Source organism: Curvibacter cyanobacteriorum (genome assembly GCF_028649475.1).
In the GTDB taxonomy this organism is placed as follows: domain Bacteria; phylum Pseudomonadota; class Gammaproteobacteria; order Burkholderiales; family Burkholderiaceae_C; genus Curvibacter; species Curvibacter cyanobacteriorum.
This window is the reverse complement of the sequence record NZ_JAQSIP010000007.1, coordinates 112929-170599: the sequence shown is the minus strand read 5'-3', so window position 1 is coordinate 170599 and position 57671 is coordinate 112929. Positions and strand designations below refer to the sequence as shown.

The 57671-nt window shown below is 69.1% G+C and carries 45 protein-coding genes (2 of these 45 cut by a window edge); 20 read left to right on the top strand and 25 right to left on the bottom strand.

Annotated features, from left to right (window positions below):
• The 5 genes from PSQ40_RS15455 to PSQ40_RS15435 all read right to left on the bottom strand — a co-directional run.
• Nucleotides 1–149, bottom strand: the start of a protein-coding gene (locus PSQ40_RS15455; RefSeq protein WP_273952672.1) for an amino acid ABC transporter permease. The gene continues 577 nt to the left of window position 1, outside the view; only the first 149 of its 726 coding nucleotides appear in the window; the start codon lies at nt 147–149; its stop codon lies beyond the left edge, outside the window.
• Nucleotides 150–298: 149 nt separating this feature from the next.
• Entirely contained in the window at nt 299–1198 is a 900-nt protein-coding gene (locus PSQ40_RS15450; RefSeq protein ID WP_273952671.1) for a transporter substrate-binding domain-containing protein, read from the bottom strand.
• 532 nt (nt 1199–1730) lie between these two features.
• Nucleotides 1731–2663 (bottom strand): LysR substrate-binding domain-containing protein, encoded by a 933-nt coding sequence (locus tag PSQ40_RS15445; RefSeq protein ID WP_273952669.1) that lies wholly within the window; start codon nt 2661–2663, stop codon nt 1731–1733.
• 78 nt (nt 2664–2741) lie between these two features.
• Complete coding sequence (locus tag PSQ40_RS15440; RefSeq protein ID WP_273952668.1) at nt 2742–3674, bottom strand: 2-hydroxyacid dehydrogenase; 933 nt, start codon at nt 3672–3674, stop codon at nt 2742–2744.
• Between the two features lie 142 nt (nt 3675–3816).
• A complete protein-coding gene (locus PSQ40_RS15435; protein WP_273952666.1) occupies nt 3817–5640 on the bottom strand; it encodes an ABCB family ABC transporter ATP-binding protein/permease in 1824 nt (607 codons plus the stop codon).
• A 41-nt stretch (nt 5641–5681) separates the two neighbouring features.
• On the opposite strand from PSQ40_RS15435, the gene PSQ40_RS15430 reads away from it, so the two are divergent.
• The 7 genes from PSQ40_RS15430 to PSQ40_RS15400 all read left to right on the top strand — a co-directional run bounded on the left by PSQ40_RS15430 (nt 5682) and on the right by PSQ40_RS15400 (nt 13273).
• Nucleotides 5682–6107 (top strand): acyl-CoA thioesterase, encoded by a 426-nt coding sequence (locus PSQ40_RS15430; RefSeq protein WP_273952664.1) that lies wholly within the window; start codon nt 5682–5684, stop codon nt 6105–6107.
• Between the two features lie 263 nt (nt 6108–6370).
• A complete protein-coding gene (locus PSQ40_RS15425) occupies nt 6371–7246 on the top strand; it encodes a branched-chain amino acid ABC transporter permease (protein ID WP_273952663.1) in 876 nt (291 codons plus the stop codon).
• A gap of 101 nt (nt 7247–7347) precedes the next feature.
• Nucleotides 7348–8424 carry a branched-chain amino acid ABC transporter permease gene (locus tag PSQ40_RS15420; protein WP_273952662.1) on the top strand — a complete coding sequence of 359 codons (1077 nt, stop codon included), beginning with the start codon at nt 7348–7350 and terminating at the stop codon, nt 8422–8424.
• Between the two features lie 78 nt (nt 8425–8502).
• Nucleotides 8503–9342, top strand: a complete 840-nt coding sequence (locus PSQ40_RS15415) for an ABC transporter ATP-binding protein (RefSeq protein ID WP_273952660.1) — start codon at nt 8503–8505, stop codon at nt 9340–9342.
• A complete protein-coding gene (locus PSQ40_RS15410; RefSeq protein ID WP_273952659.1) occupies nt 9339–10163 on the top strand; it encodes an ABC transporter ATP-binding protein in 825 nt (274 codons plus the stop codon). Before PSQ40_RS15415 ends, PSQ40_RS15410 begins: the two co-directional genes overlap by 4 nt.
• A gap of 6 nt (nt 10164–10169) precedes the next feature.
• Nucleotides 10170–12026 (top strand): AMP-dependent synthetase/ligase, encoded by a 1857-nt coding sequence (locus PSQ40_RS15405; protein WP_273952658.1) that lies wholly within the window; start codon nt 10170–10172, stop codon nt 12024–12026.
• A gap of 80 nt (nt 12027–12106) precedes the next feature.
• A complete protein-coding gene (locus tag PSQ40_RS15400) occupies nt 12107–13273 on the top strand; it encodes an ABC transporter substrate-binding protein (protein ID WP_273952657.1) in 1167 nt (388 codons plus the stop codon).
• A 98-nt stretch (nt 13274–13371) separates the two neighbouring features.
• On the opposite strand, the gene PSQ40_RS15395 is transcribed toward PSQ40_RS15400, so the two are convergent.
• Nucleotides 13372–17007, bottom strand: coding sequence for a glycosyltransferase (locus PSQ40_RS15395; RefSeq protein WP_273952656.1), 3636 nt, complete (start codon nt 17005–17007; stop codon nt 13372–13374).
• A gap of 225 nt (nt 17008–17232) precedes the next feature.
• On the bottom strand, nt 17233–19623 hold the full coding sequence (locus tag PSQ40_RS15390) for a penicillin-binding protein 1A (RefSeq protein ID WP_273952655.1): 2391 nt from the start codon (nt 19621–19623) through the stop codon (nt 17233–17235).
• Nucleotides 19624–19743: 120 nt separating this feature from the next.
• On the opposite strand from PSQ40_RS15390, the gene PSQ40_RS15385 reads away from it, so the two are divergent.
• Nucleotides 19744–20907 (top strand): ABC transporter substrate-binding protein, encoded by a 1164-nt coding sequence (locus PSQ40_RS15385; protein ID WP_273952653.1) that lies wholly within the window; start codon nt 19744–19746, stop codon nt 20905–20907.
• Nucleotides 20908–21106: 199 nt separating this feature from the next.
• Here the strand turns inward: PSQ40_RS15385 and PSQ40_RS15380 are convergent, their stop codons facing one another.
• From PSQ40_RS15380 to PSQ40_RS15310, 15 genes are all read right to left on the bottom strand, one after another.
• On the bottom strand, nt 21107–22117 hold the full coding sequence (locus PSQ40_RS15380; RefSeq protein ID WP_273952652.1) for a tetratricopeptide repeat protein: 1011 nt from the start codon (nt 22115–22117) through the stop codon (nt 21107–21109).
• Between the two features lie 113 nt (nt 22118–22230).
• A complete protein-coding gene (locus tag PSQ40_RS15375; RefSeq protein ID WP_273952651.1) occupies nt 22231–23133 on the bottom strand; it encodes a BKACE family enzyme in 903 nt (300 codons plus the stop codon).
• 51 nt (nt 23134–23184) lie between these two features.
• Complete coding sequence (locus tag PSQ40_RS15370) at nt 23185–23670, bottom strand: thioesterase family protein (protein ID WP_273952648.1); 486 nt, start codon at nt 23668–23670, stop codon at nt 23185–23187.
• Nucleotides 23667–24854 carry an acyl-CoA dehydrogenase family protein gene (locus PSQ40_RS15365; RefSeq protein ID WP_273952646.1) on the bottom strand — a complete coding sequence of 396 codons (1188 nt, stop codon included), beginning with the start codon at nt 24852–24854 and terminating at the stop codon, nt 23667–23669. Before PSQ40_RS15365 ends, PSQ40_RS15370 begins: the two co-directional genes overlap by 4 nt.
• The gene (locus tag PSQ40_RS15360; RefSeq protein ID WP_273952645.1) at nt 24851–26860 is read right to left on the bottom strand and encodes an acetyl/propionyl/methylcrotonyl-CoA carboxylase subunit alpha; all 2010 of its coding nucleotides are present in this window, start codon (nt 26858–26860) and stop codon (nt 24851–24853) included. Before PSQ40_RS15360 ends, PSQ40_RS15365 begins: the two co-directional genes overlap by 4 nt.
• Nucleotides 26857–27660, bottom strand: coding sequence for an enoyl-CoA hydratase/isomerase family protein (locus PSQ40_RS15355; RefSeq protein WP_273952644.1), 804 nt, complete (start codon nt 27658–27660; stop codon nt 26857–26859). Before PSQ40_RS15355 ends, PSQ40_RS15360 begins: the two co-directional genes overlap by 4 nt.
• Before the next feature lie 13 nt (nt 27661–27673).
• Nucleotides 27674–28852 carry an acyl-CoA dehydrogenase family protein gene (locus tag PSQ40_RS15350; RefSeq protein ID WP_273952643.1) on the bottom strand — a complete coding sequence of 393 codons (1179 nt, stop codon included), beginning with the start codon at nt 28850–28852 and terminating at the stop codon, nt 27674–27676.
• Between the two features lie 51 nt (nt 28853–28903).
• Complete coding sequence (locus PSQ40_RS15345) at nt 28904–30517, bottom strand: acyl-CoA carboxylase subunit beta (protein ID WP_273952642.1); 1614 nt, start codon at nt 30515–30517, stop codon at nt 28904–28906.
• 70 nt (nt 30518–30587) lie between these two features.
• Nucleotides 30588–31490 carry an SDR family oxidoreductase gene (locus PSQ40_RS15340; protein ID WP_273952640.1) on the bottom strand — a complete coding sequence of 301 codons (903 nt, stop codon included), beginning with the start codon at nt 31488–31490 and terminating at the stop codon, nt 30588–30590.
• Nucleotides 31487–32317, bottom strand: coding sequence for a TetR/AcrR family transcriptional regulator (locus PSQ40_RS15335; protein WP_273952637.1), 831 nt, complete (start codon nt 32315–32317; stop codon nt 31487–31489). The genes PSQ40_RS15340 and PSQ40_RS15335 overlap by 4 nt, the downstream gene beginning before the upstream one ends.
• A gap of 116 nt (nt 32318–32433) precedes the next feature.
• Nucleotides 32434–32988 (bottom strand): 3'-5' exonuclease, encoded by a 555-nt coding sequence (locus tag PSQ40_RS15330; protein WP_273952636.1) that lies wholly within the window; start codon nt 32986–32988, stop codon nt 32434–32436.
• Between the two features lie 92 nt (nt 32989–33080).
• A complete protein-coding gene (locus PSQ40_RS15325; protein WP_273952634.1) occupies nt 33081–34115 on the bottom strand; it encodes a tripartite tricarboxylate transporter substrate-binding protein in 1035 nt (344 codons plus the stop codon).
• A 92-nt stretch (nt 34116–34207) separates the two neighbouring features.
• Nucleotides 34208–35614 carry a phospholipase D-like domain-containing protein gene (locus tag PSQ40_RS15320; RefSeq protein ID WP_273952632.1) on the bottom strand — a complete coding sequence of 469 codons (1407 nt, stop codon included), beginning with the start codon at nt 35612–35614 and terminating at the stop codon, nt 34208–34210.
• Between the two features lie 39 nt (nt 35615–35653).
• Nucleotides 35654–36625: a bestrophin family protein gene (locus PSQ40_RS15315; RefSeq protein WP_273952631.1), complete on the bottom strand. Its 972-nt coding sequence runs from the start codon at nt 36623–36625 to the stop codon at nt 35654–35656.
• 40 nt (nt 36626–36665) lie between these two features.
• Entirely contained in the window at nt 36666–38180 is a 1515-nt protein-coding gene (locus PSQ40_RS15310; RefSeq protein ID WP_273952629.1) for an acetyl-CoA hydrolase/transferase family protein, read from the bottom strand.
• Between the two features lie 254 nt (nt 38181–38434).
• Between PSQ40_RS15310 and PSQ40_RS15305 the strand changes: the two genes are divergently transcribed.
• Nucleotides 38435–39058: a lipocalin family protein gene (locus tag PSQ40_RS15305; RefSeq protein ID WP_273952626.1), complete on the top strand. Its 624-nt coding sequence runs from the start codon at nt 38435–38437 to the stop codon at nt 39056–39058.
• Between the two features lie 111 nt (nt 39059–39169).
• Here the strand turns inward: PSQ40_RS15305 and PSQ40_RS15300 are convergent, their stop codons facing one another.
• The gene (locus PSQ40_RS15300) at nt 39170–40246 is read right to left on the bottom strand and encodes a tRNA dihydrouridine synthase (protein WP_273952625.1); all 1077 of its coding nucleotides are present in this window, start codon (nt 40244–40246) and stop codon (nt 39170–39172) included.
• A gap of 224 nt (nt 40247–40470) precedes the next feature.
• Here PSQ40_RS15300 and PSQ40_RS15295 point away from each other — a divergent pair, with 224 nt between their 5' ends.
• Nucleotides 40471–41826 carry a DEAD/DEAH box helicase gene (locus PSQ40_RS15295; RefSeq protein WP_273952623.1) on the top strand — a complete coding sequence of 452 codons (1356 nt, stop codon included), beginning with the start codon at nt 40471–40473 and terminating at the stop codon, nt 41824–41826.
• Nucleotides 41827–41858: 32 nt separating this feature from the next.
• The gene (locus PSQ40_RS15290) at nt 41859–42503 is read left to right on the top strand and encodes a DUF938 domain-containing protein (protein WP_273952620.1); all 645 of its coding nucleotides are present in this window, start codon (nt 41859–41861) and stop codon (nt 42501–42503) included.
• A 76-nt stretch (nt 42504–42579) separates the two neighbouring features.
• Here PSQ40_RS15290 and PSQ40_RS15285 read toward each other — a convergent pair whose 3' ends face one another.
• Together PSQ40_RS15285 and PSQ40_RS15280 are read right to left on the bottom strand one after the other, a co-directional pair.
• Nucleotides 42580–43575: a response regulator transcription factor gene (locus PSQ40_RS15285; protein WP_273952617.1), complete on the bottom strand. Its 996-nt coding sequence runs from the start codon at nt 43573–43575 to the stop codon at nt 42580–42582.
• Nucleotides 43572–47234 (bottom strand): ATP-binding protein, encoded by a 3663-nt coding sequence (locus tag PSQ40_RS15280; protein WP_273952615.1) that lies wholly within the window; start codon nt 47232–47234, stop codon nt 43572–43574. The genes PSQ40_RS15285 and PSQ40_RS15280 overlap by 4 nt, the downstream gene beginning before the upstream one ends.
• A gap of 259 nt (nt 47235–47493) precedes the next feature.
• On the opposite strand from PSQ40_RS15280, the gene PSQ40_RS15275 reads away from it, so the two are divergent.
• From PSQ40_RS15275 to ureE, 9 genes are all read left to right on the top strand, one after another.
• A complete protein-coding gene (locus tag PSQ40_RS15275) occupies nt 47494–47856 on the top strand; it encodes a hypothetical protein (RefSeq protein ID WP_273952614.1) in 363 nt (120 codons plus the stop codon).
• 203 nt (nt 47857–48059) lie between these two features.
• Nucleotides 48060–49478 (top strand): TolC family protein, encoded by a 1419-nt coding sequence (locus PSQ40_RS15270; protein WP_273952612.1) that lies wholly within the window; start codon nt 48060–48062, stop codon nt 49476–49478.
• 135 nt (nt 49479–49613) lie between these two features.
• Complete coding sequence (locus PSQ40_RS15265) at nt 49614–50762, top strand: efflux RND transporter periplasmic adaptor subunit (RefSeq protein ID WP_409338604.1); 1149 nt, start codon at nt 49614–49616, stop codon at nt 50760–50762.
• 5 nt (nt 50763–50767) lie between these two features.
• On the top strand, nt 50768–53857 hold the full coding sequence (locus PSQ40_RS15260; protein WP_273952605.1) for an efflux RND transporter permease subunit: 3090 nt from the start codon (nt 50768–50770) through the stop codon (nt 53855–53857).
• A 15-nt stretch (nt 53858–53872) separates the two neighbouring features.
• A complete protein-coding gene (locus PSQ40_RS15255) occupies nt 53873–54199 on the top strand; it encodes a P-II family nitrogen regulator (RefSeq protein WP_273952602.1) in 327 nt (108 codons plus the stop codon).
• Between the two features lie 193 nt (nt 54200–54392).
• Nucleotides 54393–54695: an urease subunit gamma gene (locus PSQ40_RS15250; protein WP_273952600.1), complete on the top strand. Its 303-nt coding sequence runs from the start codon at nt 54393–54395 to the stop codon at nt 54693–54695.
• A gap of 32 nt (nt 54696–54727) precedes the next feature.
• Complete coding sequence (locus PSQ40_RS15245; RefSeq protein ID WP_273952598.1) at nt 54728–55033, top strand: urease subunit beta; 306 nt, start codon at nt 54728–54730, stop codon at nt 55031–55033.
• Between the two features lie 38 nt (nt 55034–55071).
• Complete coding sequence (gene ureC, locus PSQ40_RS15240) at nt 55072–56790, top strand: urease subunit alpha (RefSeq protein ID WP_273952595.1); 1719 nt, start codon at nt 55072–55074, stop codon at nt 56788–56790.
• Between the two features lie 129 nt (nt 56791–56919).
• Nucleotides 56920–57671 carry the 5' portion of an urease accessory protein UreE gene (ureE, locus tag PSQ40_RS15235; protein ID WP_273952593.1) on the top strand. 121 nt of this gene lie beyond the right edge of the window, so only the first 752 of its 873 coding nucleotides appear in the window; its start codon is at nt 56920–56922; its stop codon lies beyond the right edge, outside the window.

The window sequence follows — 57671 nt, the reverse complement described above, 5'->3', positions numbered from 1 at the left end:
GTCCCGATCACGGCACCAATCACCAGGGCGACCAGCAGCGCCAGCAGCGCCACCGACACGGTCCAACCCCAGGCGGACAGCATCCATTGCCAATACGTCGGGTAAGCCCCACCGGGGTCTTGCAGGAAGACTTCCCATTGCCAGTTCATGGCCATACAGGCTTCTCCATTTTGTTGATTTATCAAACGCTTGTGCGGCCTGCCCGAGCCCCCACCTTGTGGGTGGCGCAACGGGCAGGCGCACAGGGGACCAGGGCCTCAGGTCAGGGCGACCCGAGGCCGGGGGGCCTCAGGCCCGATCACTTCTTGGCGTAGTCTTCAGCCGGCTTGTCGTTGGGGTTGGCCCAGGCCGCCTTGGTGGCGTCGCTGGCAGGCAGACCCACGCGCGTGTTCTTCGGCGGGATCGGCTGCACGAACCACTTGTCGTACAGCTTGGCCAGCTCACCCGACTTGGCCAGTTCGCGGATGGTGTCGTCGCCCAGCTTCTTGAAAGCGGGGTCGTCCTTGCGCACCATGATGCCGATCGGCTCGACGTTCAGCACTTCGCCCACGATCTTGTAGTCGGCAGGCGACTTGGAGTTGGCGATGTTGCCGGCCAGGATCTGGGCGTCCATCACGAAAGCATCAGCGCGGCCCGACTCCAGCAGCAGGAAGCTGTCAGCGTGGTCCTTGCCGAAGACTTCCTTGAAGTCAACGCCGGTGGCGCGCTCGTGCTTGCGCAGCAGTTGCACCGAGGTGGTCCCGGTGGTGGTGGCCACGTTCTTGCCGTTCAGTTGCGCGATGCCGGTGATGCCCGACGCGCCCTTGACGGCGATGCGCACTTCTTCCACGTAAGCGGTGTCCAGGAAGGACACGTCCTTCTGGCGACCCAGGTTGTTGGTGGTCGAGCCGCACTCGATGTCCACGGTGCCGTTCTGCACCAGCGGAATGCGGTTTTGCGAGGTCACCGAGACGTACTTGACCTCGAGCTTCTTGCCAACCGCCTTCTCCACGTTGGCGATGATGCGTTGGCACAGTTCGACGTGGTAGCCGGCGTACTTGCCATCGCCCAGGGTGTAAGACAGGGCGCCCGAAGAGTCGCGCACGCCCATGGTGATCGACCCGGACGCCTTGACCTTGGCCAAGGTGTCGTTGGCCTGTGCCAGCACGCTGCCAGCCGCGAGGGCGGTGACTGCAAAAGCAAGCAGATGTTTCTTCATGGAATCTCCTTTGGATGGGAAGGATGAGATTAGGGAAAAACGATTTTAAGGATGCGCCTCTCCGGGAATACCCGGCGAGCAACGCGTGTACTGCGGCCAGAGCCGGCTGGAAACCGGGCCCCAGGCCTCAAGGTGTCACCTTGGAGACAACAGCATCACCCCGTCCCCTCCGCGCCTGAGGCTGCGCCGGCTTGGTGCAGGCGCCGCCGTGGGCTTCGGATCGGAAAGGGCTCAGGCTGAGGTCAAGCAGTCTTTGTGCCAGGCAACCTCGCGGGGTGCTCCTGGCGGGCAGTCCAAGAGGGGGCGGCGTTGCTTGTCTCGCAAATCTGGCACATGGGATGTCCTTGTCTTTTTAGTGGGCTTTCGCGTGCGGGCCCCATCGGCAAAGGGGCCGCTGGCAAGGCAGCGAAGCGCCTCGCACTGTAGAGACGGCGCGCGGCAAAAACCAATGCCTTTTTGCAGGCACTTCATGCACGAAAAGCATAAATACCCAAAACGTCAATTGCCATGCAGAAATTGCATGACGTTACGCTCAAGCTGGGTTTGCCATCAGGTAACGCCACAAGGCCTCAGCGCGGTCCTTGGGCACATCGCGGCTGCCCCCGGTGGGACGCTCGCGGTAGGCGCGGACCTCCATCGTGACCTCCAGACGCGGCGCGTCCGGCGGCAAGGCGCTGACCAGGCGGCGCGCGCGCAGGTCTTTCTTGACAGCGCTCAGCGGCAGGAAGGCAATGCCATGACCTTCGAGCGCCATGGCCTTGAGGCCCTCGGCCATGTCGGTTTCATAGACCCGGTCGAGGTGGATGGCGGTGCCCGACTGCTTGAGCATCACCTCCACCATGCGGCCCAGGTAGGCGTCCGGCGCGTAGCCCAGGTAGGGCAGCGGCTGGCCCGGGCGGCCTGGCAGCAGGTACTGCGGGCGGCCTTCGGCGTCGGGCTTGACGTAGGGCGACAGCACCTCTTCGCCGAGGCTGACCATCTCGTAGCGGTCGGGGTCGATCTGGAACGGTTGGGAGGGGTGGTAGTAGGCGATCAGCAGGTCGCAACTGCCCTCGACCAGGCGCATCACCGCGTCGTGCACATTGAGCGCGATCAACCGGCTCTTGAGCGGACCGAACTTCTCGCGCAGGCTCGACACCCAGGTCGGAAAGAACGTGAACGCCAGGGTGTGCGGGACGGCGAATTCCACCACGTCCTTGCCGGCGCTGGTGTGGCCCCGCAGCATGGCGCGCGTGGTCTGCAGCGCCTGCAGCATCTCCAGGGACTGGGCGTAAAGCGTCTCGCCCGCCGGGGTCAGGCGGGTGGGGTAGGAGCTGCGGTCCACCAGGTCGGTGCCGGCCCATGCTTCCAGCGCCTGGATGCGGCGCGAGAAGGCTGGCTGCGTGACGTGGCGCAGCTGAGCCGATCGGCTGAAGCTGCGGGTCTCGGCCAGGCTGACGAAGTCTTCAAGCCATTTGGTTTCCATGGGGCGCGATTATGAGCACCTTCCGCGCCCCCTGACCAGCGATCAGCGCAACAAAAGCGGACCGATTCGCCGCCCTGATCAGACCGGGGCCACGGGGCCACGGCCCGCCAGGTGCCCCTCGACATTGGCCACGAACTGGTCCACCGAACGCTGCACCGCCTCGGGTGACCAGCCTGCCACGTGCGGGGTCAGGACCACGTTGGGCAGGCCAATCAGCTCGGCCGGCGGGCGCGGTTCGCTCTCGTACACATCGAGGCCGGCGGCCCCCAAGCGCCCCTCACGCAGCGCGGCGGCCAGGGCCGCGGTGTCGACCACGCTGCCGCGGGCGATGTTGACCAGGGTGCCGCGCGGGCCCAGGGCCTGCAGCACCTCGGCGTTGACCAGGTGGCGGGTGGCGGGGCCGCCCGGCGTGGCGACCACCAGGAAGTCGGCCCATTCGGCCAGGTCGCGCAACTGGTCGAAGTAGCGGTAGGCGACGTCGCGGCGCGGGCTGCGGTTGTGGTAGCCAATCTCGATGTCAAAGCCCTCGGCGCGGCGCGCGATCTTGCGTCCGATGCCCCCCAGGCCCAGCAGGCCCAGGCGCCGCCCGGACACATTGGGTGGCAGCGGCAGCACGTCACGCCAGACGCCGTCGCGGGTCAGGCGGTCGTGGTGCACGATGCCGCGCACGGCCGCCAGCAGCAGGCCCATCGCGTGGTCGGCCACGCAGTCCTCGTTGGTGCCCGCGCCCGTGGCCACCACCACGCCACGTTGCTGGGCGTGGGCCACGTCGATGTTTTCATAGCCCGCGCCCAAGGCGCAGACCAGGCTGAGCTGGGGCATGGCGTCCATCTCGGCCGCGGTCAGGCCGGTGGCGCCAATCGTCAACACGATCTGCACGCGGGCGCCGTGTTCGGCCACCGCGGCAGCGCGCTCGGCGGGGGTGGGGGCATAGATCAGGTCCAGGGTCTGGGCCAGTTGGGCGCGGTGGCCTTCGGTCAGGCCATGCAAAACAAGCAGCTGCGGTTTCATGGGTTCAAACAAGAATCAAAGGACTGAAAAGAACAAGGTCAGGGAAGGCAACACGCCCGGGGCGGCTCGTGACCGCCCGCGGGAAGGCACGGAGCGCACGGACGCCCGGGGCACCACAGACGCCACACGGGCTCAAGGGACTTCATTCGCCGCTCTGCTGCAAGGCCCACATGTGGGCGTACCGCCCCTGCTGGGCCAGCAACTGGGCGTGGGTGCCGCGCTCGATGATCTGGCCTGCGTCCATGACCAGGATCTCGTGCGCGTCGACCACGGTGGACAAGCGGTGCGCGATCACCAGCGAGGTCTTGTTGCGCGCGGCGCTTTGCAACTCGGCCTGGATGGCGCGCTCGTTGGCCGAGTCCAGCGCCGAGGTGGCCTCGTCAAAGATCAGGATCGGCGGGTTCTTGAGCAGGGTGCGGGCGATCGCCACGCGCTGCTTTTCACCGCCCGACAGTTTCAGCCCGCGCTCACCCACCAGGGTTTGGTAGCCCGCCGGCGAGGCCGCAATGAAGTCATGGATGCGCGCGGCGCGGGCCGCGGCCTCGACCTCGGCCTGGTCACTGCCCGGTCGGCCGTAGGCGATGTTGTAGGCCACGGTGTCGTTGAACAGCACAGTGTCTTGCGGCACGATGCCAATCGCCTGCCGCACGCTGGACTGGGTCACCTGCCGGATGTCCTGGCCCGCGATGGTGATGCGGCCCTGCTGCACGTCGTAGAAGCGGTAGAGCAGGCGCGCCAGCGTCGACTTGCCCGAGCCCGAGGGCCCGACCACCGCCACCGTCTTGCCCGCAGGGATGACCAGGCTCACGCCGCGCAGGATGGGGCGGCCCTGCGGGCCGGGGTCGTAGGCAAAGGTCACGTCCTCAAAACGCAGTTCGGGCGAATCACCGGCCTGCAGCGGCAAGGCCCCCGGGGCGTCGGCGATCTCACGCTCGCGCGCCATGAGGGTGAACATCTTGTCGAGGTCGGTCAGGCTTTGCTTGATTTCGCGGTAGATGACCCCCAGGAAGTTCAGCGGCACATAGAGCTGGATCATGAACGCGTTGACCATCACCAGGTCACCGAGCGTCATGCGCCCGTCGACCACGCCCTGGGTGGCGCGCCACAGCATGGCCACCAGCCCCACCGCAATGATCATCTGCTGACCGGTGTTGAGCAGGGACAGCGTGGTTTGCGCCTTGAGGCGCGCGCGGCGCAAGCGCTCCAGGCTTTCGTCGTAGCGGCCGGCCTCGAAGCTCTCGTTGTTGAAGTATTTAACGGTCTCGTAGTTGAGCAGCGAATCCACCGCCCGGGTGTGGGCGGCCGAGTCGAACTCATTGGCCTGGCGCCGGTACTGGGTGCGCCACTCGGTCACCAGCACGGTGAAGGTGATGTAGACGGCCAGCGCCACCACGGTGATGCCGGCAAACCAGACGTCGAACTGAACCGCCAGGATGGTCAGCACCAGTGCGACCTCGATCAGGGTCGGCACGATGCTGTAGAGCGAATACGAGATCAGCGACTCGATGCCGCGCACCCCGCGCTCGATGTCACGCGTCATGCCGCCGGTCTGCCGCTCCAGGTGAAAGCGCAGGCTCAGTGCGTGCAGGTGCTCAAAGGTCTGCAAGGCGATGCTGCGCGCCGCGCCCTGGGTGGCCTTGGCAAACACCAGCTCGCGCAGCTCGGTGAACAGCGAGGTCGACAGCCGCAGCCCGCCATAGGCCAGCAACAGCGCCACCGGCACCACCAGCACCGCGTGGGTGTCGCCGGGTTGGAGCGACAGCGCATCGACCAGGTTTTTCAGCAGCACCGGCACGCCGACGTTGGCGCCCTTGGCCCCGACCATGAACAGCAGGGCGGCGAGCACACGCCACTTGTACTGCCAGAGGTAGGGGAACAGGCGGGTCAGGGTTTGCCAGTCCTGAGACCGGGGGCGCACCGCAGTGGCGCCGTTGGGAGGGGGGGCGGGTTCGCCAGAGCGGCGCATGAGGGACAATTCCAGACTGTAGTTTTACCGAGATTGTGCCCATGTCCGACCACCCCTCTACCGAGCGCGCCTTTCAGGAACGCCTGCCCCAGAACCAGGAACTGGTGCTCAAGGTGATCCCCATGCCCGCCGACTGCAATGCCAACGGCGACATCTTCGGGGGCTGGGTCATGGCCCAGGTGGACCTCGCGGGTTCGGTGCTGCCCGCGCGCTATGCCCAGGGCCGCATGGCCACCGTGGCGGTCAACGAGTTCATCTTCAAGCAGCCGGTGCGCGTGGGGGACATCCTGTCCTTCTATGCGGCCATGGAACGCATCGGGCGCACCTCGATGACGGTGCGGGTCGAGGTCTTTGCCGAGCGCTTCCGCGCCCAGGGCCAGTACATCAAGGTCACCGAGGCCACACTGACCTATGTGGCCATCGACGAGCAAGGCCGCCCGCGCCCGATCCCGCGCGACGACGCCTGACGCCGTCCCTCAGGGGCCTGCCGCCGGGCCCCCGCCCCTGCCCCCACCAGGGGCCCGCGCTTATACACCAGGGCCACGCCGCGCGGTAGCGCCCTGACCCGGATTGCCAAGCCCCCACGGGCGCCGCACCATGTCCCCCACGTGGCGCCTGCCGTCGCCGCGGTGACCCCGATCAGGGTTAGCCCCGAGTGTGAAACGAACAGGTCGGCCGCTACATTATTTATGCCAAGCAATCGCTTGGCATAAATCATTGGGGAGCCGATGTGCAATTTGTGCAACTGCTGATCAGTGGCATCTCGCAGGGATGCATCTATGGCCTGATCGCCCTGGGTTTTGTGCTCATCTACAAAGCCACCGAGACGGTCAGTTTCGCCCAGGGCGAGTTGATGATGCTGGGGGCCTTTGCCGGCCTGGGCCTCATGACGGTGCTGGGCTTCCCCTTCTGGCTGGCAGTGCCGGCCGCCGTCGCGGCCATGGCCTTGTTTGGCTTTGTGCTGGAACGCGCGGTGATCCGCCCCATCCTCGGCCAACCGGCGTTTTCGGTGGTGATGCTCACCATCGGCATCGGATACGTGCTGCGCGGCCTGGTGACGATGATCCCCAACATCGGCACCGAAACCCACACCCTGCCCGTGCCCTACAAGGACATGGCCTGGAGCTGGGCCGGCCTGACCCTGAACGCCGAACAGGCGGTGGTGATCGCCGCCACCGCCGCGCTGTGCCTGCTGCTGTTTGCGCTGTTCCGCTACAGCGTGCTGGGCATCGCAATGCAGGCCTCGTCACAAAACCAGCTCGCCGCCTACTACATGGGCATCCCGGTGCAGCGCCTCAACGGCCTGGTCTGGGGCCTGGCGGCGGCCGTCGCGTCGGTGGCCGGTCTGCTGCTGGCCCCCATCACTTTTGTGCACGCCAACATGGGCTTCATCGGGCTGAAGGCGTTTCCGGCCGCGGTGGTGGGCGGCTTCGGCAGCCTGCCCGGGGCCATCGTCGGCGGCCTGGTGATCGGGGTGGTCGAATCACTGGCGGGCTTCTATTTGCCCGAAGGGGTGAAGGACATCGCCGCCTACATCGTGGTGCTGATCATGCTGATGGTGAAGCCCAACGGCCTGTTCGGCGACAAGCTGCGCAAGAAGGTGTGATGCGCATGAACACCCGCTGCACCCCCCGGGCCCTGGCGCCCTGCCCGTTCACTGCGTTCAGCGCCGCCCCGGTGGCGCCCCCCGGCCAGGAGTTTTGACCCATGCGCTTTCTGTTCAAGACCGACTACGCCCAGGACATCGCCCTGGCCAAACACGGTGGCCATGTGTTCTGGTACAGCACCCTGGTGCTGGCCTTGCTGGCCGCGCCGTGGCTGGTGCCCGAGTACTGGCTGGCCCAGCTGACCTTTGTGCTGATCTACGGCATCGTGGGCCTGGGCCTGATGCTGCTGGCGGGCTTCACGGGCCTGTTCTCGCTGGGGCACGCGGCCTTCCTCGGCGTGGGGGCCTACACCCAGGCTGCGCTGACCGGCCTGGGCTGGCCGTTTCCGGTGGCCCTGGCCTGCGCGGCCGGTCTGTCGGCGGCGGTCGGGCTGGTGGTGGGGCTGCCGGCGTTGCGCGTCAAAGGCATCTACCTGGGCATGGCCACGCTGTCGTTTGGCTTCATCGTTGAAGAGGTCTTTGCGCGCTGGGAAAGCGTCACCGGCGGCAACGCCGGCAAGCACCTGAAGGCCCCCGAGATGCTGGGCTGGAAGGCCGACAGCGCCGAGTCGTTCTACTTCATCTGCCTGGTGATCGCGGTGGCCAGCACGCTGGGCATCCTGAACCTGCTGCGCTCGCCCACCGGGCGGGCCTTTGTTGCCATCCGCGACTCCGAGATCTCGGCCCAGAGCATGGGCATTCACCTGGCCCACTACAAGACGCTGTCGTTCGCCCTGTCGGCCGCCCTGGCCGGCGTGGGCGGGGCCTTGTACGCGCACAAGCTGCAGTTCATCTCGCCCGACCAGTTCAACATCCTGCAGTCCATCGACCTGCTGCTGATGATCGTGATCGGCGGCCTCGGCTCGGTGCACGGGGCATTCCTGGGCGCGCTGTTCCTGATCTCGATGCCGCAGTTGATCGCCCTCTCCAAAGACGCCCTGCCCGACGCCATCGGCCAGGCCCCCGGCCTGCAAGGCCTGGTCTACGGCGTGGTGCTGATCGCCTTTGTGCTGTTCGAGCCCATGGGCCTGTACGGGCGCTGGCTCAAGGTGCGCACCTGGCTGCAGATCTTCCCCTTCTACCGCAAGGGCATGTTCAAGCGCCAGAAGAGCTTCCAGAAATCCGACCGGTTGAAATGATGCCCCCACGCTCCCTCACTTCGTGCAGGTCGCTGCGCCCCGAAGGCCGCCCATCACTTGAATCCAGGAGGTTTCGCTGTGAACGATGACATTCTGCTGTCGGCCCGCCAGCTCAGCGTGCGCTTTGGTGGGGTGCTGGCGGTCAACCAGGTGAGCTTTGACGTGCGCCAGGGGGAGGTGTTCACCCTGATCGGTCCCAACGGCGCGGGCAAGACGACGGTGTTCAACCTGATCAGCCGCATCTACACGCCGACCACGGGCGAGATCGACTACCGCGGCCCCAACGGCGTGCTGCGCCTGACCGATCAGCCGCCGCACCAGATCGCGGGTTTGGGCATCGCGCGCACCTTCCAGAACATCGAGCTGTTCGAGCACGCCACGGTGCTGCACAACCTTCTGATCGGGCGCCACACGCACCGCCAGAGCGGGCTGTGGAGCGACCTGTTCTTTGGCCCGCGCACCCGCCAGGCCGAGCTGCAGGCCCGGCGCAAAGCCGAAGAAGTGATCGAGCTGCTGGACCTGCAGCACCACCGCGATTCGCTGGTGGCCGGCCTGCCCTACGGCGTGCGCAAGGTGGTCGAACTGGCGCGCGCGCTGTGCACCGAACCACGCCTGCTGCTGCTCGATGAACCGTCGTCGGGCCTCAACGTCGAAGAAACCGAGGACATGGCGTTCTGGATCCAGGACATCCAGAAGGAACTGGGCATCACCGTGCTGATGGTCGAACACGACATGACGCTGGTGTCGCGCGTGTCCGACCGCGTGCTGGCCATGAACCAGGGCGAGGTGCTGGCCAGCGGCACGCCGCGTGACGTACAGACCCACCCCGGCGTGGTCGAAGCCTACCTGGGCACCATCGACGATGTGAGCAACTTGCGCCGCCCCGAGGGCAGCGCCTTTGAAAGGAGCGCGGCATGAGCGCCACCGCCCTGGCCACCCCGCCCACCGCGGCGCCCGCGGGCAACGTCAGCAACGCCGTGCTGAAGCTGCTCAACGTGGAGAGCGCCTACGGCCCGATCAAGGCGATTCGCGGCGTCAGCCTGCAGGTGCGCGAAGGCGAAATCGCCACCGTGCTGGGCTCCAACGGCGCGGGCAAGACCACCATCCTCAAGACCATCTCGGGCATCATCGACCCGCGCAAGGGCTCGATCGAGTTCCGTGGCCGCGACATCACCGCGCAGGACCCGGCCCTGATCGTGCGCCAAGGCCTGTCGCATGTGCCCGAAGGGCGCGAGGTGTTCCCCCTGCTGTCGGTGCACGACAACCTGCTGATGGGGGCCTACACACGCAGCGACCGCGATGCGGTGGCCCGCGACATCGAGGCCGTGTACGGCTACTTCCCCATCCTGCGCGAACGCGCCAGCCAAGACGCCGGCCTGCTGTCGGGTGGCCAGCAGCAGATGCTGGCCATCTCGCGCGCACTGATGGCCCAGCCCGCGCTGATCCTGCTCGACGAACCCAGCCTGGGCCTGAGCCCCAAGCTGACCAAGGAGATCTTCGAGATCGTGGTGCGCATCAACCGCGAACGCGGCACCACCCTGCTGCTGGTCGAACAGAACGCCAACATGGCGCTGAACGCCGCCGACTATGGCTACGTGCTCGAGAACGGCCGCATCGTGATGGAAGACAGCTGCGCCCGGCTGCGCGAGAAGGACGACATCAAGGAGTTCTACCTCGGCATGAAGGACGAAGGCGTGCGCGGCGAGCGGCGCTGGAAGAAGAAGAAAAACTGGAGGTAAGCAGACATGACCCAACTCTGGAACCTGGGGCACATCCAGCCCCGAACCGAGATCGTGATGCCTGGCGAGACCATCAGCGCCCTGTTCTGGAACGCGGCCCAGGCGCGCGCCCCCCAGGTCTGGATGCGGCAAAAGGAACTGGGCATCTGGCGCAGCTGGACCTGGCAGCAAAGCGCCGACGCGGTGCGCGAGATCGCGGGCGGGCTGATGAGCCTGGGCTTCGCGCCGGGCGACACCTCGTCGATCCTCGCCAACACGGTGATCGAGTGGGTGCTGGCCGACCTCGCGGTGCTGAGCTGCGGCGGTGTCTCCAACGGCATCTACCCGACCGACGCGGCCAGCCAAGTGCATTACCTGTGCGAAGACTCGCGCACCTCGGTGCTGTTTGTCGAGGACGACGAGCAGCTCGACAAGGCCCTCGAAGTGCGCGACCAGCTGCCCGGCCTGCGCCAGATCGTGGTGTTCGACATGGACGGCCTGCGTGAACTGCGCGACCCCGGCGTGATCAGCCTCGACGCCCTGCGCGCACGGGGGCGCGACTACAACGCGGCCCACCCCGACGAACTGATGCGCCGCGTCGAGGCCTGCCGCCCTGAAGACCTGGCCATCCTGGTCTACACCTCGGGCACCACCGGCAAGCCCAAGGGCGCCATGCACACCCATGCCGGCCTGGTCTACACCGTGCGCGGCTACAACACCCTGATCGCCCGCGACGAGCACGACGAAGCGATGTGCTTCCTGCCGCTGTGCCACATTGCCGAACGCATGGGGGGGGAGTACTTTTCGCTCTACACCGGCTCCAAGCTCAACTTCGTCGAGAACCCCGAGACCGTGCCCGAGAACGTGCGCGAGATCGCGCCCACGGTGTTCACCGCCGTGCCCCGGGTGTGGGAGAAGTTTTACTCCGGCGTGATGATCGCGCTCAAGGAGTCCAGCGCCCTGCAGCAGGCGGTCTACGGCTGGGCCATTGGCGTTGGCCGGCAGATCGCCGACCGCGTGCTGGCGGGCCAGGCGGTGAGCACCTCCTTGAAGGCGCAGTTCACCCTGGCGCGCTGGCTGGCCCTGAACAACGTGCGCAAGATGATTGGCATCCACCGCGCGCGTTTTCTGGTCACGGGCGCCGCGCCCATCTCGCCCGAGCTGGTCAAGTGGTACTTGGCGCTCGGTGTGCCCATGCTCGAGGTCTGGGGCATGACTGAAACCTGTGGCGCCGCCACCGGCGTGCCGGCCAGCCGCATCAAGCCGGGGTCGATCGGACCTGCGGCCAGCTACAACGAGGTGCGCATCGACCCGGCCACCGGCGAGATCCTGGTGCGCGGCCCGAACGTCTTCAAGGGCTACCTGAACCAGCCCGAGAAAACCGCCGAGACCATCACCCCCGACGGCTGGCTGCACACCGGCGACGTGGGCGTCATGGAGGACGACGGTTACCTGCGCATCACCGACCGCATGAAGGACATCATCATCACCGCGGGCGGCAAGAACATCACGCCCAGCGAGCTGGAGAACGAGCTCAAGTTCTCGCCCTTCATCACCGACGCGGTGGTGATTGGCGACCGGCGCCCCTACCTGACCGTGATCATCATGATCGACCAGGAGAACGTCGAGAAGTACGCCCAGGACCACGACGTGCCCTTCAGCAACTACGCCAGTCTGACCCGGGCGCCCGAGGTGCAGGCGCTGATCCAGGGCGTGCTCGACCAGGTCAACACGCAGTTCGCGCGGGTCGAACAGATCAAGAAGTTCTTCCTGCTCGACACCCAGCTCAGCGCCGAGGACGAGGAGTTGACGCCCACCATGAAGCTCAAGCGCAAGCTGGTCGAGAAGAAGTACGCGGCCCAGATCGAAGCCATGTACCGCTGACCCGTCACCGGCTGCCAGCACGCCCAGACCCCGCCCAAGCCCCCCGAGTTCACCCACCCCACGCCTTTCGGAGACCTTCCATGCGCCCCACTGCGACCCACACCGCCCTCGCCCTGAGTCTCAGCCTGCTGGCTGGCAGCGCCCTGGCCCAAAGCCAGGGGGTCAGCAAAGACGAGATCTTGCTGGGCAGCATCCAGGACCTGTCCGGCCCGCTGGCCGGCTACGGCAAGCAGGCCCGCAACGGCATGCAGCTGCGCGTCGAAGAGATCAATGAGCAGGGCGGCATCCACGGCCGCAAGCTGCGCCTGCTGGTCGAGGACTCGGGCTACGACCCCAAGAAGGCCGTGCTGGCCGCGCAAAAGCTGGTCAACCAGGAGAAGATCTTCCTCATGGCAGGCCACATCGGCACCGCCCAGAACAACGCCGCGATGCCGGTGCAGTTTGACAAGAACGTGGTCAATTTCATGCCGCTGACCGCCGCGCGCGAAATGTACGAGCCCACGCACAAGCTCAAGTACGCCTTCCTCAGCGCCTACTACGACCAGATGCGCATCGCCGTGCCGCGCCTGGCGCAAGAGAAAGGGGCCAAGAAGATCTGTGCCATCTACCAGGACGACGAGTTCGGCCTCGAGGTGCTGCGGGGCGCCGAGGCCGGGGTCAAGAGCATGGGCACCGAGCTGGCCGAGAAAACCTCGTTCAAGCGCGGCGCCACCGACTTCTCGTCCCAGGTGGCGCGCATGAAAGCCGCCAACTGCGACATGGTGGTGCTGGGCACCATCATCCGCGAGACCATCGGCACCATCGCCGAGGCGCGCAAAACCGGCTTCAACCCCACCTTCCTGGGCTCGGTGGCGGCCTACACCGACCTGATCCACAAACTCGGTGGCAAGGCCATGGACGGCCTGTACGCCACCATGACGGTGCAGAACCCCTACCTCGACGAGGCCGCGCAACCGATCCGCTTCTGGGCCACCAAGTACCGCACCAAGTTCAACGAAGACCCGGCGGTGTTCTCGGCCTACGGCTACACCCTGATGGACCTGTTCATCCGCGGTGCGCAGAAGGCCGGCCCCAACCTGAGCACTGACAGCTTTGTGAAGGCCATGGACAGCCTGACCGTGCCCACCGACATCTTCGGCAGCCCCGAGCTGAGCTACACCGCCACCAAGCGACTGGGCAATGATTCGTCACGCCTGTCGCAGCTGCAGGACGGCAAGTGGAAGGTGGTGTCGGGCTACTTCCGCTGAGCGGCGGCCCCCGGCCACAGCGGGCGAGGCCCGCGTCCGTGGCCCCATGAAAAAGGCGCCCCGAGGGGCGCCTTGGCTTTGGGTGGAGGGATCGGCGATCAGCGCGCCGCGATCAGTCCCGCCAGGGCCTTGGCCGCGGTGGCACGCGAGAAGTACTGCTCGATGTTGGCGCGGCCGTGGTCGGCCAGGCTGTTCCAGAGCGGTTCGTCCTGGTACAAGCGCACGACCTCGTCGGCAAAGGCCTGCGGCGTGTCGGCCACCAGCAGGTCGACCCCGGCCTGCAGGCTCATGCCCTCGGCCGCCACCACGGTGGCCACCACGGGCAGGCCATAGGCCATGGCCTGGTTGATCTTGCCCTTGACCCCGGCGCCGTAGCGCAGCGGGGCCAGCGAGATGCGGGCGCTGTCGATCAGCGGGTCCACGTCCTCGACGTAACCCTGCACGATCACGCCGTCGCCTTCGAGGGCCTTGATCGAGGGCGGCATGTGGCTGCCCACCACGGTGAAGGTCACCCCGGGCAGGCGCGGCCGCACCAGGGGCCAGACCTCGCCGACAAACCATTCGACCGCGTCGATGTTGGGCGGGTGGCGGAAGCCGCCAATGAACAGCAGGCCTTCGCGCTCGGCATAGCCCGGGCCGCCCGGGCGCACCTCGTGGATGTTGGACACCACATGCACCTGGGCCCCCGGGGTTTCGGTGGCCAGTACCTCGACCTCGACCGGGCTGGTGACGACGGTGATGTCGCACTGGCGGATCACGCCCAGCTCTTGCTCGCGCGTCTTCTGCGAGGTGGCCAGCAGGCTGGGCGAGTTCTCGAGTTCGGCCAGGCGTTGCTCGCGCAGGTAGTGCAGGTCGACGGTGTCGAACACGATGGTGGCCTGCGGCGCCCACTCGCGGATGCGCGCCATGTAAGGCGCCGCGATGTAGTGGCGGCAGAACATGATGGTGTCGTACAGGGCACCGCGCTCTTCCAGCAGTTGCGCCACCGACTGGATGTAGGGGCTGAACCAGACCTCGACCCCGATGCGCTGCAGCTGCGCCACATAGGGCTGGCGGCACTCCAGGTTGTCGGCCACAAAGCTGACCTTGCAGCCCTGCTCGATCAGCAGCTCCAGCATGGCCAGCATGCGCACCGAGCCCGAGTCCTGGTCGGGCGTGATCATGCAGGCCTCGACGATCAGCACGCGGGCGCGTGCCGGGCGGTCGACTTCGCGCAGCGGCTCGACACCGTTGAGGCGGTGGGTCTTGAGCACCGGCAACCAGCGCTTGAGGAACACCTCGCGGTTGATCACCTGGTGGCGCTTCATGCCCTGGGTCTCATCGGTGCCCGAGCTGATGCCCTCGTAGTGCACGATGGTGGCCTGCGGTTGGTAGTAGACGCGCTTGCCAGCCGCGCGGATGCGGAAGGCCAGGTCGGTGTCTTCGTAGTAGGCCGGGGTGTAGGCGCGGTCGAACCCTTCGAGCGCATCCCAGTCGCTGCGGCGGATCAGCAGGCAGGCGCCGGAGCAGTAATCGGCCTCGCGCAGGTAGGTGTAGATCGGGCGGTCCGGGTCGTCGCCACGGCCCCAGTTCCAGGCCGAGCCGTCTTGCCAGACGATGCCACCGGCCTCTTGCAGCGTGCCGTTGGGGTAGATCAGGCGCGCGCCCACCAGGCCCGCGTCGGGGCGCAGGTCAAACACCGACTGCAGGGCCTCCAGCCAACCGGCGGTGACCTGGGTGTCGTTGTTGAGCATGACCAGCATCTCACCGCGGGCGATGTCGGCGCCATGGTGGCAGCTGCCGATGAAGCCCAGGTTCTGCGGGTTGCGCACAAAGCGCACGCCCTGGATGTCGGTCAGCGCGCCCGACACCGGGTTCGGTGAGGCGTCGTCGACCACGATCACCTCGACATCCGACAGGTTGGTGTGCTCGCCCAGGCTCTTGAGGCAGTTGAAGGTGTAGAGGTGCTGCTCGTAGACCGGGATCACGATCGAGTAGCGCGGGCGGCGCGACTCGGGGCAGGTGGCCAGGGCCAGCGAACCGATCTCGCGCATCTCGGGCATTGGGCGTTGGGGCGGCTGGTAGGCCGGCGCATGGAGCTTGTCGCGGATGCGGCGCACCACGGCGCGCGGGCCCTCGTTGCGCAGCAGCGTCAACAGCATGGGGGCACGTTCGATGCCGCGGCGCAGGTGGCGGCGCGCCGTGCCCAAGCGCTGGCGCGCGGACTGGGCCAGGGCACTGACACGGCGCAGCGGTGCAGTGACCCGCCAGGAGGTGCTTTGCTCCAGCTCTTCGATGCGTGCCTGGCTGCGGCGCAGGTCCTGCTGGCTGGCCTCGAAGGCGGCGTTTTGCAGCTTGAGTTCGTGGCGCGACGCCTCGAGGCGACCGCGCAGGTCGGCCTGCACGCTGGCCGCGGTGTCCAGGATGTCGCTCCAGTGGATGCCGGCCTGCTCGCTGTGCTGCTTCAACAGCGCCACGTCGCGGTCGACTTCGACCAGGCGCTGACGCAGCACCTCGCGCGCCTGGCGGTGGCCACTGCCCACCCCAAAGTCATACAGCGCCTGCAGGGTGAGGTCGGGCACCGGCGGCTGGGTGGCCTGCACGGCGGCCAGCGCCACCACCTCGTTGCCACGGGCCGGCACGGCCAGGCCCTGCAAGGGCGCCAGCAGGGTGTCGGCGTACGCCTGGCGGCGCTGCGCCTGCGACGCCGGGTCGGGCCAGGCCGCGGTCAGCGCGGCCGGGCTGGCCAGGGGCGAGGCCCCGCCCACGCGCAGCAGGGCCTGCAACCAGCCGTCGGTGGCGGTGTCCGCGTCCAACAGCACGGCGCCGGGGTGGTCTTGCAGGCGTTCGATCAGGGCGCCACGCGCGCTGGCCACGATGGGCAGGCCCGAGGCCAGCGCCACGTCCAGCGTGTAGCAATGGGTTTCGGGGTAAGGACCCGGGTACCAGATCACATCGGCCCGCTCCAGCGCCAGCAGCGCGGGCAGGTCGGGGTCGTTGTAGCTGCCACGTACCTGCACGGGCAACGCCGGCCAATCGGCCAGCGGGTTCTCGGCACTGCCCAGCAGGCTGAAGGACAGTGGCAGGCCACGCGCCTGCGCCGCCTCAGCCGCGGCGCGCAGCACCTCCAGCCCCTTGATGCGCGACAGGCCACCCAGCACCGCCACCTTGAGGCGGGCCTGCGGGGCCTCGAGCCAGTCGGCGCGCGGCGGGTGCGGCAAGCGGGTGATGCTCAGGTCCGGGAAATGCGCGCTGACGCGCTGGGCCACGAACTCGGACGGTGCCAGCACGCGCTCGGCACCTTGCAAAAAGGCCTGCAGGCGCTCACGCCACTGCGCAATGGTCCACCCCCAGGCGTGTGGGCGGGCCTGCACACAGCGCTGGCAGCCGGCCGCATCGGGCTCACCGCAATAACCGCCCTCGGGCGTGGACAGGTTGTACTGCGGGCAGAACGCCAGGTAGTCGTGCAGGGTGACGTCGTAAGGGGTGCCCAGCGCGGCGGGCAAGTCCAGCACGCCCGGGGCAAAACCGTCGATCTGGTGCACCTGCAGGCGGCTGTAACCACGGCTGCGCAGGGCCTCCGCCAGGCGCGGCCAGGACACCGAAGCCAGCACGCGTTCGGTCTGACCGGCCAGGCTCAGCTTCACCAGGCCCAGGCCTGCGGGGCGCAGCACATCGACCTCGACGGCGTGGCCCAGCAGGGCCTGCAGGTCGGCGATGTGGCGCTCCACCCCGCCGCCGAGGGCGTGGGTCACGAGCAGGATTCGGTGCGTGGGAGCGGCCGCTGTGGGCGAATTTTTGTTTTCCGTGGTCGACAAGACAGAGAACCCTTCAACATCAAATGGGACGATGCCGATGCCGAAGAGCGCGGACTGGGAAGAACCGCCTGGCACAGGCACCGTCGGCCTGGGCAAACCGGGCCGGGGAATTGTAAGGCGTTGGACAGAACGAAGCGACGCCGCGCCGGGGCCGGCGCCGCGTCACCGCTGGGCGGCTTTGGCGCCCGGCGCCACCTCGGGAACCGCGGGCGCGGGCACCTCGACCGGCACCACCGGCCCGGGGCCCACCACCGGGATGGCCGGGTGCAGGGCCAAGGCCGGGCTGATAACCTGCCCGTCCAGCCCCAGCGATCGGATGAAGCTGCCGTCGGCCCACTCGGCATAGCGCCAGTCGCCGTCCACACGCACCACGCCCTCGGGCGCCGCCAGTTCCTGCACGGGCACGTTGCGCAGCGCGGTGCTCATGTAGTCGATCCAGGCCGGCAGGGCCAGGGCCGAGCCCGAAGACCGGCTGCCCAGGCTCTTGGGAGTGTCGTGCCCGACCCAGACCACCGCCACCAGGCTGGGCTGGAAGCCCGCGAACCAGGCGTCCACCACGTCGTTGGTGGTGCCGGTCTTGCCGTACAGGTCGGGGCGCTTGAGCGCCGCCTGCGCGCGCGCGGCGGTGCCGACGCGGGTCACATCCTGCAACAAACTGGCGACCATGAAGGTGTTGCGCGCCGGCACCACGCGCTCGGCCTCGGTCACCGCCTGCTCGGGCGCCTCGAACACGGTCTGGCCCTGCGCGTCGGTGATGCGGCGGATCCACTGCGGCTTGACCGGGTAGCCGCCATTGGCCAGCACCGCGTAGGCGGCGGCCAGCTGCAGCGGGTTGGTGCTGCCGCTGCCCAGGGCCTGGGTCAGGTTGTCGGGCTGGCGCTCGGGGTCGAAGCCGAAGCGGCTGGTCCATTCGCGCGCCGCGTTCGGGCCCAACAGCTGCAACAGGCGGATCGACACCAGGTTCTTGGAGCGCGCCAGCGCGGTGCGCAGGCTGATCGGGCCGTCGGTACTGCCGTCGTCGTTCTGCGGGTCCCAGTCGCCGGCGTTGGTCAGCGGCGCGTCGTTGATCACGGTCTCGGGCTGCACGCCGTGCTCGATCGCCCCTGAATAGATGAAGGGCTTGTAGCTCGACCCCGGCTGTCGCCAGCCCTGGGTGACGTGGTTGAACTGGTTGCGGTGGAAATCAAAGCCCCCCACCAGCGCGCGCACCTCGCCGTTGTGCGGGTCGAGCGAGACCAGCGCGCCTTCGGCCTCGGGCCACTGGGTCAGCACCCAGTTCTTGCCCTGCTGCAGCGCGCGCAGCACCGCGCCACGGCGCACCCGCAGCTTGCTCGAGGCGTTGGCGGCCAGGCCCGGCTGGATCTGGCGCAGGGCCGCGCCGTCGAGGTGCAGCACCTCCCCAGAGGCCAGCACCACGGTCACGGCCTTGGGCGACGCCTGGGTCACGATGGCCACCCGCAGCTCCTCGTCGTCGTCGAAGTCGGACAGGGCCTGGGCCACGGCGGGATCGTCGTCGCCGAGGCCGGGGGCCAGCTTTTCCTCGCCTTCGGGGCCGCGCCACGGCTGGCGCAACTCGCGCTCGATCAAGGTGCGGCGCAGCGCCTTGTAGGCGGCCTCCTGGTCGGCGGCACGCAGCGTGGTGGTGACCCGCAGGCCGGTGGTGTAGCTCAGCTCGCCGTACTGCGCGTAGACCTGCTGGCGGGCCATCTCGGCCACGTACTCGGCGTGCACATCGACCTCGTTGAGGCGCCGGATGTTGAGCTTCTGGGCCTTGGCCGCCTGGTACTGGGCTTCATCGATCACGCCCTGCGAGCGCATGCGCGACAGCGCCACCAACTGGCGTGCCCGCGCACGCTCGAAGTTGCGGATCGGGTTCACAAAGTACGGGTTCTGCGGCAGGCCGGCCAGCATCGCGCACTCAGCGGGCGTCAGCGCCGACAGCGTCTTGCCAAAGTAAGTCTGCGCCGCGGCCTCAAAACCATAGGCCCGCGAGCCCAGGTAGATCTGGTTCATGTACAGCTCCAGCACCTGGTCCTTGCTGAGCTGGGATTCGATCTTCAGCGACAGCAGGGCTTCCTTGAACTTGCGCTCCAGGCTGCGCGAGCGGTTCAGAAAGAAGGTGCGGGCCACCTGCTGGGTGATGGTGGACGCGCCCTGCAAACGCCCGCCGCTGAAGATCGAGCCGAGCGCGCGCACGATGCCAATCGGGTCGATGCCGTGGTGGCTGTAAAAGCGCGCGTCCTCGACCGCCAGCAGGCTGTCCTTCATGAGCTGGGGAATCTGATCGATGCGCTGGTAGACCCGGCGTTCGCTGCCAAAGCCGCCGATCTCCACACCGTCGGCGGTGTAGACGCGCAGCGGCTGCTTGGGCTGGTAATTGGCCAGCGCCGAGGTGTCGGGCAGGTGCGGGTAGATCAGCACCCCGGCGACCACCGTGAGCACCGTGAGCGCGGCCCCCAGCGCCGCCAGGCTGAGCAGCACGCCCCGCCAGTGGGCCCTCAGCCAGACCCGCAGGTCGGCCAGCTTGAAAGAGGCAAAGGAAGGAAAACGCATGCGCGAAGGTGGGCGGGCAAAGCCGCCATTATCGGCATCTGCGCCCACCCTAGGGAAAGTGCCGGTGTGACCCCTGGCGCCCCCCCCGTATAACGAAGTCTCCAAAAAAAGGAGACCCCCATGAAGAGATGTTGGATACCCGCACTGACCCTGCTGGCCCTCTCGGCAGGTCCCACCTGGGCGCAAAGCCAGGGGGTGAGCAAGGACACCATCGTGATCGGCTCGATCCAGGACCTGTCCGGTCCGCTGGCAGGCTTCGGCAAGCAAGACCGGCTCGGCATGATGCTGCGGGTCGACGAAATCAACGAGCAAGGCGGCATCCACGGCCGCAAGCTCAAGCTGCTGATCGAGGACTCAGGCTACGACCCCAAGAAGGCCGTGCTGGCGGCACAAAAGCTGGTCAACCAGGACAAGATCTTCGCCATGGTGGGGCACCTGGGCACGGCACAGAACCTGGCCGCGATGCCAGTTCAGTTTGAAAAGAACGTGCTCAACTTCTACCCCATCACCGCGGCGCGTGAGATGTACGAGCCCTTCCACCGGCTCAAGTACTCGTTTGCCGCCACCTACTACGACCAGATGCGGCTGGCCGCCCCCAAGCTGATCCAGGAAAAGAACGCCAAGAAGATCTGCACGCTCTACCAGGACGACGAGTTTGGGCTGGAGGTGATGCGCGGCGGCGAGGCGGCGCTCAAGTCCATGGGCCGCGAATTCGCCGAGAAAACCTCGTACAAGCGGGGCGCCACCGATTTCTCGTCGCAGATCGCCAAGCTCAAGGCCGCCGACTGCGACTTCGTGGTGCTGGGCACCATCATCCGCGAAACCATCGGGGCCATCGGCGAAGCGCGCAAGACCGGCTTCAACCCCACCTTCCTGGGCTCGAGCGCGGCCTACACCGACCTGATCCATAAGCTCGGCGGCAAGCCCATGGACGGGCTGTACGCGACCATGACGGTGCAGCACCCCTACCTCGACGAGGCCTCGCAACCGCTGCGCTTCTGGGCCAACAAGTACAAGACCAAGTTCAATGAGGACCCGACGGTGTTCTCGGTCTACGGCTACCTGGCCATCGACGCCTTTGCCCGCGCCGCCCAGAAGGCCGGCCCCGGCCTGAGCACCGACAGCTTCATCAAGGCCATGGACACCATGGTCACCCCGCCCGACATCTTCGGCAGCCCGGAGTCGAGCTTCGGGCCGCAAAAGCGCCTGGGCAACGACCTGAGCCGCCTGTCCCAGATCCAGGACGGCAAGTGGAAGGTGGTGTCGGACTACGTGAAGCCCTGACCGCCGCCGATCCGGGTCGCCGCCAGCGCGGCAGCGACCCGGGGCCGGGGGCCCTGCCCCAGGTCACATCGGCAGAGCCCGCCCGCGGGGGGCCCAGCCTAGCAAAAGGCCAACCCACGGGTTGGCCTTTTGCTTGGGGCGGGGCGTCGGTCTGACGTCCCGCGGGCTCAGCGCCCGACCCGGCTCAGCCGGGGGCGGCTCACCAGTTGTTGTCGTCCGACCCGCCGGCGTCGCCACCGCTGTCCCAGCTGTCCGACGCACCACTGCCGGCGTCAAAGGCGCCGTAGTCGGGCGGGTTGTCGATCGGGACATAGCCAGCGCTGTTGTCGCTGACGCTGTGGCCCGTGCCGCTGCCCGAGCCGGCGCCGGCCTGGCCGCTGCTGCGCGACTCGTCACCGTGCTCCAGCACCTTGGCCAGACCGTAGCCAGCCGCGGCCCCGGCCAGGCCACCGAGCACCACCCCACCGATGCCGGGGCCCGACGAGGCGGGCGCCCCATAGCCGGGCTGACCGTAGCCGGGTTGGCCGTAAGGTGCTTGGCCGTAGCCTGGCGCCGTGGGGGCCCGGCCAAAACCGTTGCCACCCATGGAGGCCGAAGCCGACCCGGCCCCCATGCCCGCCATGGCGGGGGCCGGCGGGGTCAGCACGCGCGAGGCGATCTTCCAGACCGCGAACAGCACGCCGGCCGCGATCACCAGGTAAAACCACGGGAAACCACCGCCCGAGGCCGGCGCGCTGGCCGGGCTGCTGTGCGCCACCGGGGCGGCCGGGGCCGCGGGCGAGTTCAGCGGCGCCGCCGACGGGCTGGCCGACGCCGAAGCCGGGGCCGGCAGGGCCGACTTGCTGTCCGACAGCGGGATCTTGTCGAGCAGTTGACGGAAGCGCTGCGGATCGGAGGCGAACTTCAGGCTGGGGTCCAGGCGCTGCGCTTCGAGCAGGGCCTGGCGGGCGTCGCCGTTGCGGCCTTCGCGGGCCAGCACCTCGCCCAGCTGGTAGTGGGCCTTGGGGCTGTTGGGCTTTTCTTTGAGGACCTCGCGCAGCATCGTCTCGGCCTGGCGGTACTCGCCGGCATTGACGGCTTGCTCAATGTCTTTGGGCGTGGGCAGGGCCCAGGCAAAGGACGCCGCCAGCACCAGGGCCAGACCGGCCAGCCAGTGGCGGCCCCGGCGGGCACCGGGGCTGGAGGACAAAAATGAGAGGGCAGTCAACATGGATCAGAACTCCTTCAGAGGACAGGCCGGCCCCTTGCCGCACGCAAGGGATGCCAGGCCGCATTCTCAACGCCATATGGAGGGTCCAGGCCGACAAACAAGGTCCTGACAAACTAATTTACAAGTGCCGCCGCCCGCGCCCCGGCCGGTGCCAGGCCCAGCAACTGCCGTGCCTCATCGGGGGTGGCGACCTCGCGCCCGGCTTCGCGCGCATAGCGGGCCAGTTGCTCGATCAGGGGGCCGTTGCTGCGCACCTTCTCGCCATCGGGCAGGTAGAAGGTGTCCTCCAGGCCGCTGCGCAGGTGGCCGCCCAGCTCGGCGGTGCGGCGGTGCACGGGCCAGATCTCGGCGCGCCCGATCACCGTGCTCTGCCACGGTGCGTCGGGCAGCTTGAGCTTGAGCAGGATCGGCAGCAGCTCGGGGTCGGCGGGCATGCCCGAGGCCACGCCCATGACAAAGTTGTACTCGGGCAGGCCGGTGTAAAGCCCGGTTTGCACATACATCTCGACGCAGCGCACGATGCCGACGTCAAAGCACTCGAACTCGGGCTTGGTGCCGGTCTCGTGCATCACGTCGATGAAGTCCTTGACCTTGGCGGGCGGGTTGTCGAACAACATCGGCGGCCAGGCCCAGCGCCCGTCGGCGCGCACCTTGAGGTAATTCAGCGAGCCCGCGTTGCAGGCGGCCATTTCGGGGCGGGTGGCGCGCAGGCAGTCCAGCGGCCCCTGGTAGTCGGGGCCCACCACGCCGGTGGTCTGGTTGATGATCAGGCCCGGACAGGCCTCGCGCATGGCCTCGGTGCAGGCCAGGGCCACGGCGGGGTCCCAGCTCGGCAGGTGGCCGCGGCCCGGGCTTTGGTCACGGAAATGCACATGCACCACCGAGGCGCCGGCGTCCCAGGCACGGCGCGCCTCGGCAGCCAGCTCGGCCGGGCTGACCGGCACGGCATGCTGGCCCGGGTCGGTCAGGACGCCGGTGATCGAACAGGTGATGATGGCCTTGTCGCTGGGGCTCATGGGTGTCTCCTTCGGGGTGAAACAAACCAGTGCGCCCGGACCAGGCGCACCTCAAGAAACGATGTAGGCCCCGGTGCCCGTGGACATCAGGGTGCCGTCGGGGCCGCGGAACTCCATGCGCGTGGAGGCCACGCGCGAGCCCAGGCGCAGCACCTCGGCGTGCAGGGTGAAGTACTCGCCAATCGCGGGACGCAGGTAGTCGATGCGCAGATCAATGGTGCCGAGCTTGGAAAAACGCTTCAGCCGGTCTTGCGGCGACTCGTCCATGTGGCGCGCACCGATGGCGGCCATCACCGCCAGGCCGCCCAGCGCGTCCAGGCCGGCGGCGGCCACGCCACCGTGCAGGCGGTTGTAGCTGAAGTGGCCGATCAGCTCGCGCTTCATGTCGATGCGTGCGGTCACGGAGTCGGGCTTGAGCGAGGTGATCTTCAGACCGAGCACGGTGTTGAAGACGATCATTTCCTCGAAGATCTTCTTCAGGCCGGTTTCAAACTCGGGCTCGAAGGCCTCGGGCAGGGGGGCGTGGGTTTTGCTCATAGGCCCCATTGTCGGGCGGCCAGGTCTTTCATGATTTCCTCGGCCCCGCCGCCGATCATCATGACCTTGACCTCGCGGTACAAACGCTCGCTGACCGTGCCGCGCATGAAACCCATGCCGCCCAGGATCTGCACCGCCTGGTCGGCGCAAAACTGCATGGTCTGGGTGCTGTGGTTCTTCAGCAGGCACACCTGGGCCACCCAGTCGGCGCCGGTGTCTCCGGCGTCGGCGCGCGCCGCCACGGCCTCCAGCCAGGCCGCGGTGGACTGGATGCGCATCTGCATGTCCACCAGCTTGTGGCGGATCACCTGGCGCTCGACCAGCGCGGCGCCAAAGGTGTGGCGCTGCCGCGCCCAGGCCAGGGCCTCGTCAAAGCAGGCCTGGCTGAAACCCAGCGCCGCGGCCGACATGCCAAAGCGCTCGGCGTTGAAGTTGCCCATGATGATGCGAAAGCCCTGCCCTTCCTCGCCCACGCGGTAGCGCGCCGGCACGCGCACCCCGTCGAAGTGCAGCTGCGCGGTGTCCGAGCAGTGCCAACCCATTTTCTGCAGCGGGCGCCGGGTCAGGCCTGCGCTGTGGCCGGGCACCACGAGCATCGAAATGCCCCCGGCCCCCTTGCTGCCGGGCTCGCCGGTGCGCACCGCCACGGTGAGCCAGTCGGCGCGCACGCCCGAGGTGATGAAGGTTTTTTCGCCATCGATCACGTAGTCATCGCCATCGCGCCGGGCCGTGCAGCGCAGCGCCGCCACGTCCGACCCGCCGCCGGGCTCGGTGATGGCCAGCGCGGCGATCTGCTCGCCGCGCAGCACCGGCGGCACCACCTCGTCGCACAGCGCCGCGCTGCCATGCGCCAGCAGCGGCGGCAGGCCGATGTTGTGCGACAGCAGGCTGGCCAGCACCCCTCCGCTGCCGCCGTGGCGGCACAGGTCCTGCCACAGCGACAGGCGCAGCGCATAGGGGGCGGGCGTGCCGCCATAGGCCTCGGGGTAGCCCAGGCCGAGCAGGCCCAGCTCGCCCGCGCGCCGGTACAGCGCACGCGGAAACTCGCCCGCCGCGTCCCAGTCGCCCACGTGGGGGGCGATCTCCTCGCGCGCGAAGCGCGTCACCAGGTCGCTCAGGGCGGCGCGGTCGGCGCGCAGTTCGTCGGGGTTGCCCCCCGCAGGGTTCGCAACAGCAGGGCTCATGCGGCAGGCTCCAGTGAGGGGGGAACGGCGGGCAGTGCCGTCGGCAGCGGCGTCAACCGCAACAAGACCTGGCCGGGCGCCACCTGCTGGCCTGGCGCCACCAGCAGCTCGACCAGCTGGGCCGGGGCGCTGGCCGCGATCACATGCTCGAGCTTCATGGACTCGATCACCAGCAGCGGCTGGCCGGCCACCAGGTCCTGCCCGGGCGCCACGTCCACCCGCAGCACGCGGCCATTGAAGGGCGCGCGCAGCGTGCGCGCGGCCTCGCCCTCCCCCGCCCGGCGCAGCGGCTCGAAGCTGGCGTCGTCCAACCAAACCTCCACACCCGCCCCTTGCACATGCCAGCGTCGCCCGGCCAAGGCCACGGCGCGCACCGGCCACTGGCGGCCGTCCTGGCTCAGCAGCAGGCGGCCATCGGCCAGCGCTTGCACGCCCAGCCGGAAGGGCTGGCCCTGGGGGTCGCGCCCCTGCAAGGCGCCCTGCCCGGCCTCGCCCACCGACCAGCTTTGCACCTGGTCGCGGTGGCGCAGGCGCAGCGGTCGCTCCAGAGGGCAAGCCAGTTGCGCCGCCGGCGCGCGCTCCAGCCACCACAGGGCCGGCCCGACCTGGGCCAGCGCCTGCTGCTCGGCGGCCCACAGGCCGGCGCGCATCGTGTCGCCCTGCTGCTGCACAAAGGGGATCAGGGCCTGACCGGCACGGAACTCGGGGTGCGCCAGGCAGGCGGCCAAGAAGGCGCGGTTGCTGGGCAGGCCCAGCAGCTCGGTCTGGGCCAGCGCCTGCAGCAGCTGGTCGATGGCCGCCTCGCGGGTGGCGGCGTGGGCGATCAGCTTGCCCAGCAAGGGGTCGTAGTGCGGACTGACCTCGGTGCCCGTGGCCAGCGCGTGGTCAAAGCGCAGGCCGCCCAGACCGGCGCGCTCGAAGTGCCGCGCACCGGGCGGCTCGCTGAAGTGCCCCAGGCGCCCGGTGTGGGGACGGAAATGCTCGTCCTCGGCGCACAGGCGCAGCTCGATGGCGTGGCCCTCGAAGCGGACCTGGTCCTGGCGCAGCGGCAGCGGCTCGCCACGTGCCACGCGCAGCTGCCACTCGACCAGGTCCAGCCCGGTCAAGGCCTCGGTGACCGGGTGCTCGACCTGCAGCCGGGTGTTCATCTCCATCAGGTAGAAGTCGCTGCCGTCGAGCAGGAACTCCACCGTGCCCGCCCCCACATAGCCGGCCGCGCGGGCCAGCGCCACCGCGCTGTCGCCCAGGCGCTGGCGCAGCGCCGCGTCCACCGCCGGGCTGGGGGCTTCTTCGATGATCTTCTGGTGGCGGCGCTGCACCGAGCAGTCGCGCTCGCCCAGGTGGATGCACTGACCCTGCGTGTCGGCAAACACCTGCACCTCGACATGGCGCGGCGCCAGCAGCGCGCGCTCGATCAGCAGATCACCACAGCCAAAGCCCGCCAGCGCCTCGGAGCGGGCAGTGGCCAGCGCGGCGGCCAGCTCGGCGGGCTGGGTCACCAGGCGCATGCCGCGCCCGCCGCCCCCGGCCACGGCCTTGACCATCACCGGGTAGCCGATGCGCGCGGCCTCGGTGGCGAAGCGCTCGGGGCTTTGCTCATCGCCCGCGTAGCCGGGCAGGCAGGGCACGCCCTGGGATTGGGCCAGGGCCTTGGCCGCCGCCTTGCTGCCCAGCGCCCGGATGGCGTGCGGCGGCGGGCCGACCCAGAGCAGCCCCGCGTCGAGCACGGCCTGGGCGAAGTCCGCGTTCTCGCTCAGAAAGCCATAACCCGGGTGCACCGCGTCGGCGCCGGTGGCACGCGCCGCGGCCAGCAGGCGGTCGATGCGCAGGTAGCTGTCGGCCGAGCGGCTGCCGCCCAGCGCAAAGGCCTGGCCGGCCTCGCGCACGTGCAGCGCGCCGGCGTCGGGTTCGGAGAACACCGCCACCGTCTCCAGGCCCAGCGCGTGGGCGCTGCGCAGGATGCGGCGGGCGATCTCGCCGCGGTTGGCGATCAACAGGCGTTTCATGGCAGGCTCCAGGGGGCCGGGCGGCGCGCGGCAAAAGCGGCCAGCCCTGCGGCGGCTTCGGGGCCGCGCAGCGACTGGGCAAAGGCCTGGGCCGCCGTGTCCAGCCAGGCGTCGAGGCCGTGCTCCAGGGGCATGTTCAACAGGCGCTTGGTGGCCGCCACCGCCGCCGGGGCGCTGCCGGCCCAGGCCTGCAACTGCTCGGCCACGGCGGCGCCCAGGTCGGCGGCCACGGCGTTGACCAGGCCATCGGCCTGGGCCTGGGCCGCATCGACACGGTGACCCGACAGCAACCAGCGCCGCGCCCGCGCGTCGCCCAGGCGGCGCTGCACAAAGGGGGCGATCTGCGCCGGCACGATGCCCAGCGTCACCTCGGGCGTGGCGAATACCGCGCGCGGCGTGGCCAGCACCAGGTCGGCACAGCAGACCAGCCCCAGGCCGCCCCCCATGGCCGGGCCATCCACCGCCGCCAACAGGATTTGAGGCAAGGCGCACAGGTCTTGCAACAGGCGGCCAAAGCCGCGGTTCATGGGCTGCAGCGGGTCGGCCTGACCGGGGGCCAGCGGCTGGCCGATCTGCTGTGCAAAACCGCCCAGGCTGCCACCGGCGCAAAAGGTGCCACCGGCCCCTTGCAACACGATGGCGCGCAAGGCCGGGTCGCCCTGGGCCCGCGCGCAGGCGGCCTGCAAGGCCTCGGCCAGGGCGGGGCTCAGCGCGTTGCGGCTGGCGGGGTCGTTCAGGGTCCAGTGCTCGGCCTGGCCGCTGCCCAGGGGCTGGCGGTCGATCAACAGGGGTTCACTCACGGTGGCGCTCCGTTCAGGCCTGCGGCCGTTTGGCGATGCCCAGGGTCTTGGCGAGGATGCCCAGCATGACCTCGTCGGCGCCACCGCCGATGGAGCCCAGGCGGCCGTCGCGGTACAGGCGCGAGACCTTGTTCTCCCAAGTGAAGCCCATGCCGCCCCAGAACTGCAGACAGCCATCGGGGATGAGTCGGTTCAGCCGCCCGGCCTTGAGCTTGGCCATGCTGGCGAGCTCGGTCACGTCCTGGCCCTGCACGTACAGCTCGCAGGCGCGGTAGGTCAGCGCGCGCAGGCACTCCAGCTCGGTCTTCATCTCGGCCAGCTTGAACTGCACCCACTGCTGGTCGGCCAGCGTGCCGCCAAACAAGCGCCGCTCCTGGGCCCAGCCGATGGTGGCACTCAAGCAGTTGTCCAGCGACTGCAGGCAGCTCGCGGCGGCCCACAGGCGCTCTTCCTGGAACTGCTGCATCTGGTAGATGAAGCCCTGGCCCTCGGCGCCGATGCGGTTGCGCTGGGGCACGCGCACCTCGTCAAAGTACAGCAGGCCGGTGTCGCTGCTGTTCATGCCGATCTTCTTGATCTTGCGCGCCACCTCGATGCCCCGGGTCAGCTGGCCCCGGGGCCCGTCGCGCAGCGGCACCATGACCAGGCTCTTGTTCTTGTGCACCGGGCCTTCGCCGGTGTTGACCAGCATGCACATCCAGTCGGCCTGCAGGCTGTTGGTGATCCACATCTTCTGGCCGCTGATGACGTAGTCGTCACCGTCCTTGCGCGCCACGCTCTTGATGCCGGCCACGTCGCTGCCGGCACCGGGCTCGGACACGCCGATGCACCCCACCTGGTCGCCCGCGATGGCCGGGGCCAGGAACTCACGCCGCAAGGCGTCGCTGCCAAACCGCGCCAGCGCCGGGGTGCACATGTCGGTCTGCACGCCGATGGCCATGGGCACACCGCCGCAGTCGATGTGGCCCAGGGTCTCGGCCATCGCCAGGCCATAGCTGTAGTCGAGACCGGCGCCGCCATAGGCCTCGGGCTTGGTCAGGCCCAGCAGGCCCAGCTGGCCCATCTTCTTGAACACCTCGTGCGCGGGGAACATCTCGGCCTCTTCCCACTCGTCCACATGGGGGTTGATCTCGGCGTCGATGAAGCGCTTCAGGGTGTTCTGGATCTCACGGTGCTCATGGGTGAATTGCATGGTCGTCTGTCTCCGTTTTTGTCATGAGGGATCCGGGGGCGGCCGCGGGCGCTACATGCGCGCCACCCCAAAGGACAGGGGGCGCAGGCGGCGCGCTTCGGCGTCGGCGCACAGGGCCAGGCACTGGGCCAGCACGGCGCGGCTGTCGCGCGGGTCGATCACGCCGTCATCGAGCAGCAGGCCGCTGGTGTGGAAGGCATCGGCCTGCGACTCGAACAGCGCCACGGTCTGCTCGAACTGGGCCTGGGCGCGCACCGGGTCGGGCGCCAGGCCTTTGCGCGCCAGCGCCGCCTCGGCCACGATCTGCATGGTGCGCGCGGCCTGCTCGCCGCCCATGACCGCGGTGCGCGCGTTGGGCCAGCTGAACAGGAAGCGCGGCGCATAACCGCGCCCGCACATGCCGTAGTTGCCAGCGCCGAAGCTGGCCCCGCATTGCAGCGTGATCTGCGGCACCGTGGCGTTGCTGACGGCCTGGATCATCTTGCTGCCATGCTTGATCATGCCGCCCTGCTCGCTGTCCTTGCCGACCATGAAGCCGGTGGTGTTCTGCAGGTAGATCAGCGGGTGACCGAGCTGGCACATCCATTGGATGAAGTGCGTGGCCTTGTTGGCGCCCGCCACATCGATCGGGCCGTTGTTGCTGATCAGACCGACCGGTCGGCCCTCGATGCGGGCCTGAGCGCAGACGGTGGCCGCGCCATACAGCGGCTTGAACTGCAGCAGCTCGGAGCCATCGACCAGGCGCAGCATCAGCTCGCGCATGTCCACGGGCTGGCGCAGGTCGTCCGACATCAGGCCCAGCAAGTCATCGGCCGGGTAGCGCGGTTCGGCAAAGGCCGGCGGCGCCTCGGGTGGGGCCCAGCCCAGCTGGGCCACCACCTCGCGGGCCAGGGCCAGCGCCTCGCGGTCGTCCTCGGCCAGGTGCTCACCGAGGCCCGAGACCTGGGTGTGCATCTCGGCGCCGCCCAGTTCTTCTTCGGTGGCGATCTCGCCGGTGGCGGCCTGCAGCAGCGGCGGCCCCGCCAGGAAGGCGCGCGAGCGCCCGCGCACCATGATCACCACGTCGCTCAGGCCCGGCATGTAGGCGCCGCCCGCCGTGCCCGAGCCATGCTGCACGGTGATCACCGGGACACCTGCCGCCGACAAGCGTGCCAGGTTGCGGAACAGGCTGCCGCCGTGCACAAAGCCCTCGACGCGGTAGCGCATCAGGTTGGCGCCCGCGCTTTCAACCAGGTGCAGGAAGGGCAGCTTGTTTTGCAGCGCGATCTCCTGCGCCCGCAGGATTTTTTCCAGCCCCATGGGCTGGATGGCGCCGGCCTCGATGCCCGAGTCGCTGGCCACCACCATGCAGCGCACGCCCGACACCCAGCCGATGCCCGCGATCATGCCGCCACCCGGCACCGAACGCGCCAGCTCGGGCGTGTCCTGCCCATAACCGGCCAGCGTGGCCAGCGGCAGCCACGGCCGGCCCGGGTCCAGCAGCAGGGCCACACGCTGGCGCGGCAGCAGCTGGCCGCGCTTGTCGAACACCGCCTGAGAGCGGGCCGACGCTGCCGCGGCCCGGTCCTCGAGCGCACGCAGCGCGGCGATGCGCTCCAGCAAGGCCGCACGGCGTTGCAAGGCCTGGGGGGAGGCCGGGTTCCAGCAGGATTCAAAGTGGCTCATGGTGGGGTCCGGATCGGGTCGGGTCGGCGGGCAGCGGTGGGGGCTGAATGGGGCTCAGGTCCTGCGGGCGTCACGGCGCCTCGGCGAACACGCGCGGCGTCTGGGCACGGTGAAAGCCGTCAAACGGGCGCACCGCAGGGCGTTGCTGCACCGCCGCGCTGGGGCGCTGCATTGGCCAGCCCAGCCGCGCCTGGGGCCGCGCGCCATCGACGCGCAAGGTGCTGCCACTGATGAAGCTGGCCGCCGGGCTGAGCAAGAAGACGATCGCCGCCGACACCTCGGCCTCGTTGCCAAACCGCCCCTGGGGCACGGTGTGGCGCATGGCACGCAACAGGTCGGCAGCCTCGGGCGGGTAGTGGTCCATGCCGCTGGAGGCGATGTAGCCCGGCGCCACGGCGTTGACGCGCACGCCCTGGCAGGCCCATTCGAGCGCCGCCGTCTCGGTGAAGCTGACCATGCCGGCGCGCGCCGCGCCGCTGTGGCCCATGCCCGGCATGCTGCCCCACATGTCAGCCACGATGTTGACGATGGCGCCGCCGTGCCCGGCCAGGTGCTGGCGGTAGCACTCGCGCGCCACCAGAAAACCGCCGGTGAGGTTGGTGTGCAGCACCGCTTCCCAGCCCTTGGCCGAGAGGCTTTCGAGCGGCGCCAGGTACTGGCCGCCGGCGTTGTTGACCAGGCCGTCGAGGCGGCCGTGCTCGGCCAGCAGCGCGCCGACCGCCGCGGCCACCGCCTCCTCGCGCCGGATGTCGGCCACCAGGGTGCTGGCCCGGCCGCCATCGGCCTCGATCTCGGCGCGCACGGCGGCCAGTTTGTCGGGGTTGCGCCCCAGCAGGACCACGCGGGCGCCGAGCCGTGCGAGCTCGTGCGCGCAGCAGCGGCCAATGCCCGAGCCCCCGCCGGTGACCAGGATCACCTGGTCGTCAAACAGGCCCGGCGCAAAGGCCGATCGGTAGGCGGTGGCATGGCTCATGGGGTCTCCCGGATGAACAGGGCGAGCGCCTGCTCGGTGAGTTGGTCCAGGCTCAGGCCCCGCTTGGGGTCGAACCACTGCACCGACCAGTTCAGTGCACCAAAGATGAACAGGCGCGCCACCGCGGGCTCGGCCAGCAGCACGCGCTGGTCGGCCAGGGCTTGCAGCACCGGCATCCAGGCGCCTTCGTAGGCGTCCTTGACGCGCGCGATGCCCTTGCGCTGGGCCGGGCTCAGCGAGCGCCATTCGTACAGCATCACCGGGATGAAATCGCTGTTGGGGCCCAACAGGATCTCAAAGTGGTGCCGCACCAGCACCCGCAGGCGCTCCCGCGGCGTGGCCTGCGCCGGCAACAGGGCCAGGGCGTTCGACTGGCTGTGGGCGGCCATGACCATGCCTTCGTCCATGACCGCGTAGAGCAAGGCGCTCTTGCTCTCGAAGTGGTAGAAGGGCGAGCCGCTGTGCATGCCCGCGGCGGCCGCGATGTCGCGCGTGCTGGCGGCGTCAAAGCCCTTGCTGCGGAACAGGCGGGCCGCGCCCTCGATCAGCTTGCGGCGGCGGTTGCCGTCGTCCAGCTCCTCTGCGGTTTTGCGTGGGCGGCCCCGCGGGCGGCGGGGCTCGATCGCTGAGCCGGGGAGCGCCGGGGGGACGGTGGTGTCGGCGACGGCCTCTGGCAGCCCCGTGGCGGGGCTGGCGGGCGCGGAGTCGGTGGGAGGGGCAGGGGCGCGTGGCGCGCGCGGCGCCCGCTTTGCGGCCGCGTGATCGGCGGCGGGCTCATTGACAGGGGAGGACGCCGCTCGGCGGCTGCGTCGGACAGGTTTTTCCATGTCCGGCAGGTTAGCAAATCAATTTATTTTTAGCAAGCGATTGCTTTGCATAAATAAAGCCATGGGAGGCGGCCCCACCGCGCCCACCCCGCCCTGCCCGTTGGCGCGCGGTCGGCTCAGCCCTCGGCCCCCCGCGGCGCGGTCACCGCGCCCAGGGGCTGGCGCAGGGTCAGCACGGTTTGCTGCAGCACGCGCGCGTCGGCACTGGCGCGGTGCCGGTGCAGGCGCAGGCGCGCAGCCACCTCGGCCCGGGTCTGGTCCCAGAGCGCGAGCTGGCTGTCGTTGAGCAGGCCTTGCAGGTTGGCCAGCCGAAAGCTGGGGCTGCGCTCGGCCGCGTCGTAGAGGCGGGCGATCCAGGCGTAGTCGTGGGCCCAGCAGTCGGTGTAGACGGTCTGGCCGCGCAGGCGCTGGTTCAGCAACTGCGCCACGTCCGCGCAACTGCGGCCATGCCGCAGCAGGCTGTCGCGCTGGATGCGGTGCACCGCGGCCGCCCCCAGGTCCCAGTGCAGCCACTCGGGCTCGGGCCGCACCAGACTGCACCAGGATTCACCATCGGCCAGCACAAAGCCGACCTCAATGGGGTAACTGCCCCGGCCGAAGCCCGAGGCCTCGATGTCGATCACCACGGGCACCGTGATCCCGTTTTCTGCCAGCACTGCGTCAGCTTGCATGCCGCGCTCCTCCCTGTTGTTGGTTTGTCAGCCTGTGCAGGACCGACAGGGGGCTGTTAGCAACTTTGGGGCCGGGTCCGGGTGACACCCGCTCAGGGCTGGAAGCCCGACTGGCGCACCACCGGGGCCCATTGGGCCTGGAAGGCACTCAACATGCGGCGCGTGGCGTCGGGGCCACTGCTGACCGGCACCATGTCGGCGGCGGCAAAGCGGGCCTGCATCGCCTTGTCGGCCATCACCTCGGTGATGGCCTGGGCGATGCGGCGCGCGCGCTCGGCGGGCAGTTGGCTGGGCGCGTAGAGCACGTTCCAGCCCTCGGCCGACAGCTTGAGGCCCACATCGCGGAAGGTCGGCACGCCGGGCAGGGACGCCGCGCGTTGCTCGCTCGACACCGCCAGGATGCGCAGTTTGCCCGACTTGTGCAGCGGCTCCAGGGTGTCCAGCGTGTCAACCGCGATCGGCACATGGCCGCCCATGAGGTCGTTGAGCAAGGGGGCCGATCCGCGGTAGCCCACCACCGGCATCTTCAGGCCCAGTTGCTCGCTGAGCATCAGCACAAAGAAATGCGGCAGGCTGCCCGTGGCCGGTACGCCCGCCGAGACCTGCGCCTGGTTGACCTGCATCCAGGCCCGCAGGTGGCTGAACTCGCGCACCGGCACGCCAGCGCCGACCGCCACGCCGAAAGCGTAGCGCGTGACCTGCGACAGCGGCTGGTAGTCGCGCTCGGGGTCGTAGCCGTTGTCCTTGAACACCAGGGGCGCCACCACCATGGTGGCCGGGTTGGCCAGCAGGATCTGGTTCTGACCCGAAGTGTCGCGGTGCAGTTGCTGCGCGGCCAGGCGTCCGCCCGCGCCGACGCGGTTCTCGACGATCACCGGCACGCCCAGGCGCTGCGACAGGGCGTCGGTGATCAGGCGCGCGGCGCGGTCTGACGAGCCCCCGGGCGGGTACGGCACCACGATCTTCAGGGCACCGCCTTCGAGCGGGGCCTGGGCCTGGGCGGCCCCCAACCAGGCGCTGGCGCCGAAGGCCCCCAGGGCCTGCAAGGCGCGGCGGCGCGGTGAATGAACAGGGGCCTGCAGCTCAGAGGCGCGTTCGCCCAGCGGGCGAGGGAAAAGGGAAGGCATGAAATCTCCGTCGGAAACAGGTCAGCCAATGACCTGCTGACGCGACTTTAAGCGCTCCACAAGGGGGCTTCAACCGGTTAGACCCGCCCATTTCACAGTTCAAAGCCGGTCCACAGCAACATGCCCTCGAGCAGATCCCGCACCAAACCCGCGGGGCGCGGGTGGTGGGCCGTGGCCTGGGCTCGCTGCTGGTCGAACCAGGCCTGGAAGCGTTGCACCGCCTCGCCGGGCTCAAAAGCCAGCATCAGCTCGTAATTCAGGAACAGGCTGCGGCTGTCCAGGTTGGCCGAACCCGCCAGCGCCAGCACGTCGTCCACGATGACCAGCTTGGCGTGCAGCATGCCGGGCCAGAACCAGACCCGCCCACCGGCCTGCACCAGCGCCCGCAGGGCGCGGTTGCGGGCCAGGTCGGACAGGCCGTGGTTGGAGCGCGCGGGCAGCAGCAGGTCCACCACCACGCCGCGCCGTGCCGCCAGGCACAGCGCCATCAGCAGCGCCGGGTCGGGCACGAAGTACGGTGTGGCCAGCGACAGGCGCGCATTGGCGCGGTGGGTCGCCGTGAGCAACAGCGCGTACACGGTGTCGTCGGCCTGGTCGGGGCCCGAGGCAGCCCATTGGGCCTGCGGCAGTGGCGCCGCGCCCGGGTCGGCGAGCGACGCTGGCAAGGGACTGGCGGGGCGGGCCTGGCCACCGGCAAAGGCCCAGTCGTGCTCGAACAGGTCGCTGGCCTGCTGCACCAGCGGGCCGCGCAGGTCGTAACTGAGGTCGCACCAGACCGGCACGCCGGGCTGGCCTTCAAAGTACTCGGCGGCCAGGTTGCGGCCGCCGCACCACAGGCGGGCGTGGGGCTGGCCGGCGTCCACCAGCACCAGCTTGCGGTGGTTGCGCAGGTTGGTGCGGCCACGCAGGGGCGAGTGCAGCGGGGGCACAAACAGCAGGCATTGGGCGCCGGCATCGGTCAGGCGCTGCAGCTTGGGCCGCCCTGCCATGAGGCTGCCCAGTCCATCGAGCAGCAGGCGCACCTGGACCCCGGCGCGGGCCTGGGCGCACAGCGCGTCCATCAGCTCGGTGCCCAGCACGTCGTCCTTGAGGATGAAGGTGGCGATCTCGATGCGCTGCCGGGCGCTGAAGACCGCGGCCATCAGCGCCGCTCGGGCGGCGCAGCCGTCCTCGTGCACCTGCAGGTCGCGGTAGGCCGCGGGCACCGGCTGCCCCAGCGCGCACAGGGTGCGGGTGACCCAGGCCTCGCCCCCCGGGGCCGGCAGCGCCAGGGGCACGGCGTGCACCGCCGGGCGCGGGCGCTTGCGCGAGCCAAACGTCAGGTAGGCGGGCAGCGCCACATAGGGCATCAGCAGGATGAAAAACACCCAGGCGATGGCCGCGGCCGGCTGCCGACGCTGGCGCGTCACATGCGAGGTGATGACGTAGACCAGCAGCGCCAGCACCGTGACCAGACCGTGCAGGGTCCACCAGTCAAAAGGGGTCAGCGTGAAAAGCATGGCGCCAGTATGGGGCAGCCCCCGCCTTGGCCGCCAGGGTCACATCAGGCAGTAGTCAAGCGGTACCAACGGCGGCGGCAGCTCGGTGTCGCCCAGCGACTCGAGCAGGTTGATCTCGATATGCCGGCACAGCGCGTCCAGGGGCAGGTCGTTGGGCAGCAGGCCAAACGGCTCCTCGATTTCATCGCCCAACGCATCGAGGCCGAAGAAGGTGTAGGCCACGATGGCCACCACCAGCGGGGTCATGAAGCCCAGGGTATCGACCAGACCAAAGGGCAAAAGAAAGCAATAAGCGTAGGCCGTGCGGTGCAGAAGCAGGGTGTAGGAGAACGGCACCGGGGTGCTTTTGATGCGCTCGCACGAGGCGGCCGCCGCCGTCAGGGCCGACAGGGTGTGGTCGATCTGCACCGCCATCTGCGCGTCCACGCGGCCCTCGCGCTGGCAGGCGGCAAGGTCGGCCCCCATGCGCATCATCAGGGCCTGGGGCAGGTGGAGGCTGCGGGCCACGGCGGCCCATTCGCCCTCGGGCAGCCAGGCCTGCACCGCGGCCGTGTCCCGGCTGTCGCGCAGCAGCAGTCGCAGCGCGTGGCAAAACGCGGCGGCACGCCGCACCATGTGAACCCGGCGGTCGGTCGGGTGGGTGGGGGTTGTCAGGGCGGAGGGCTCGGCGGCAGCGCCGACGCCGGCCTGCGGTGGCGCGATGTGGCACAGGCACTGGCGCGCCAGGTTGCGGCTGCGCAGCAGCAGTTCGCCCCACAGCTTGCGCGCCTCCCAGTAGCGGTCGTAGGCGGCGGTGTTGCGAAAGCCCAGAAAGATCGCCAGCGGCAAACCGATCAGGGTGAAGGGGATCGCCGTCAGCGTGATTTTGGTGTGGAACAGCGCCCCGTGGCTGAGCGTGACCACGGTGGCCAGCGCGATGTTGAAGAGCAGCACACGGCTGATGCGCGGCAGGATGGAGCCCCGCATCAGCCAGAACAGCTTCAGCCCGCTGGGGCGGTCGCGCACGATCATGGGGTGCCCCTGGCGCGGCGCCCGGGCGTGCGGGTGGGCGTCACATGTGGCCGGTTTCGAGGAAGCGGGTGTGCCAACTCAGGGCCTCGGTCAGCAAGTGGGGCGTGTGCAGGCCCGGGGCGCCGCGCGCGGCGCGGTCCAGGTAGTCCTGCAGTTGGGGCCGGAAGCTGGGGTGGGCGCAGCGCTCGACGATCAGCTTGGCGCGCTGCGTGGGGGCCAGGCCCCGCAGGTCGGCCAGGCCTTGTTCGGTGACGATGACCTGCACATCGTGCTCGGTGTGGTCCACATGCGAGACCATGGGCACGATGCACGAGATGGCGCCGCCCTTGGCCACCGAGGGCGTGACAAAGAAGGACAGGTAGCCGTTGCGCGCAAAGTCGCCCGAACCGCCAATGCCGTTCATGATGCTCGAGCCCATGATGTGGGTGGAGTTGACGTTGCCGTAGAGGTCGGCCTCGATCATCGCGTTCATGGCGATCACGCCCAGCCGGCGCACCAGCTCGGGGTGGTTGCTGATCTCCTGCGGGCGCAGCACGATGCGCTGGCGGTAGAAGTCGATGTTGGCGTTGAACTCGGCGGTGGCCGCCGGGCTCAGCGACAGCGCGGTGGCCGAGGCAAAACTCAGCTTGCCCGAGCGCAGCATCTCCAGCATGCCGTCCTGCAGCACCTCGGTGAATGCGGTGAGGTTCTCAAACGGCCCCTGGTTGAGCCCGCTGAGCACCGCATTGGCCACATTGCCCACGCCCGATTGCAGGGGCAGCAGCTCAGGGGGCAGGCGACCGGCCTTCACCTCGTGCTGCAGAAACTCCATGATGTGGCCCGCGATCTGATCGGACACTTCATCGGGCGCAGCAAACACCGAGTTGCGGTCGGCCTGGCAGGTGCGCACCACGGCCACCACCTTGCGGGGGTCGCAGCGCAGGTAGGGCTCGCCGATGCGGTCGCTGGTGTGCAGCATCGGGATCGGCTTGCGGTGCGGCGGTATCTCGGTGCCGTAATAGATGTCGTGCATGCCTTCGAGGCCCAGGCTTTGCTGCTCGTTGACCTCGATGATGATCTTGTCGGCCTGGTCCAGCCAGGTCTTGTTGTTGCCCACTGAGGTCGATGGCACCAGGCGCCCGTCTGGCAGGATGGCCACCACCTCGACCACCGCCACATCGAGCTTGCCCAAGAAGCCGAACCATGCGAACTGCGCCACATGCGACAGGTGCAGGTCGGTGTAGTGCATCTTGCCGGCGTTGATGAGCTGGCGGCAGGTGGGGTCGGACTGGTAGGGCAGGCGCATCTCGATGCCATCGGCCTTGGCCAGGGCACCGTCCAGCTCGGGGGCGGTCGAGGCGCCAGTCCACAGCCCGATGCGCGCCGCGGTGTCGCCCGCCGCATGCAGCGCGGCCAGGCGGTCGGCCAGGGCCTGGGGCACGGCCTTGGGGTAGCCCGCCCCGGTGAAGCCGCTCATGCCCACGTTGGCGCCGACCGGGATCAGGGCGGCAGCGGCTTCGGCGCTCATCACCTTGGCCAGGAGTTCGGGGCTGCGAATGCGGTCGGTCGGGCTCATGCGATCAGGTCTCCAGTCGGGGTTCTGGCGTCTGGGGTGGCGCCAGCGCCCGAAAGTCTAGCAGCAGATTGTGACAAGCAAGGGTTTACCCAGGTATTTTTTGGAATGTCATTCCATTTTTACAAATCAAGCCGCCACGGATACCCAGGCTTCACACTCAGCGACCCCTGCCACCGCACAATCAGGCGGCCAAGCCTTCCCCGCCCCTCCAGCCCCTTCAGCCCCGACCACCGCCCCAACCCTGCCAGCCTCCCATGACACCCCTGCCCTGCTCCCCCTGGTCCACCCGGCTCGCTGCGGCCCTGCTGCTGGCGGCCAGCGCCCTGGCCCCCGCGGCCCACGCCGCCGGCGCGGCGGCCCCCAACGCGGCCCCCGCCCCCCTGCAAACCGTGGCCCGGCTCGAACTGCCGCGCTACCTGGGCACCTGGTATGAGATTGCCAAGTACCCCAACCGCTTCCAGCAAAAGTGCGTCGCCGACACCCGCGCCGACTACCAGATGCGCGCCGATGGCCAGGTGCGGGTGCTCAACCAGTGCCGCCGCGCCGATGGCAGCACCGACAGCGCCGAGGGCGCGGCCCGCCTGGTGGGTGGCACCGACTCGCCCCGCCTGCAAGTGCGATTTGCGCCGGCCTGGCTGGGCTGGCTGCCCGCCGTGTGGGGTGACTACTGGGTGATCGACCTCGAACCGGCCTACCAGCTGGTGGCGGTGAGCGAACCGCAACGCGAGTTTCTGTGGGTGCTGTCACGCCAGCCGCAGGTTGATCCGCAGGCCTACCAGGCGCTGCTGCAGCGCCTGATCGCCCAGGGCTTTGACCCGGCGCGCCTGCAATGGACACCGCACGGCGACACCCCGGTCACGCGCCCCGGCACCCCCTGAGCGGCGCCGCCCAGGCACCAGCGCCAGGGGCTGTCAACCGGGCCGTGCGGGGCCCCTGTTGAAACGAACCTTGAAACTTGAACCCATGCGGGCCGCGGCCAGGCCGCGGGCTCAGGCCCACAGCGGCTCGGCCTCGGGGCTCGGTGCTGTGGCGGACTGCGGCGGCGCGGACGGCCCCGCACCCGGCGTGCCCCCCCAGGCCGCGCCCGGCACTTGGGCGGTCGCGGGGATCGGCGCCGTGACGGGCAGCTGCTGGAGCCAGGCCTCGACCACGCGCGGGTCGTTGACGGTGCGCAACTGCTGGTAGGCGGCCTCGGCCTCGGGGTGGCTGCGGCGCAGGTAGTTGAGCCACTGCTTGAGGCGGCCCGGTCGCGAGCGCGGCTCGATGTGCGACAGGTTGAGGTGCCAGAAGTAATGCAGCAGGGGCAGCAGGTCGGCCCAGGTCGGCACCCGGCCAGCGGCATCGCCCTGGTCGGCCAGGATCGCCAGCGCCAGGCCGGGTTGCGCCACCATGCCCCGCCCCAGCATCAGGTCGTGGCAGCCGGATTCGGCGCGGCAACGGCGCGCGTCCTCGACCGACCAGATCTCGCCATTGGCCACCACCGGGATGCGCACCACGGCGCGCACGTCGGCAATGCGCGCCCAGTAGGCCGGCGGCTTGTAGCCCTGGGCCTTGGTGCGGCCGTGCACCACCAGCTCGTCGGCACCGCCTTCGGCGATGGCGCGGGCGCAGTCTTCGGCCCGCTGATCGTCGTTGAAGCCCAGGCGCATCTTGGCCGACACCGGCATCGAAGCCGGCACCGCACGGCGCACCGTGGCCACGATGCGGTGCAGCAACTCGGGCTCTTGCAACAGCGCGGCGCCGCCGCCATGGCGGTTCACCACCTTGGCCGGGCAACCAAAGTTGAGGTCAATGCCCGCCGGCCCCAGCGAGGCCAGGCGCACCGCGTTGTCGGCCAGGCACTGCGGGTCAGACCCCAACAGCTGCGCGCGCACCGGCACCCCGGCGGGCGTGCGGCCGCCGTGGCGCAGTTCGGGCACGATGCGCAAGAAGGTGCGCTCGGGCAGCACGGTGTCGGTGACCCGGATGAACTCCGACACGCAGCGGTCGATGCCCCCGACCCGGGTCAGCACGTCGCGCAGCACGAAATCCAGCAGGCCTTCCATGGGTGCCAGCAATATGGCCATGGCAGTTCAGGGGTGAGGCATGAAACGAAAGGCGTGATTCTCGCCGATGCGCGCGCCACGGCGCTGGCGGGGCCCGGCACCGGCCTGCGCCCCTCGCCGCCACTCGCCGCCCCATGTCGAGCCGTGGGGCCGTGGCGCCCGGCAACCGGCGCACGCGCGGCGGGTTTGAGACAATCCCCCGGTCCGGTCGCGTTCGCGGCCGCCAGCCACCAACCGGGTCTTGAATGTCCAGCTCCCCCTCCCCCGCCGCCCCCGGCGCCCAGACCCCTGCCCACCAGGCCGCCCCCGCCGGGGTCAGCGCCCCGACGGCGCCGGCCACCGCCCCGTTCACGGCGCTCGGCCTGCTGCCGGCCCTCGCCCAGGCCGCCCTGAGCCACGGCTACGACCAGCCCTCGCCCGTGCAGGCGCTGGCCATTCCGCAGGTGCTGGCGGGCCGCGACCTGCGCGTCTGCGCCCAAACCGGCTCGGGCAAGACCGCCGCCTACGCCCTGCCCCTGTTGCAGCAACTGCTGCCCGTGCTCAATGCACCGCGCGCGGCGCGCGAGCGCCGCGCCACGCGGGTGCTGATCCTGGTGCCCACACGCGAACTGGCCCAGCAGGTGGGTGAATTCCTGTACCTGCTGGCGCGCCGCTGCGCCGACCCGCTGCGCCTGGCCGTGCTGTATGGCGGGGTGTCGATCAACCCGCAAATGCTGGCGTTGCGCGGCGGGGCCGAGGTGGTGGTGGCCACACCGGGCCGCTTGCTCGACCTGGTCGACCAACGCGCCCTGCAACTCGACCAGGTGGCCCACCTGGTGCTGGACGAGGCCGACCGCCTGCTCGACCTGGGCTTTGCCGACGAACTGCAGCGCGTGCTGGCCCTGCTGCCCCAGCGCCGCCAGAACCTGCTGTTCTCGGCCACCTTCCCGGCCGCGCTGGACGCGCTGATCGCGGGTTTGCTGCACGAGCCCATCGACCTCGCCCTGAGCCCGACCGAGCAGGCCGCCCCCGACATCGTGCAGCGCGCCATCGTCGTGGACGAAGCACGCCGCACCCAGCTGCTGCGCCACCTGATCGAAACCGAAGGCTGGACCCAGGTGCTGGTGTTCGTGGCCACGCGCTACGCCACCGAAGCCGTGGCGCTGAAGCTGCAACGCGCCGGCCTGCACGCGGCCTCGCTGCATGGCGAGCTGAGCCAGGGCAAGCGCAGCGAGGTGCTGCAGGCCTTCAAGGACCGCAGCGCGCGCGTGCTGATCACCACCGACCTGGCCGCGCGCGGCATCGACATCGTGCGCCTGCCCGTGGTGGTCAACTACGACCTGCCGCGCGCCGCCGCCGACTACACCCACCGCATTGGCCGCACCGGCCGCGCCGGGGCTTCGGGCCTGGCGGTGAGCTTGGTCACGGCGGCGCAGGAGTCGCACTTCCGCCTGATTGAAAAGCGCCAGCAACAGCGCGTGCCGCGCGAGCAGGTGGACGGCTTTGAGCCCACCGAAGTCGCCACGCCCGAACAGGCCACCGGTGGCATCAAGGGCGCGCGCAAAAGCAAAAAAGACAAATTGCGCGAAGCCGCGGCGCAAGCCACCGCCCGCCCGCGTTGAGCCCGAACCCGCCGCCCCACGCCCCGTCAACCATGAACGCCCCCGACGACCTGCCTTTCTCGCCCGCCGCCGAGCGCAACCAGGGCCCCATCCTGGCCCAGTTGCAGGCCGTGCTGCCGCCCCAGGGCCACGCGCTCGAGATCGCCAGCGGCACCGGCCAGCACGCGCTGCACTTTGCCGCGGGCCTGCCCGGCTGGCACTGGCAAATGAGCGACCCCGACCCGCAGGCCCTGAGCACCTTGCAGGCCCGCCGCGCACGCGCCGACGCCGCCCTGCAAGCCCGCCTGGGCCCGCCGCGTGCCCTCGACGTGCACCAGCCCGACTGGCTGCCCCCGGGGCAAGGCGTGGACCTGGTGTTTTGCGCCAACCTGCTGCACATCGCCCCCTGGTCCAGCTGCGCCGCGCTGATGCAGGGTGCCGCCCGGGTGCTGCGGCCGGCCGGCGTGCTCATCACCTACGGCCCCTATGTGGTGGCCGACCAGCCCACCGCGCCCAGCAACCTGGCGTTTGACGCCGACCTGAAGGCGCGCAACCCGGCCTGGGGCCTGCGCGCCCTGGACGCGGTGGCCGCCGAGGCCCAGGCTGCAGGCCTGCAACTTCAGGCGCGCCACGCGCTGCCGGCCAACAACCTGCTGTTGGTCTGGGGGCGCCAGCCTGCCGGGCCCATTCCGACCTGACCTGACATGATCTGATGTGACATGGGCTGCCCCTGGGGCCGGGTCAGGCCGGGGCCGCCAGGTGGCGCAGCGGGCCTCAGCCCTCGAACTGCGGGTTGAGCTGCCGGATGCGGTTCATGGCCATGGCGGCCGCCGCGGTGCGGGTTTCCACGCCGAGCTTGGCGAACACCCGCTCCAGGTGCTTCTTGATGGTGGCCGGGCTGGCGCCCAGGATGTCGGCGATGTCGCGGTTGATCTTGCCCTTGACCACCCAGTACAGCACCTCGGCCTCGCGGGCGGTGAGCTTGAACGAGAAGCTCATGGCCTCGATCACCGCCTCGTCCGACACCTCCTGCATGACGATCAGCCAGTCGCCGCCGCCTTCGCTATCGCCGGTCTGCTGGTGCAGGCGAAAGGTGATGCGGCGCGAGCCCTGGTCAAAGCTCAGGCGCGGGGGCTCGATCGCCGCCTGGGCCTCGGCCAGGTGGCGACGCAACCAGTCCACCACGGGCGCCGGGGTGACCGGGGCGCTGGTGCCGAAGTAGCGCATCAGCAGGTCGCGCGCCAACGCGGTCTGCCACATCAGGCGGCCATCGCTGACGCGCACCGTGATGCTGGCATAGCCAAAGGCATCGAGCGCATTGCGGGCCTGACCGGCCTGGCGGGCCTCCTGGCGCGCGCGGCGGGCGCCTTGCAGGTGCACATTCATGCGCGCCAGCACCTCCTTGGGCTTGATGGGCTTGGTGACGTAGTCGACCCCACCGCTCTCCAGCGCCGCCACCAGGTGCTCGGTCTCGGTCAGCCCCGTCATGAAGATGATGGGGATGTGCGCGGTCAGCGGCTCGGCCTTGAGGCGGCGCGCCACCTCGAACCCGTCCATGCCGGGCATCATCGCGTCCAACAGCACCACGTCGGGCAGGGCCTGCTGGGCGCGCTGCAAGGCGGCCTCGCCCGAGGTGGCCACCAGCACCGTGTAGCCCGATTCGTCCAGCGCGTCGTGCAGCACCGCGAGGTTGTCCGGCACGTCGTCGACCACCAGCACCACATCGCTGTTGGCTCGGTCCAGGGTCTGATCGATGGGGGTGGGCATCATGGCTTGGGGGGCTCGGTGGGAACAGGCGATTGTCGCGCGATCTCCTCGGCCAGGCGCTCGAACTGGAACTGCCGCGCCAGCGTGCGCCAGGGCTCGACCCAGCCCGCGCCGTCGGGCTCGTGGCGCTCGATGTCGGCCAGGCCGTTCATCACGCCGCGGTAGTAGCCCAGGTTGACCGCCTCCAGCAAGGTCTTGAGTCGCGCCGCCGAGGGCCAGCTCGGCGTGGCGCCGCCCTGGGCGGCCGGGCCCGCAGCGGGGGCAACAGGGTCACCCGCCGCCGATGGGGCGGCGCGGCCTGCCAGCAGCGCCTCGACCGCTGCCGGGCGCTGGGGCGGCGGCGGGGTGGGGGCCGCGCCGGCGTCGGCCCGCTGCCAGACCAGGCCCAGGCGGCGCTCCAGCCAGTCGAGCAGTTCGCTGTGCCGCACCGGCTTGACCAGAAAGTCCTCGCTGCCGATGCCCACGTCGTTGTCCAGGCCCTTGTCAAAGGCGTTGGCCGACACGATGGCCACCCGCGCCTGGGTGTGGCCCGCGGCGCGCAGGCGGCGCACGGTTTCCCAGCCATCGATGCCGGGCATGGCCAGGTCCATGAACACGGCATCCGGCTGGTAGCCGGCGGCCAGCAGGTCCAGCGCGTCGTGGCCACTGGCGGCGGTGCGCAGCTCAAAGCCCAGCGGCTGCAGCAACTGCACCAGCAGCTCGCGGTCGGGTTCCTCGTTGTCCACCACCAGCAGGCGGCGGCGCGGGCCTTCGTACCCGCTGCGCGGCGCCTGCACCGGGGCCTGGGTGGCGGGGCCCGCGAGGCTGTGGGCCGGCACCTCGGGCAGGAACAGGCGGACCCGGAACACCGAGCCCTGGCCCGGCGTGCTGTCCACCGACAGCTCGCCCCCCATCAGGTCGGTCAGCATCTTGGCAATCGTCAGCCCCAGGCCCGCGCCCCCCGAACCGGCACTGGCGGTGTTGCCGCGCGCAAAGGGCTCGAAGATCTGCTGCAGCTCGGCCGCGCTCATGCCGGGGCCGGTGTCCTCGATCTCCAGCGTGGCCATTTCGCGCTGGTGCCGCACCCGGAAGGTGACCTGGCCCCGGGTGGTGAACTTGATCGCATTGCCCAGCAGGTTGATGAGGATCTGTCGCAGCCGCTTCTCGTCGGCGCGCACGGCCTCGGGCAGCTCGCCCAGCGGCTCGAACTGGAAGCGCAGGCCCTTGGCGGCGGCCTGCAGGTCGAACAGCGCCGCCACGTCGTTGACGCAGTCGGCAAAGCGCATCGGTCGCACCTCCAGCGTCATCTTGCCGGACTCGATGCGCGCGATGTCCAGCGTGCCCTCGATCAGGCCCAGCAGGTGCTCGCCACCGCGCCGGATCACGTTGACGGCCTGCTTGCGGTGCGGGGGCACGCCCGCGTCCTCGCCCATCAGCTGGGCATAGCCCAGGATGCTGTTGAGCGGGGTGCGCAGCTCGTGGCTGATGGCGCTGATGTAGCGGCTCTTGGCCTGGTTGGCCTGGTCGGCCTGCTGGCGCGCGCGCTCGGCCACCTGGCGCGCGGTCTGCAGGGCCTCGTCGGTCTGGCGGTGCAGCTCGATTTCGCGCATCAACAGGCGGGTCTGGCGGTTCGACTCCTCTTGCGCCACCTGGCGGCTCTTGTGCGCCAGCACCAGCCACCAGGCCACGATGCCGGCGATCACCAACATCGTCATGTAGGCCTTGAGGAAGCCCGAACGCAACGCGTCCTGCCCCATCGACAGGCCGGGCACCAGCTCGCTCAGGGTGCGCAGCTCCTGGTGGTAGAGCAAGCCAAACACCGTGGCCAGCACCGGCACGATGATCAGCGCCAGCAGCAGAAAATGGCTCAGACCGGTGTCCAGGTAAGGCCAGATGCCGCGCGGCAGCACCCAGCGCAGCGCCGCCGACCACTGCGAGGACAGGCTCGCATGCGGTTTGCACAGGTCGCCGCAGCGCGCGTCCAGCGTGCAGCACAGCGAACAGATCGGGCCCCGGTAGGCCGGGCAATGCGCCATGTCGGGGGCCTCGTACTCGCGCTCGCAGATCACGCAGCGGCGCAGCGCGCTGCCCAGGTACGCCGCCTGCGCCGGGTCGGCGGTGGCCGCGGCGGCAGCGGCAGGCACGGGAGCGCTCTCAGGCTCGGGTTGGCGGGCGATGTAATAGCGCCCGCCCGTGGCCCAGGCCAGGAAAGGCGAGGTGAGCAAGGCCGTGCCCAGCGCGATCAGCGCCGAAAACGCCTGCGGTGTGGGCCCGAACAGCCCCAGGTGGGCCGAAATCGACAGCGCCGAGGCCAGCGCCATGGCCCCCACCCCGACCGGGTTGATGTCGTACAGGTGGGCGCGCTTGAACTCGATGCCCGGCGGCGACAGGCCCAGCGGCTTGTTGATCACCAGGTCGGCCACCACGGTCATCATCCAGGCAATGGCGATGTTCGAGTACAGCCCCAGCACATCGCCGAGCGCCTCAAACACGTTCATCTCCATCAGCATGAAGGCGATCAAGGTGTTGAACACCACCCACACCACGCGCCCCGGGTGGCTGTGGGTGACACGCGAAAAGAAGTTGGACCAGGCCAGCGAACCCGCATAGGCGTTGGTCACATTGATCTTGAGCTGGGACAGCACGACAAAGAAGGCCGTGGCCGCCACCGCCCAGCTGTAGCGCGGGAAGACATATTCATACGCCGCCAAGTACATCTGGTTGGGGTCGACCGCGCGGTCGGCCGGCACCATGTGGGTGATGGCCAGGTAGGCCAGCAAGGCGCCGCCCAGCATCTTGGCCACCCCCAGCACCACCCAGCCCGGGCCCCCGGCCAGCACGCCGGCCCACCAGCGCCAGCGGCGCGCCGGGTCGGGGCGGGGCATGAAGCGCAGGTAATCGGCCTGCTCGCCCATCTGCGTGATCAGCGCAATGCCCACGGTCGACGCCGCACCAAAAAGATGCAAATCAAAGCCCGCCCGGTTGCCTGAATCCCCGCCGTAGTGCGTGATGCCCGCGAATGCACCAGGATCGTGCCAGACCACAAAGCCGTAGGGCACGACCAGCATCAGCAGCCACAGCGGCTGGGTCCAGACCTGCAGGCGGCTGATGACCGAAACCCCGTGCGTCACCAGCGGTATCACCACCAGCGCGCAAATCAGGTAGCCCCAGGCCGGCGGGATGCCAAAGCCCAGCTCCAGCGCGTAGGCCATCACCGCGGCCTCCAGCGCAAAGAAAATGAAGGTGAACGAGGCGTAGATCAGCGACGTCAGGGTCGAGCCGATGTAGCCAAAACCGGCGCCGCGGGTCAGCAGGTCCATGTCCACGCCGTAGCGCGCGGCATACACACTGATGGGCAGCCCGGCCAGAAAAATCACCATCCCGGTCGCCAAAATGGCCCAAAACGCATTCAAAAAACCGTATTGCACCAGCAAGGTGGCGCCCACCGCCTCCAGGATCAGGAACGAGGCCGCGCCAAACGCGGTGTTGGCGACGCGGAACACCGACCAGCGCCGAAAGCGCTGCGGCGCAAAGCGCAGCGCATAGTCCTCCAGCGTCTCGCTGGCCACCCAGCTGTTGTAGTCGCGGCGGATCTTGACCACCTGCTGGGGCGCGGACTCGGGCAAGGCGCCCGCATCGCCCCCCTCGGGCGGGGCTGGAACAAGGGGGGGCAAGGCCCTCATGGCTGGGACACTCCGTGGCTGAACTCAGGTGAATCGGGCCCGCCTGGCGGCAGGGCAGCCCCCACGAGGCGGGGGTCGCACCGCTTCGGTGCAGCATTCGTGCCAAACGCCCAGCCCCGGGGGGCGGGCTTGGGTTGGGCCCATCAACCCTAAACTGGCCATTCTTTTTTCAGCAGCTGGGGAACTTCTGTTGCGCCAGCAGACACAATAAGTAACTTCCCCAGCCCGCTGTGCCTGTCACGGCTTGTTTTAACCGCCCATGCGACTCCTGCTCGTTTACGTGTTGTCCGTGCTGCTGCTGACCGCGGCCCTGTTCCAGGGCGACGCGCAGGCGGTGGTGTGGCACGACGAGCCGGACACGCCCCTGATGGGCGACGTGCTGGCCGAAGCCTCGCCCTGCGAGGTGCTGGCCGACGAACCCGACACCCTGGACGAAGAGCTCCGCGTCAGCGTGCAGCTCTACCAACCCCCCGTCACCAACGACGACCGCACCGAACTGTTCTGGTCTCCGGTGCAAGACCCCGATTCGGCCCATGCCGGCGTGCCCCTGGCCGCCAGCCACCCGCTGCAATCCCAGCCTGTCTGGCCGCTCGGCCTGCTGCGCCCCCCACAACAGAGCTGATTTGCGCGGGGTGGTCTGTCGCCCCCAGTCACAGCAGGGATGCCACGACGCGCCTCAGCCCCCTTTGCCGGGTGCAGGCAGACTGGCGACCTGCGGTGCAGCCTGTGCATGACACCCCGACCACGCCCGCCTGAAGCACTGCGCCAGGCGTGCGGGCCCGTCACTTTTTGCTAAATCGTTGCCGCCTTCAAGGCCGCCTCCACATGACTTCAAAAGCGAACGTCCTCCCATTGGCTTCCTCCACGGCACCGCGCCGGGCCGCCCCCCGGGCCTCGGCCTGGGCCCTGACCCTGCTGGCCACCGCCTGCCTGGCCGTGAGCCTGCCGACCCGGGCCCAGGCCCCCACGTCCCCAGCGCGCCCGGCGCCCACGGCCGCCAGCGTCGATGGCACCACCCCGCCCAGCCCCCCAACCGGTGCCAGCACCACGGCCGAGGCCCCCGCAGGTCCGGTGCTGACGCTGGAGCAACTGACCCGCACCGTGCTGGCCCACAACCCCGAGTTGCTGGCCGCCCAGCGGGCGCGCAACACGGCCGCCGCCGGGGTGATCAGCGCTGGCGCCTTGCCCAACCCCCGCCTGGAATGGTCCGGTGGGCGCAACAATGCGCGCCTGCCGTCGGCCACGCCGGGCCAGGTGCAAAGCTGGGCCGTGGCCCAACTGATTGAAAACCCGACCTTGCGTGGCGCCCGTCAGGAGGCCGCCCGGGCTGGCGAGCGCAGTTCGGCCGAGCAGATCGAACAGACCCGCAACGAGCTGATCAGCCAGGTCCACCTGCGCGCCTATGAGGCGTTGCTGCGCCGCGCCGAAGCCGCCGCGGCCCAGGAGTCGGTGGCCCTGCTGGAGCAGGTGCGTGAGCGGGTGCGCCTGCGGGTGGACAGCGGCGAAGCCCCGCGCTACGAAATGATCAAGGCCGACGCCGAAATCATCAACGCCCGCCAGCGCCAGCAAAACGCCTCGCTGCAGGCCGAGCAGGCCCTGCTGATGCTGAACCGCCTGGCCGCCGGCCAGCTGCCGGCGCGCTGGAGCCTGCAAGCCTCGCTGGACGATGAGCCCGGCCTGCCCGGCCTGGAGGAGACCCGCCTGCGCGCCGAGACCCACAACCCTGAGCTGCGCGCCCTGCAAGCCGAGGTCTCGCGTGCCCAGGCCCGTTTGACGGAAGCCAAAGCCAGTCGCCTGCCGGGCGTGGAGCTGCGCTACAGCCAGACCCGGGACCCGGAGATTCGCCAGCAGCAGCTGGGGGTGAGCGTGCAGATCCCCTTGTTTGACCAACGCACCGGCCCCACCGCCGAGGCCAGTTCGGAGCTGGAGCGCCTGCAAGGCCAGCTCGACGGTCGCCGCGCCGAACTGCGCCAGCAAATCCTGCTGGCCTGGAAGTCGCTGGAGATCGCCCGCGTGCGCACCGAAGCCCTGAGCCTGGGCGCCGTGCGCGAGGCCGAGGCTGCGCTGCGCGTGGCCCAGGCCGCCTACCGCTTTGGCGAGCGCGGCATCCTCGACGTGCTGGACGCGCAACGCCTGCTGCGCACCGTGCGCGCCGACCTGCTGGAAGCCCGCTACCAGCAGCAGGCCGCCCGCATCGAGCTGGAACTGCTGTCGGCCCGCAATGCCGAGCTGTACCGCCCCTGAGCGCCCGGCCCACCCCCTGTGACGTCCGCCCCCTCCACGCCTTATCCAAGCTGAACCCCTATGTCGAACACCACACCGTCCCTGAACTCCGCCCGCCCGGTGCGCGCGGTCCGTGCCACCGACCCACGCCCGGCCATGCTGCGCCTGAGCCTGCTCTGCGCCGCGCTGGGCACTGCCTGGCTGTTGGTCGCCTGCGGCGCCAAGAACGAACCCCAGGCCGCGGCGCCCGTGCAACGCCAAGACCCCCTTGTGGTCAACGTCAAGCCCGAGATGGCCAAGAACTTCCAGGTGCAAAAGGTGGCCCAGGCCGACCTGGCACCGACCCAGGACATTGCCGGCCGCATTGAAGCCAACGACCGCCAGGTGACCCGCATCGGCGCCTCGGTCACCGGCCGCGTGACCGAAGTGCTGGCCGAAGTGGGCGACCGGGTCAAACCCGGCCAGGCCCTGGCCTATGTGGCCAGCCCCGAGCTGACCACCGCCCAGCTGGGTTACCTGCGCGCCAACGCCGCCAGCCAACTGGCCGAGCGCGCGGTGGAACGCGCCCGCCAGCTGATCCAGGCCGACGTGATCGGCTCGGCCGAGCTGCAACGCCGCGAATCCGAGCTGTCGATCGCCCGCGCCGAACTGCGCGCCGCCGGCGACCAGCTGCGCCTGATGGGCCTGGGCCAAGCCGCCATCGACAAGCTGCGCACCGACGGCACGCTGGCCCCGCAGACCGCGGTGCTGGCCACCCTGTCGGGCGTGGTGATCGAGCGCAAGGTCAGCTCGGGCCAGGTGGCCCAGCCGGGCGACCCGCTGTTCACCGTGGCCGACCTCGGCAATGTGTGGGTGGTGGGCGGCCTGCCCGAGCAGTCGGCCCGCTCGGTGCAGCCGGGCCAGAGCGTGGAGATCGAAGTCCCCGCGCTGGGCGCCAAGCGCCTGCAAGGCAAGATCGTGCAGGTGGGCGACACCGTGTCGCAAGAGACCCGCACCGTCTCCATCCGCACCCAGGTGGACAACGCGCAACGCGAACTCAAGCCGCAGATGCTGGCCACCATGCACATCGTCGGCGCCACCCAGCGCCAGCTGGCCGTGCCCAATGTGGCCGTGGTGCGTGAGAACGACCGCGACCACGTCTACGTCAAGACCGGCGACGGCGCCTACCGCCTGACCCCGGTCGAACTGGGGGCCGCCAGCGGTGCCCTGCGCCCGGTGCTCAAAGGCCTGAGCGAAGGCACCGAGGTGGTGGTTGAAGGTGCTTTCCACCTGAACAACGAGCGCAAGCGCGCTGAACTGGAGTAAGGCCCATGATGGTTTCCATGATCCGTGCCGCGCTCAGTCAGCGGCTGGTGGTGGTCGTGCTGGCCCTGGTGCTGTGCGCCTTCGGCATGCGCGCCGCCATGCGACTGTCGGTGGACGCGTTCCCCGACGTCACCAACGTGCAGGTGCAGGTGGCCACCGAGGCGCCCGGCCGCTCCCCCGAGGAGATCGAGCGCTTTGTCACCGTGCCGCTTGAAATCGCCATGACCGGCATGCCCGGTCTGGTGGAGATGCGCTCGCTCAACAAGAGCGGCCTGTCCATCATCACCCTGGTGTTCACCGACGCCACCGACGTGTACTTTGCACGCCAGTTGGTGACCGAGCGCCTGATCGAGGTCACGCCGCGCATGCCGGCGGGCATCGTGCCGGTGCTGGGGCCGGTGTCCACCGGCCTGGGCGAGGTCTACCAGTACACGCTGGAACGCCCCGATGACGGCAAGCGCGCGCTGACCCCCGAAGAACTGTCCGAGCGCCGCAGCGTGCAGGACTGGGTGGTGCGACCGCTGCTGCGCTCGATCCCGGGCGTGGCCGAAATCAACTCGCAAGGCGGCTACGTGAAGCAGTACCAGGCCCTGGTCGACCCGGGCCGCCTGCGCCACTACAAGCTGTCGGTGCAGCAGGTGGTGCACGCGATCGCGAGCAACAACGCCAACGCCAGCGGCGGCATCCTGCCGCAGGTGACCGAGCAGTACCTGATCCGCGGCGTGGGCCTGATCCGCACGCTGGAGGACATCGGCAACATCGTGGTCAAAGAGCAAGCCGGTGTACCGGTCTATGTGCGCGATGTGGCCACCGTGCAGCTGGGCAGTGAAGTGCGCCAGGGCGCCATCATCAAGGGCGGCTACACCGAGGGCGTGTCGGGCATCGTGCTGATGATGCGCGGCGGCAACGCCAAGCAGGTGGTGACCCGCGTGAAAGAGCGCGTGGACGAAATCAACCGCAAGGGCATGCTGCCCGACGGCCTGCAGATCGTGCCCTACTACGACCGCACCGACCTGGTGGATTCGGCCCTGTGGACCGTGGGCAAGGTGCTGATCGAAGGCATCTTCCTGGTGGTGGTGGTGCTGTTCATCTTCCTGGGGGATGTGCGATCGAGTCTGATCGTGGTGGCCACGCTGGTGATTGCGCCGCTGACCACCTTCATCCTGATGAACCGCTACGGCATCTCGGCCAACCTGATGTCACTCGGGGGGCTGGCGATTGCCATCGGCCTGATGGTGGACGCCACCGTGGTGGTGGTGGAAAACGTGTACCACAAGCTCGGCCAGGCGGGCCCCAGCATGGGCGCGCGGGTGCGGACGATTCTGGACGCCACGGCCGAAGTGGCCACGCCGACCGTGTTCGGCATTGCCATCATCATCTTGGTGTTCCTGCCGCTGATGACGCTGCAAGGCATCGAGGGCAAGATGTTCGCGCCGCTGGCCCTGACCATCGCGATGGCCCTGGCCGTGTCGCTGGCCGTGTCGCTGATCCTGTCGCCGGTGCTGTGCGCCTACTTCCTGAAGGGCGGCTCGGACCACGACACGCGCCTGATCGCGTTCCTGAAGCGTCACTATCTGCGCCTGCTGGACGGCGCCACGCTGCGGCACAAGCTGACGCTGGGCGTGTCGGTGGGCCTGTTGCTGGGCTCGCTGGCGCTGTTCCCGCTGCTGGGCAAGTCCTTCATGCCCACCATGAAGGAAGGCGCTCTGACGCCGCAGATCAACCGCGTGCCCAGCATCTCGCTGGACGAGTCGATCCGCATGGAAATGGCCGCCATGAAGACCATCTCCGAGGTGCCTGGCGTGCGCATGGTGGTGTCCAAGCTGGGCCGCGGCGAATCGCCGGCCGACCCGGCGGGCCCGAACGAGTCCGACCCCATCGTGCTGCTGGACCCCAAGTCCGAGCGCACCCAGGACGAGATCGACGAGGACATCCGGCAGCGCCTGTCCACCATCCCGGGCGTGCAGATCGTGCTGTCGCAACCCATCTCCGAGCGCGTCGACGAGATGGTGACCGGCGTGCGCTCGCAGCTCGCGATCAAGGTGTTCGGTGACGAACTGGGCGAACTCAAGCGCGTGTCCGAACAGGTGGCGCGCATCTTGAAGAGCGTCAGCGGCAGCCGCGACATCCGCATCGAGCGCCTGTCCGGCCAGCAGGCCCTGACGGTGGACATCGACCGCAAGGCGATTGCCCGCCACGGCCTCAACGTGGCCGACGTGCAAGCCCTGATCGAAACCGCCATCGGTGGCCAGGACGTGACCACGCTCTACGAGGGTGAGCGCCGCTACAGCGTGGTGGTGCGCTTCCCGGCCCATGTGCGCCAGTCGGCCGAGGCCATCGGCAACACCTTGCTGACCACCCCGGACGGCGCCCAGGTGCCGCTGAACAGCCTGGCCCGCATCGAACTGGTCGACGGCCCTGCGCAGATCAGCCGCGAAAGCGGCAAGCGCCGCGTGGTGGTGGGTGCCAACGTCGAAGGCCGCGACCTGGCGGGCTTCGTGACCGAGGTGCAGCAACGCATCGACGCCGAAGTGCAGCTGCCCGAAGGCTATTACTTCAAGTACGGCGGTCAGTTCGAGAACATGGAGCGCGCCATGGGCACGCTGTCGGTGATCGTGCCCCTGACCATCGCGGCCATCTTCTTCCTGCTGTTCCTGCTGTTCAACTCGGTGCGCCTGGCCAGCCTGATCATCCTGGTGCTGCCCTTCGCGTCGGTGGGCGGGCTGATCGGTCTGTTTGTCACGGGCGAGTACCTGAGCGTGCCGGCCTCGGTGGGCTTCATTGCGCTGTGGGGCATTGCGGTGCTCAACGGCGTGGTGCTGGTGACCTGCATCCGCCGCCTGCGCGGCGACGGCATGGACGTGGCTGCGGCGGTGCGCGAAGGCTGCGTGCAGCGCTTCCGCCCGGTGATGATGACCGCCACCGTGGCCTTGCTGGGCCTGGTGCCGTTCTTGTTTGCCACGGGGCCCGGCTCGGAGGTGCAACGCCCGCTGGCGATTGTGGTGATTGGCGGCCTGATCTCGTCCACGCTGCTGACCCTGGTGGTGCTGCCCACGCTGTACCGCTGGTTTGATGAGAAGCCCACCGAGGCTTGAGAAAGGAGAAATGCCATGAAAGAAATTCGAGCCATCGTGCGGCCCAGCCGCCTGAACAAGCTGCGCGACGCGCTGCGCGCCATCCCCAACTTCCCGGGCGTGACGATCTTCAAGGCCGAGGGCTTCACCGCCCCCGCCGCGATCGAGAAGCGCACCGTGAAAGAGGAGCTGACCGACTTCACGCCCAAGTTGATGGTCTGCGTGCTGTGCGACCGCGCCATGGTGGACACCATCCGCGACGCCATCATCAGCGCCTGCCACACGGGCCAGATCGGCGACGGTCTGGTCTGGGTGGTGGACCTGGAGAGCACGCACCGCATCCGCGACCACAGCCCGATCTGAGGGCGGTCCGGGCCCGGTTCGAAGCGGGCCCACACACACCTAACCAGGGGGCCTCAGGCCCCCTTTTTCAATGCACCAAAACAAGGCAAATCATCCCCCCGGACGAGCCGCCTACGCACGGTCTTGGTGCGCCATTTGGGCAAGGTTCCTGCTTTAGTATTGGGTAACCCAGAACGAGACCGAGAGCCCGACCATGGAACTGACCCCCCGGGAAAAAGACAAGCTGCTGATCTTCACCGCCGCGCTGCTGGCGGAGCGCCGCAAGGCCCGTGGCCTGAAGCTCAACTACCCCGAAGCGGTGGCCTACATCAGCGCAGCCGTGATGGAAGGTGCGCGTGACGGCAAGACCGTGGCGCAACTGATGAGCGAAGGCCGCAACGTGCTGACCCGCGCCGACGTCATGGACGGCATTGCCGAGATGATTCCGGACATCCAGGTCGAAGCCACCTTCCCCGACGGCACCAAATTGGTGACCGTGCACCAGCCCATCGTCTGACCGGCCCGCCTGCTGGCCTTGAGGAGACTGCCATGATTCCCGGCGAACTGATCACCGACGAGGGCGAACACGCCCTGAACACCGGCCGCCCCACGCTGACGCTGCTGGTGCGCAACACCGGCGACCGCCCCATCCAGGTGGGGTCGCACTACCACTTTGCCGAGACCAATGCCGCGCTGGGCTTTGACCGTGAGGCCGCGCGCGGCATGCGACTGAACATCGCCTCCGGCACCGCCGTGCGCTTTGAGCCCGGCCAGGAACGCACCGTGCAACTGGTGGCCATCGGCGGTGAACGCCGCATTTACGGCTTTCGCGGCCTGGTGCAGGGCGCGCTGTAAGCCGCCCCCGCGACCGCACACACAGACAAGGATTTGCCATGAGCACCGTATCGCGCCGTGCCTACGCCGAAATGTTTGGCCCCACCACGGGTGACCGCATCCGCCTGGCCGACACCGACCTGATCATCGAGGTCGAAAAAGACTACACCCTGGCCGCTGGCAGCTACGGCGAAGAGGTCAAATTTGGTGGCGGCAAGACCATCCGCGACGGCATGGCCCAAGGCCAGCGCACGCGCGACGAAGGCGCCGTGGACACCGTGCTGACCAATGCGCTGATCCTCGACCACTGGGGCGTGGTGAAGGCCGACATCGGCCTCAAGGGCGGCCGCATCGTGAAGATCGGCAAGGCCGGCAACCCCGACACCCAGCCCGGGGTGGACATCATCATTGGCCCCGGCACCGAAGTCATCAGCTGCGAAGGCAACATCGTCACCGCGGGCGGCATCGACACCCACATCCACTTCATAGCACCGCAGCAGATCGAAGAAGCGCTGTGCAGTGGCGTGACCACCATGATCGGTGGCGGCACCGGCCCGGCCACAGGCACCTTTGCCACCACCTGCACGCCCGGCGCCTGGAACATGGAGCGCATGCTGCAGGCGGCCGACGCCTTTCCGATGAACCTGGGCTTTTTGGGCAAGGGCAACGCCAGCCTGCCCGGCGCCCTGCACGAGCAGATCAGCGCCGGCGCCATCGGTCTGAAGCTGCACGAGGACTGGGGCACCACGCCCGCCGCCATCGACAACTGCCTGAGCGTGGCCGAAGAAACCGACACCCAGGTGGCCATCCACACCGACACGCTCAACGAGTCGGGCTTTGTCGAAGACACCGTGGCCGCGTTCAAGGGCCGCACCATCCACACCTTCCACACCGAAGGCGCGGGGGGCGGCCACGCCCCCGACATCCTGAAAGTGGTGGGCGAAGCCAATGTGCTGCCCAGCTCGACCAACCCGACCCGGCCGTACACCATCAACACGCTGGACGAGCACGTCGACATGCTGATGGTCTGCCACCACCTGGACCCGGCGATTGCCGAGGACCTGGCCTTTGCCGAGAGCCGCATCCGCAAGGAAACCATTGCCGCCGAAGACATCCTGCATGACCTGGGCGCCATCAGCATGTTCAGCTCGGACAGCCAGGCCATGGGCCGGGTGGGCGAGGTGATCCTGCGCTGCTGGCAGACCGCGCACAAGATGAAGCTGCAACGCGGCAAGCTGCCCGACGACACCGCGCGCAACGACAACTTCCGCGCCCGCCGCTACATCGCCAAGTACACCATCAACCCCGCGATCGCGCACGGCATCAGCCACGAAGTGGGCAGCATCGAGCCCGGCAAGTGGGCCGACCTGGTGATCTGGAAGCCGGCCTTCTTTGGCGTCAAGCCGGCGCTGATCCTGAAGGGCGGCTTCATTGCCATGGCCGCCATGGGCGACCCGAACGCCAGCATCCCGACGCCGCAGCCGGTGCATTACCGCCCCATGTTCGGCGCCTACGGCGGCGCGATCGCCAAGACCTCGCTGACCTTTGTCTCGCAAGCCGGTCTGGCCCAGGGCATCGGCCAAAAGTTTGGCCTGAACAAGACGCTGTCGGCCGTCAAGAACATCCGCACCGTGGGCAAGCGCCACATGCTGCTGAACGACTACGCACCGCGCATGGAAGTGGACGCGCAAACCTACCAGGTGCGCGCCGACGGCCAGTTGCTGACCTGCGAGCCCGCCACCAGCCTGCCGATGGCCCAGCGCTACTTCTTGTTCTGAGCCCGCGCCGCGCGCCCAGCGGTGCCCCCTGGCCCACCGGGGTGGGCCGCGGGTGCCGCCCCGGCCTGCTGACCAAGCGCTACAGTCGGGGGCTTCTTGCCACCCGCACCCGCCACTGGAACGACGACCATGCTGCAAATCTCCAAACTCATTGCCGGCGGCCAAGGCCTGGCCCCGGTGCTCATCAAACGCGCCAGCTCGGTCGAGCTGGACTGGGACGTGCGGCAAAAAAGCCGCTTTGACGCCACCGACTCCAGCGGCCGCCACCTGGGCGTGTTCTTGCCACGCGGCACCGTGGTGCGCGGCGGCGACGTGCTGGTGGCCGAAGACGGGTCGCTGATCCGCGTCGTGGCCGCCCCGCAGGCCGTGCTGCGCATCACCGCCTGCACCGCCCACGGCAGCCCGTTTGACCTGACCCGCGCCGCCTACCACCTGGGCAACCGCCATGTGCCCATCGAGCTGCAACCCGACCACCTGAAGATCGAGCCCGACCATGTGCTGGCCGACATGCTGCGCAGCATGCACCTGATCGTGAACGCGGTGAATGAATCCTTTGAGCCCGAAGCCGGCGCCTACGGCCAGCATGGCCAGCACAGCCACAAGGGACACGGGCATGGCCATGGGCATTCGCATGACCACACCCACGCCCATGACCACTCGCACGGTCATGACCATGACCACGCGCAGCACGACCACGACCACAGCCATTCGCACGAGCCTGGCCAAGCCCAGTCGCCCGCGTCTGCCCACGGGCATTCGCATGGGCATTCGCACGCGCACGACCACCGCCACGATCACGGACACAGTCACGACCACGCGCATGACCACGACCATGGCCACCACGCCGCGGCCGCCCCGGCGCGCAAGACCATCCCGATCCA

Excerpts from the sequence above, each read along its gene's own strand:
- PSQ40_RS15450 (WP_273952671.1), bottom strand. The coding sequence starts at position 1,198 with ATGAAGAAACATCTGCTTGCTTTTGCAGTCACCGCCCTCGCGGCTGGC.
- PSQ40_RS15445 (WP_273952669.1), bottom strand. The coding sequence starts at position 2,663 with ATGGAAACCAAATGGCTTGAAGACTTCGTCAGCCTGGCCGAGACCCGC.
- PSQ40_RS15440 (WP_273952668.1), bottom strand. The coding sequence starts at position 3,674 with ATGAAACCGCAGCTGCTTGTTTTGCATGGCCTGACCGAAGGCCACCGC.
- PSQ40_RS15435 (WP_273952666.1), bottom strand. The coding sequence starts at position 5,640 with ATGCGCCGCTCTGGCGAACCCGCCCCCCCTCCCAACGGCGCCACTGCG.
- PSQ40_RS15430 (WP_273952664.1), top strand. The coding sequence starts at position 5,682 with ATGTCCGACCACCCCTCTACCGAGCGCGCCTTTCAGGAACGCCTGCCC.
- PSQ40_RS15420 (WP_273952662.1), top strand. The coding sequence starts at position 7,348 with ATGCGCTTTCTGTTCAAGACCGACTACGCCCAGGACATCGCCCTGGCC.
- PSQ40_RS15410 (WP_273952659.1), top strand. The coding sequence starts at position 9,339 with ATGAGCGCCACCGCCCTGGCCACCCCGCCCACCGCGGCGCCCGCGGGC.
- PSQ40_RS15405 (WP_273952658.1), top strand. The coding sequence starts at position 10,170 with ATGACCCAACTCTGGAACCTGGGGCACATCCAGCCCCGAACCGAGATC.
- PSQ40_RS15400 (WP_273952657.1), top strand. The coding sequence starts at position 12,107 with ATGCGCCCCACTGCGACCCACACCGCCCTCGCCCTGAGTCTCAGCCTG.
- PSQ40_RS15390 (WP_273952655.1), bottom strand. The coding sequence starts at position 19,623 with ATGCGTTTTCCTTCCTTTGCCTCTTTCAAGCTGGCCGACCTGCGGGTC.
- PSQ40_RS15385 (WP_273952653.1), top strand. The coding sequence starts at position 19,744 with ATGAAGAGATGTTGGATACCCGCACTGACCCTGCTGGCCCTCTCGGCA.
- PSQ40_RS15380 (WP_273952652.1), bottom strand. The coding sequence starts at position 22,117 with ATGTTGACTGCCCTCTCATTTTTGTCCTCCAGCCCCGGTGCCCGCCGG.
- PSQ40_RS15375 (WP_273952651.1), bottom strand. The coding sequence starts at position 23,133 with ATGAGCCCCAGCGACAAGGCCATCATCACCTGTTCGATCACCGGCGTC.
- PSQ40_RS15370 (WP_273952648.1), bottom strand. The coding sequence starts at position 23,670 with ATGAGCAAAACCCACGCCCCCCTGCCCGAGGCCTTCGAGCCCGAGTTT.
- PSQ40_RS15365 (WP_273952646.1), bottom strand. The coding sequence starts at position 24,854 with ATGAGCCCTGCTGTTGCGAACCCTGCGGGGGGCAACCCCGACGAACTG.
- PSQ40_RS15360 (WP_273952645.1), bottom strand. The coding sequence starts at position 26,860 with ATGAAACGCCTGTTGATCGCCAACCGCGGCGAGATCGCCCGCCGCATC.
- PSQ40_RS15350 (WP_273952643.1), bottom strand. The coding sequence starts at position 28,852 with ATGCAATTCACCCATGAGCACCGTGAGATCCAGAACACCCTGAAGCGC.
- PSQ40_RS15345 (WP_273952642.1), bottom strand. The coding sequence starts at position 30,517 with ATGAGCCACTTTGAATCCTGCTGGAACCCGGCCTCCCCCCAGGCCTTG.
- PSQ40_RS15340 (WP_273952640.1), bottom strand. The coding sequence starts at position 31,490 with ATGAGCCATGCCACCGCCTACCGATCGGCCTTTGCGCCGGGCCTGTTT.
- PSQ40_RS15335 (WP_273952637.1), bottom strand. The coding sequence starts at position 32,317 with ATGGAAAAACCTGTCCGACGCAGCCGCCGAGCGGCGTCCTCCCCTGTC.
- PSQ40_RS15330 (WP_273952636.1), bottom strand. The coding sequence starts at position 32,988 with ATGCAAGCTGACGCAGTGCTGGCAGAAAACGGGATCACGGTGCCCGTG.
- PSQ40_RS15325 (WP_273952634.1), bottom strand. The coding sequence starts at position 34,115 with ATGCCTTCCCTTTTCCCTCGCCCGCTGGGCGAACGCGCCTCTGAGCTG.
- PSQ40_RS15320 (WP_273952632.1), bottom strand. The coding sequence starts at position 35,614 with ATGCTTTTCACGCTGACCCCTTTTGACTGGTGGACCCTGCACGGTCTG.
- PSQ40_RS15315 (WP_273952631.1), bottom strand. The coding sequence starts at position 36,625 with ATGATCGTGCGCGACCGCCCCAGCGGGCTGAAGCTGTTCTGGCTGATG.
- PSQ40_RS15310 (WP_273952629.1), bottom strand. The coding sequence starts at position 38,180 with ATGAGCCCGACCGACCGCATTCGCAGCCCCGAACTCCTGGCCAAGGTG.
- PSQ40_RS15305 (WP_273952626.1), top strand. The coding sequence starts at position 38,435 with ATGACACCCCTGCCCTGCTCCCCCTGGTCCACCCGGCTCGCTGCGGCC.
- PSQ40_RS15300 (WP_273952625.1), bottom strand. The coding sequence starts at position 40,246 with ATGGCCATATTGCTGGCACCCATGGAAGGCCTGCTGGATTTCGTGCTG.
- PSQ40_RS15295 (WP_273952623.1), top strand. The coding sequence starts at position 40,471 with ATGTCCAGCTCCCCCTCCCCCGCCGCCCCCGGCGCCCAGACCCCTGCC.
- PSQ40_RS15290 (WP_273952620.1), top strand. The coding sequence starts at position 41,859 with ATGAACGCCCCCGACGACCTGCCTTTCTCGCCCGCCGCCGAGCGCAAC.
- PSQ40_RS15285 (WP_273952617.1), bottom strand. The coding sequence starts at position 43,575 with ATGATGCCCACCCCCATCGATCAGACCCTGGACCGAGCCAACAGCGAT.
- PSQ40_RS15280 (WP_273952615.1), bottom strand. The coding sequence starts at position 47,234 with ATGAGGGCCTTGCCCCCCCTTGTTCCAGCCCCGCCCGAGGGGGGCGAT.
- PSQ40_RS15275 (WP_273952614.1), top strand. The coding sequence starts at position 47,494 with ATGCGACTCCTGCTCGTTTACGTGTTGTCCGTGCTGCTGCTGACCGCG.
- PSQ40_RS15270 (WP_273952612.1), top strand. The coding sequence starts at position 48,060 with ATGACTTCAAAAGCGAACGTCCTCCCATTGGCTTCCTCCACGGCACCG.
- PSQ40_RS15265 (WP_409338604.1), top strand. The coding sequence starts at position 49,614 with ATGCTGCGCCTGAGCCTGCTCTGCGCCGCGCTGGGCACTGCCTGGCTG.
- PSQ40_RS15260 (WP_273952605.1), top strand. The coding sequence starts at position 50,768 with ATGATGGTTTCCATGATCCGTGCCGCGCTCAGTCAGCGGCTGGTGGTG.
- PSQ40_RS15255 (WP_273952602.1), top strand. The coding sequence starts at position 53,873 with ATGAAAGAAATTCGAGCCATCGTGCGGCCCAGCCGCCTGAACAAGCTG.
- PSQ40_RS15250 (WP_273952600.1), top strand. The coding sequence starts at position 54,393 with ATGGAACTGACCCCCCGGGAAAAAGACAAGCTGCTGATCTTCACCGCC.
- PSQ40_RS15245 (WP_273952598.1), top strand. The coding sequence starts at position 54,728 with ATGATTCCCGGCGAACTGATCACCGACGAGGGCGAACACGCCCTGAAC.
- ureC (WP_273952595.1), top strand. The coding sequence starts at position 55,072 with ATGAGCACCGTATCGCGCCGTGCCTACGCCGAAATGTTTGGCCCCACC.